Annotated in this window: 59 protein-coding genes, 2 tRNA genes and 2 pseudogenes (1 of these 63 running past the window's edge); 37 read left to right on the top strand and 26 right to left on the bottom strand. The window is 68.9% G+C overall.

What is annotated here, in order from left to right; genetic code table 11:
• Positions 1-1151 carry the 5' portion of a DNA helicase RecQ gene (gene recQ, locus AC1DCG_RS15135; RefSeq protein ID WP_165261926.1) on the bottom strand. 697 nt of this gene lie to the left of the window's left edge, so 1151 of the gene's 1848 nt are visible here — the first part of the coding sequence; the start codon lies at positions 1149-1151; the stop codon falls past the left edge of the window.
• 279 nt (positions 1152-1430) lie between these two features.
• On the opposite strand from recQ, the gene AC1DCG_RS15130 reads away from it, so the two are divergent.
• The 3 genes from AC1DCG_RS15130 to AC1DCG_RS15120 all read left to right on the top strand — a co-directional run bounded on the left by AC1DCG_RS15130 (position 1431) and on the right by AC1DCG_RS15120 (position 4536).
• Positions 1431-1745: a metalloregulator ArsR/SmtB family transcription factor gene (locus AC1DCG_RS15130; protein WP_477028435.1), complete on the top strand. Its 315-nt coding sequence runs from the start codon at positions 1431-1433 to the stop codon at positions 1743-1745.
• On the top strand, positions 1742-2434 hold the full coding sequence (locus AC1DCG_RS15125) for an SdpI family protein (protein WP_477028434.1): 693 nt from the start codon (positions 1742-1744) through the stop codon (positions 2432-2434). Before AC1DCG_RS15130 ends, AC1DCG_RS15125 begins: the two co-directional genes overlap by 4 nt.
• Positions 2435-2562: 128 nt before the next feature.
• The gene (locus tag AC1DCG_RS15120; RefSeq protein WP_477028433.1) at positions 2563-4536 is read left to right on the top strand and encodes a transglycosylase domain-containing protein; all 1974 of its coding nucleotides are present in this window, start codon (positions 2563-2565) and stop codon (positions 4534-4536) included.
• A gap of 47 nt (positions 4537-4583) precedes the next feature.
• Here AC1DCG_RS15120 and AC1DCG_RS15115 read toward each other — a convergent pair whose 3' ends face one another.
• Positions 4584-4949, bottom strand: a complete 366-nt coding sequence (locus AC1DCG_RS15115; protein ID WP_477028432.1) for an MmcQ/YjbR family DNA-binding protein — start codon at positions 4947-4949, stop codon at positions 4584-4586.
• Positions 4950-5176: 227 nt separating this feature from the next.
• Between AC1DCG_RS15115 and AC1DCG_RS15110 the strand changes: the two genes are divergently transcribed.
• A complete protein-coding gene (locus AC1DCG_RS15110) occupies positions 5177-6640 on the top strand; it encodes a sigma-54-dependent transcriptional regulator (RefSeq protein WP_165261936.1) in 1464 nt (487 codons plus the stop codon).
• A 72-nt stretch (positions 6641-6712) separates the two neighbouring features.
• Positions 6713-8152 carry a serine hydrolase domain-containing protein gene (locus tag AC1DCG_RS15105; RefSeq protein WP_477028431.1) on the top strand — a complete coding sequence of 480 codons (1440 nt, stop codon included), beginning with the start codon at positions 6713-6715 and terminating at the stop codon, positions 8150-8152.
• On the opposite strand, the gene AC1DCG_RS15100 is transcribed toward AC1DCG_RS15105, so the two are convergent.
• From AC1DCG_RS15100 to AC1DCG_RS15090, 3 genes are all read right to left on the bottom strand, one after another.
• Positions 8149-8562 carry a hypothetical protein gene (locus tag AC1DCG_RS15100; protein WP_477028430.1) on the bottom strand — a complete coding sequence of 138 codons (414 nt, stop codon included), beginning with the start codon at positions 8560-8562 and terminating at the stop codon, positions 8149-8151. The two genes, AC1DCG_RS15105 and AC1DCG_RS15100, sit on opposite strands and share 4 nt — an antisense overlap.
• Before the next feature lie 221 nt (positions 8563-8783).
• Positions 8784-9302 (bottom strand): hypothetical protein, encoded by a 519-nt coding sequence (locus AC1DCG_RS15095; protein ID WP_477028429.1) that lies wholly within the window; start codon positions 9300-9302, stop codon positions 8784-8786.
• Positions 9303-9368: 66 nt separating this feature from the next.
• The gene (locus tag AC1DCG_RS15090; protein ID WP_477028428.1) at positions 9369-9698 is read right to left on the bottom strand and encodes an ArsR/SmtB family transcription factor; all 330 of its coding nucleotides are present in this window, start codon (positions 9696-9698) and stop codon (positions 9369-9371) included.
• A 50-nt stretch (positions 9699-9748) separates the two neighbouring features.
• On the opposite strand from AC1DCG_RS15090, the gene AC1DCG_RS15085 reads away from it, so the two are divergent.
• Positions 9749-10219 carry an SRPBCC domain-containing protein gene (locus tag AC1DCG_RS15085; RefSeq protein ID WP_477028427.1) on the top strand — a complete coding sequence of 157 codons (471 nt, stop codon included), beginning with the start codon at positions 9749-9751 and terminating at the stop codon, positions 10217-10219.
• 187 nt (positions 10220-10406) lie between these two features.
• Here the strand turns inward: AC1DCG_RS15085 and AC1DCG_RS15080 are convergent, their stop codons facing one another.
• From AC1DCG_RS15080 to AC1DCG_RS15065, 4 genes are all read right to left on the bottom strand, one after another.
• On the bottom strand, positions 10407-10763 hold the full coding sequence (locus AC1DCG_RS15080; protein ID WP_477028426.1) for a hypothetical protein: 357 nt from the start codon (positions 10761-10763) through the stop codon (positions 10407-10409).
• A 50-nt stretch (positions 10764-10813) separates the two neighbouring features.
• Positions 10814-11083, bottom strand: coding sequence for a nucleoid-associated protein GapR (gapR, locus tag AC1DCG_RS15075; protein WP_058348015.1), 270 nt, complete (start codon positions 11081-11083; stop codon positions 10814-10816).
• Between the two features lie 244 nt (positions 11084-11327).
• Complete coding sequence (gene ykgO / locus AC1DCG_RS15070; protein ID WP_004616427.1) at positions 11328-11453, bottom strand: type B 50S ribosomal protein L36; 126 nt, start codon at positions 11451-11453, stop codon at positions 11328-11330.
• Positions 11454-11604: 151 nt separating this feature from the next.
• Positions 11605-12000, bottom strand: coding sequence for a DUF805 domain-containing protein (locus tag AC1DCG_RS15065; RefSeq protein ID WP_477028425.1), 396 nt, complete (start codon positions 11998-12000; stop codon positions 11605-11607).
• A gap of 140 nt (positions 12001-12140) precedes the next feature.
• On the opposite strand from AC1DCG_RS15065, the gene AC1DCG_RS15060 reads away from it, so the two are divergent.
• Positions 12141-13439, top strand: a complete 1299-nt coding sequence (locus AC1DCG_RS15060; RefSeq protein WP_477037036.1) for a lytic murein transglycosylase — start codon at positions 12141-12143, stop codon at positions 13437-13439.
• Between the two features lie 171 nt (positions 13440-13610).
• On the opposite strand, the gene AC1DCG_RS15055 is transcribed toward AC1DCG_RS15060, so the two are convergent.
• A complete protein-coding gene (locus AC1DCG_RS15055; RefSeq protein ID WP_164467484.1) occupies positions 13611-14066 on the bottom strand; it encodes a chemotaxis protein CheW in 456 nt (151 codons plus the stop codon).
• Between the two features lie 313 nt (positions 14067-14379).
• Complete coding sequence (locus AC1DCG_RS15050) at positions 14380-15102, bottom strand: GGDEF domain-containing protein (RefSeq protein ID WP_477028423.1); 723 nt, start codon at positions 15100-15102, stop codon at positions 14380-14382.
• Between the two features lie 276 nt (positions 15103-15378).
• Here AC1DCG_RS15050 and purE point away from each other — a divergent pair, with 276 nt between their 5' ends.
• The 4 genes and pseudogenes from purE to AC1DCG_RS15030 all read left to right on the top strand — a co-directional run bounded on the left by purE (position 15379) and on the right by AC1DCG_RS15030 (position 17888).
• Entirely contained in the window at positions 15379-15870 is a 492-nt protein-coding gene (gene purE / locus AC1DCG_RS15045) for a 5-(carboxyamino)imidazole ribonucleotide mutase (RefSeq protein WP_477037261.1), read from the top strand.
• Positions 15871-15874: 4 nt separating this feature from the next.
• Positions 15875-16969, top strand: coding sequence for a 5-(carboxyamino)imidazole ribonucleotide synthase (locus tag AC1DCG_RS15040; RefSeq protein ID WP_477028421.1), 1095 nt, complete (start codon positions 15875-15877; stop codon positions 16967-16969).
• A gap of 64 nt (positions 16970-17033) precedes the next feature.
• Positions 17034-17141 (top strand): annotated as a pseudogene (locus AC1DCG_RS15035) (hypothetical protein); the annotation flags it as partial.
• A gap of 48 nt (positions 17142-17189) precedes the next feature.
• Complete coding sequence (locus AC1DCG_RS15030) at positions 17190-17888, top strand: aspartate/glutamate racemase family protein (RefSeq protein WP_477028420.1); 699 nt, start codon at positions 17190-17192, stop codon at positions 17886-17888.
• Between the two features lie 166 nt (positions 17889-18054).
• Here AC1DCG_RS15030 and AC1DCG_RS15025 read toward each other — a convergent pair whose 3' ends face one another.
• A complete protein-coding gene (locus AC1DCG_RS15025; protein ID WP_477028419.1) occupies positions 18055-18714 on the bottom strand; it encodes a COQ9 family protein in 660 nt (219 codons plus the stop codon).
• Positions 18715-18896: 182 nt separating this feature from the next.
• On the opposite strand from AC1DCG_RS15025, the gene rpsU reads away from it, so the two are divergent.
• The 3 genes from rpsU to AC1DCG_RS15010 all read left to right on the top strand — a co-directional run bounded on the left by rpsU (position 18897) and on the right by AC1DCG_RS15010 (position 20297).
• The gene (rpsU, locus tag AC1DCG_RS15020; protein ID WP_081612876.1) at positions 18897-19130 is read left to right on the top strand and encodes a 30S ribosomal protein S21; all 234 of its coding nucleotides are present in this window, start codon (positions 18897-18899) and stop codon (positions 19128-19130) included.
• Positions 19131-19311: 181 nt separating this feature from the next.
• On the top strand, positions 19312-19503 hold the full coding sequence (locus tag AC1DCG_RS15015; protein ID WP_477028418.1) for a hypothetical protein: 192 nt from the start codon (positions 19312-19314) through the stop codon (positions 19501-19503).
• The gene (locus AC1DCG_RS15010) at positions 19500-20297 is read left to right on the top strand and encodes a DUF72 domain-containing protein (protein WP_477028417.1); all 798 of its coding nucleotides are present in this window, start codon (positions 19500-19502) and stop codon (positions 20295-20297) included. The genes AC1DCG_RS15015 and AC1DCG_RS15010 overlap by 4 nt, the downstream gene beginning before the upstream one ends.
• 224 nt (positions 20298-20521) lie before the next feature.
• Here AC1DCG_RS15010 and sppA read toward each other — a convergent pair whose 3' ends face one another.
• Both sppA and AC1DCG_RS15000 read right to left on the bottom strand, forming a co-directional pair.
• Positions 20522-22300 carry a signal peptide peptidase SppA gene (gene sppA, locus AC1DCG_RS15005; RefSeq protein WP_477037045.1) on the bottom strand — a complete coding sequence of 593 codons (1779 nt, stop codon included), beginning with the start codon at positions 22298-22300 and terminating at the stop codon, positions 20522-20524.
• A gap of 181 nt (positions 22301-22481) precedes the next feature.
• Positions 22482-22558: transfer RNA gene (locus AC1DCG_RS15000), tRNA-Pro, on the bottom strand.
• Between the two features lie 184 nt (positions 22559-22742).
• Between AC1DCG_RS15000 and AC1DCG_RS14995 the strand changes: the two genes are divergently transcribed.
• Positions 22743-22816: transfer RNA gene (locus AC1DCG_RS14995), tRNA-Gln, on the top strand.
• A 444-nt stretch (positions 22817-23260) separates the two neighbouring features.
• Positions 23261-23698 (top strand): Ros/MucR family transcriptional regulator, encoded by a 438-nt coding sequence (locus AC1DCG_RS14990; protein WP_116489006.1) that lies wholly within the window; start codon positions 23261-23263, stop codon positions 23696-23698.
• Positions 23699-23786: 88 nt separating this feature from the next.
• On the opposite strand, the gene AC1DCG_RS14985 is transcribed toward AC1DCG_RS14990, so the two are convergent.
• Both AC1DCG_RS14985 and AC1DCG_RS14980 read right to left on the bottom strand, forming a co-directional pair.
• Positions 23787-24341, bottom strand: a complete 555-nt coding sequence (locus AC1DCG_RS14985; RefSeq protein ID WP_477030970.1) for an N-acetyltransferase family protein — start codon at positions 24339-24341, stop codon at positions 23787-23789.
• A 107-nt stretch (positions 24342-24448) separates the two neighbouring features.
• The gene (locus AC1DCG_RS14980; RefSeq protein WP_477037046.1) at positions 24449-26629 is read right to left on the bottom strand and encodes a S9 family peptidase; all 2181 of its coding nucleotides are present in this window, start codon (positions 26627-26629) and stop codon (positions 24449-24451) included.
• A 104-nt stretch (positions 26630-26733) separates the two neighbouring features.
• On the opposite strand from AC1DCG_RS14980, the gene AC1DCG_RS14975 reads away from it, so the two are divergent.
• Complete coding sequence (locus AC1DCG_RS14975; protein WP_477030972.1) at positions 26734-27582, top strand: trypsin-like serine peptidase; 849 nt, start codon at positions 26734-26736, stop codon at positions 27580-27582.
• 92 nt (positions 27583-27674) lie between these two features.
• Positions 27675-27856, top strand: a pseudogene (locus AC1DCG_RS14970) (CsbD family protein); the annotation flags it as partial.
• Positions 27857-28038: 182 nt separating this feature from the next.
• Here AC1DCG_RS14970 and AC1DCG_RS14965 read toward each other — a convergent pair.
• From AC1DCG_RS14965 to AC1DCG_RS14950, 4 genes are all read right to left on the bottom strand, one after another.
• A complete protein-coding gene (locus AC1DCG_RS14965) occupies positions 28039-28488 on the bottom strand; it encodes a MaoC family dehydratase (protein WP_477030973.1) in 450 nt (149 codons plus the stop codon).
• A gap of 76 nt (positions 28489-28564) precedes the next feature.
• Positions 28565-29902 carry an Nramp family divalent metal transporter gene (locus tag AC1DCG_RS14960; protein ID WP_477030974.1) on the bottom strand — a complete coding sequence of 446 codons (1338 nt, stop codon included), beginning with the start codon at positions 29900-29902 and terminating at the stop codon, positions 28565-28567.
• A gap of 53 nt (positions 29903-29955) precedes the next feature.
• Positions 29956-30972, bottom strand: a complete 1017-nt coding sequence (locus AC1DCG_RS14955) for a nucleotidyltransferase family protein (RefSeq protein WP_477030975.1) — start codon at positions 30970-30972, stop codon at positions 29956-29958.
• Positions 30973-31022: 50 nt separating this feature from the next.
• Complete coding sequence (locus tag AC1DCG_RS14950; protein ID WP_477037047.1) at positions 31023-32561, bottom strand: acyl-CoA synthetase; 1539 nt, start codon at positions 32559-32561, stop codon at positions 31023-31025.
• Between the two features lie 204 nt (positions 32562-32765).
• Between AC1DCG_RS14950 and AC1DCG_RS14945 the strand changes: the two genes are divergently transcribed.
• The 5 genes from AC1DCG_RS14945 to mopJ all read left to right on the top strand — a co-directional run bounded on the left by AC1DCG_RS14945 (position 32766) and on the right by mopJ (position 37854).
• Positions 32766-34103, top strand: a complete 1338-nt coding sequence (locus tag AC1DCG_RS14945) for a cytochrome P450 (protein ID WP_477030977.1) — start codon at positions 32766-32768, stop codon at positions 34101-34103.
• Between the two features lie 140 nt (positions 34104-34243).
• The gene (locus AC1DCG_RS14940; RefSeq protein ID WP_477030978.1) at positions 34244-35128 is read left to right on the top strand and encodes a crotonase/enoyl-CoA hydratase family protein; all 885 of its coding nucleotides are present in this window, start codon (positions 34244-34246) and stop codon (positions 35126-35128) included.
• A gap of 130 nt (positions 35129-35258) precedes the next feature.
• Positions 35259-36470, top strand: coding sequence for a DUF2336 domain-containing protein (locus AC1DCG_RS14935; protein WP_477037048.1), 1212 nt, complete (start codon positions 35259-35261; stop codon positions 36468-36470).
• Positions 36471-36712: 242 nt separating this feature from the next.
• Positions 36713-37132 carry a Ros/MucR family transcriptional regulator gene (locus AC1DCG_RS14930; protein WP_477030980.1) on the top strand — a complete coding sequence of 140 codons (420 nt, stop codon included), beginning with the start codon at positions 36713-36715 and terminating at the stop codon, positions 37130-37132.
• A 224-nt stretch (positions 37133-37356) separates the two neighbouring features.
• Positions 37357-37854 (top strand): motility/cell cycle regulatory protein MopJ, encoded by a 498-nt coding sequence (gene mopJ, locus AC1DCG_RS14925; protein ID WP_165259394.1) that lies wholly within the window; start codon positions 37357-37359, stop codon positions 37852-37854.
• A 6-nt stretch (positions 37855-37860) separates the two neighbouring features.
• Here mopJ and AC1DCG_RS14920 read toward each other — a convergent pair whose 3' ends face one another.
• The 4 genes from AC1DCG_RS14920 to AC1DCG_RS14905 form a co-directional block, all read right to left on the bottom strand.
• Positions 37861-38049, bottom strand: a complete 189-nt coding sequence (locus AC1DCG_RS14920; RefSeq protein WP_477030981.1) for a hypothetical protein — start codon at positions 38047-38049, stop codon at positions 37861-37863.
• Positions 38050-38130: 81 nt separating this feature from the next.
• Complete coding sequence (locus AC1DCG_RS14915) at positions 38131-39042, bottom strand: ribokinase (RefSeq protein WP_477030982.1); 912 nt, start codon at positions 39040-39042, stop codon at positions 38131-38133.
• 47 nt (positions 39043-39089) lie between these two features.
• Positions 39090-39887 (bottom strand): flagellar type III secretion system pore protein FliP, encoded by a 798-nt coding sequence (gene fliP / locus AC1DCG_RS14910; protein WP_477030983.1) that lies wholly within the window; start codon positions 39885-39887, stop codon positions 39090-39092.
• Positions 39887-40213, bottom strand: coding sequence for a flagellar biosynthetic protein FliO (locus tag AC1DCG_RS14905; RefSeq protein WP_165259146.1), 327 nt, complete (start codon positions 40211-40213; stop codon positions 39887-39889). Before AC1DCG_RS14905 ends, fliP begins: the two co-directional genes overlap by 1 nt.
• 105 nt (positions 40214-40318) lie before the next feature.
• Between AC1DCG_RS14905 and flgB the strand changes: the two genes are divergently transcribed.
• The 4 genes from flgB (at position 40319) to AC1DCG_RS14885 (ending at position 41826) form a co-directional block, all read left to right on the top strand.
• Positions 40319-40765, top strand: coding sequence for a flagellar basal body rod protein FlgB (flgB, locus tag AC1DCG_RS14900; protein ID WP_477030984.1), 447 nt, complete (start codon positions 40319-40321; stop codon positions 40763-40765).
• An 11-nt stretch (positions 40766-40776) separates the two neighbouring features.
• Positions 40777-41196: a flagellar basal body rod protein FlgC gene (flgC, locus tag AC1DCG_RS14895; protein WP_165259144.1), complete on the top strand. Its 420-nt coding sequence runs from the start codon at positions 40777-40779 to the stop codon at positions 41194-41196.
• Between the two features lie 12 nt (positions 41197-41208).
• Positions 41209-41514, top strand: coding sequence for a flagellar hook-basal body complex protein FliE (fliE, locus tag AC1DCG_RS14890; protein WP_101718891.1), 306 nt, complete (start codon positions 41209-41211; stop codon positions 41512-41514).
• A 72-nt stretch (positions 41515-41586) separates the two neighbouring features.
• Complete coding sequence (locus AC1DCG_RS14885) at positions 41587-41826, top strand: CsbD family protein (protein WP_205691650.1); 240 nt, start codon at positions 41587-41589, stop codon at positions 41824-41826.
• A gap of 310 nt (positions 41827-42136) precedes the next feature.
• On the opposite strand, the gene AC1DCG_RS14880 is transcribed toward AC1DCG_RS14885, so the two are convergent.
• Positions 42137-42328: a hypothetical protein gene (locus AC1DCG_RS14880; protein WP_477030985.1), complete on the bottom strand. Its 192-nt coding sequence runs from the start codon at positions 42326-42328 to the stop codon at positions 42137-42139.
• Positions 42329-42447: 119 nt separating this feature from the next.
• Here AC1DCG_RS14880 and AC1DCG_RS14875 point away from each other — a divergent pair, with 119 nt between their 5' ends.
• From AC1DCG_RS14875 to AC1DCG_RS14835, 9 genes are all read left to right on the top strand, one after another.
• On the top strand, positions 42448-43212 hold the full coding sequence (locus AC1DCG_RS14875) for an ATP-binding cassette domain-containing protein (protein WP_477030986.1): 765 nt from the start codon (positions 42448-42450) through the stop codon (positions 43210-43212).
• Complete coding sequence (locus tag AC1DCG_RS14870) at positions 43205-44749, top strand: glycine betaine ABC transporter substrate-binding protein (RefSeq protein WP_477030987.1); 1545 nt, start codon at positions 43205-43207, stop codon at positions 44747-44749. Before AC1DCG_RS14875 ends, AC1DCG_RS14870 begins: the two co-directional genes overlap by 8 nt.
• A 58-nt stretch (positions 44750-44807) precedes the next feature.
• Positions 44808-46481, top strand: coding sequence for an alkaline phosphatase PhoY (phoY, locus tag AC1DCG_RS14865; protein ID WP_477030988.1), 1674 nt, complete (start codon positions 44808-44810; stop codon positions 46479-46481).
• 373 nt (positions 46482-46854) lie between these two features.
• Complete coding sequence (gene fliQ, locus AC1DCG_RS14860) at positions 46855-47118, top strand: flagellar biosynthesis protein FliQ (protein WP_058349392.1); 264 nt, start codon at positions 46855-46857, stop codon at positions 47116-47118.
• 13 nt (positions 47119-47131) lie between these two features.
• A complete protein-coding gene (fliR, locus tag AC1DCG_RS14855) occupies positions 47132-47887 on the top strand; it encodes a flagellar biosynthetic protein FliR (RefSeq protein ID WP_165259139.1) in 756 nt (251 codons plus the stop codon).
• 9 nt (positions 47888-47896) lie between these two features.
• Entirely contained in the window at positions 47897-48979 is a 1083-nt protein-coding gene (gene flhB / locus AC1DCG_RS14850) for a flagellar biosynthesis protein FlhB (RefSeq protein ID WP_165259137.1), read from the top strand.
• A gap of 162 nt (positions 48980-49141) precedes the next feature.
• Positions 49142-51205 carry a cell cycle histidine kinase CckA gene (cckA, locus tag AC1DCG_RS14845; protein WP_477041536.1) on the top strand — a complete coding sequence of 688 codons (2064 nt, stop codon included), beginning with the start codon at positions 49142-49144 and terminating at the stop codon, positions 51203-51205.
• A gap of 158 nt (positions 51206-51363) precedes the next feature.
• Positions 51364-51627, top strand: a complete 264-nt coding sequence (locus tag AC1DCG_RS14840) for a hypothetical protein (RefSeq protein ID WP_477037285.1) — start codon at positions 51364-51366, stop codon at positions 51625-51627.
• A gap of 8 nt (positions 51628-51635) precedes the next feature.
• Entirely contained in the window at positions 51636-51911 is a 276-nt protein-coding gene (locus tag AC1DCG_RS14835; RefSeq protein WP_477030992.1) for a type II toxin-antitoxin system RelE/ParE family toxin, read from the top strand.
• A gap of 3 nt (positions 51912-51914) precedes the next feature.
• On the opposite strand, the gene AC1DCG_RS14830 is transcribed toward AC1DCG_RS14835, so the two are convergent.
• Positions 51915-52466, bottom strand: coding sequence for a GNAT family N-acetyltransferase (locus tag AC1DCG_RS14830; RefSeq protein ID WP_477030993.1), 552 nt, complete (start codon positions 52464-52466; stop codon positions 51915-51917).
• A gap of 134 nt (positions 52467-52600) precedes the next feature.
• Here AC1DCG_RS14830 and AC1DCG_RS14825 point away from each other — a divergent pair, with 134 nt between their 5' ends.
• Positions 52601-52981, top strand: a complete 381-nt coding sequence (locus AC1DCG_RS14825) for a YybH family protein (RefSeq protein WP_165259130.1) — start codon at positions 52601-52603, stop codon at positions 52979-52981.
• Positions 52982-53243: the final 262 nt, after the last annotated feature.

Raw genomic sequence — 53243 nt, 5'->3', positions numbered from 1 at the left:
CGGCAGGTCATGCCCTCCAGCATGGCGTAGAACTGGCGCAGCTTGCGGGCCTGCACCTGCTTGACCTCGTCGGGCGCCTCGCGGGCGTCGATGCGACGGCCGGCCCAGGCGAGGTCCGCGCTGCTGTAGAGGGTGATGCCCTCGGCCGGCTGGCCGTCGCGGCCGGCGCGGCCGATCTCCTGCCAATAGGCCTCGATGGCGGCCGGCGGATCGGCGTGGATCACGAAGCGCACGTCGGGCTTGTCGACGCCCATGCCGAAGGCGATGGTCGCCACCATCACCGCCTCGTCGGCCTCGAGGAACTGTTCCAGCCGGCGGGCGCGAACGTTCTTGTCCAGGCCGGCGTGGTAGGCCAGGGCCGGCACGCCGTTGTCGATCAGCATCTGGGCCAGCTTCTCGGTGGAGTCGCGGCTGCCGGCATAGACGACGCCCGCGCGGCCCGGCCGCTCGGTGACCAGTTCGATGACCCGGTCATGGCCCTTGCCGCGCTTGCGCTCGGCGTTCAGCGCCAGTTCGGGCCGCGCGAAGCTGTCGACGAACTCGGCCGCGCCCTGCAGGCGCAGCTCGGTGCGGATGTCGTCGCGGGTGCGGGCGTCGGCGGTGGCGGTCACCGCCAGGCGCGGGGCGTTGGGGAAGACTTCCGCGATGCGGCCCAGCATCCGGTACTCGGGCCGGAAGTCGTGGCCCCACTGGCTGACGCAGTGGGCTTCGTCGACGGCCACCAGCGACAGCGGCAGGCGCGACAGCCGCTCCAGCATCCAGCCCTGCATCAGGCCTTCGGGCGACAGGTACAGCAGGTCCAGCTGCCCGGCCTCGATGCGCCGCCAGATCTCGGCGCGCTCCTCGGGCAGGGTGTTTGAGTCCAGGCGCTCGGCGGCGACGCCGGCCTGCTGCAGGCCGGCCACCTGGTCGGCCATCAGCGCGATCAGCGGCGAGACCACCAGGCCCAGGCCCGGCCGCACCAGGGCGGGGATCTGGTAGCACAGGCTCTTGCCGCCGCCGGTGGGCAGCACCGCCAGAGCGCTGCGCCCTTCCAGCAACTCGCCGACCACCTGGGCCTGCAGGCCGCGGAAATCCTGGTGGCCGAAGGTGCGGCGCAGGACATCGCGCGCGGCGTCGAGCGAGGGCGGGGAGGCGAGGGCGGTGGACACGGCGCTCTTTTGGCAGGGGCGCGAGTCCGCGCCAAGGCCGGAAACGGCGGATTTTTTAATCCCTCTCCCATTGGGGGAGAGGGTGGCCTCCGAAGGAGGTCGGGTGAGGGATCTCTCAGGACTCGAAACCGCGCGCGGCGGTCAGGCCGGGTGCGGCGTCTCAAGTTTGAGAGACCCCTCATCCGTCGACTTCGTCGACACCTTCTTCCGCAAGGGGAGAAGGGTCAGAGAAGCGGATCGCTTGACTATTAGTCAAAAGGCTAATTAGTCGTTTGACTCATGAATGAGGTGTTCAAGGCCCTGTCGCATCCCGCCCGCCGCCGCATGGTCGCCATGCTGCGCGACGGGCCGCTGGCCTCGGGGGATATCGCCTCGCGGTTCGATATGGCCTGGCCGACGGTCACCGCCCACCTGGCTGCGCTGAAGGCCGCGGGCCTGGTCGAGGCCGAGAAGGACGGGGCCTCGGTCCGCTACCGCCTGGTGATCTCGGCGGTCGAGGAAGCGGTGGCCTTCATGATGGAGCTGATGGGAACGGGCGAGGCCGTGGCGGCTGGACCGGCGCTTCCATCCACTGAAGAGGGGAAGAAGGCATGAACAGTGCGGACAAGCGCGGCCTGACGCCGCTGGACGGCGTCTCGATCCTGACCACGGCGGCCATCGCCGGCGCGGCCCTGGCGGTCTGGCGGCTGGGTCCGACGGGACCCATGCCGATGCATTTCAACTACGCCGGCCAGGTCGATCGCTGGGGCGACCGCGCCGAGATGGGTCTGGCCATCGGCGTCATCGCCATGGTCGCCGGCGCGGTGGCCGTGGTCTGCGCGGCGATGGAGCGCCAGGTCAGGGACCGGCGGGGCGACCGCTTCACCTATCGCCTGGGACGGATCGTCGGCCTGGCCGCGCCGGCCTTCGCGGCGGCGATGCTGACCTCGACGGCCTTCGACCTGCTGCCCCGGCAGGGCGGCCAGGCGATGTTCCTCAGCCTGATGATGGGCGGCATGGCCCTGCTGTTCCTGGGCATGGGGGCGTTCCTGGGACGGGTGAAGCCCAACCCCGTCATCGGCGTGCGCACCTACTGGGCGCTGCGCAGCCGGCTGGCCTGGGACAAGTCCAACCGCCTGGCCGGGCGGCTGATGACCCTGGTCGGCCTGCTTGGCCTGGTGGCCGCGCCGGTCGCGCCCCAGCCGATCGGTTTCCACGTGCTGATGGCCGGTGTGATCGCCTCGGGCCTGGCCGCCGGCTTCGAAAGCTGGCGGGTCTGGCGCACCGATCCGGATCGCACCTGAGGCGAGGGGCCAGGTTCTCCCCCGCTTGGTTAAACCGCGTTCACCTGTCGTCAATTCTATCGCGTGTTTGGTCGTCGTGAGCTATGACACCGCCACGCGGGCGGGGCTAACGAGACCTAGGGTTACAGATGGCTAACGGCGCCTTCGGCGGAAACAAGCCGGCGAAGACTCAACGCACGCCCCTCCAGGCGCTGCTGTACTGGACGACGGTTCTGGGCGTGTGGGGGCTGATCTTCGTGGTCACCTTCTTCGCGGTGTTCGCGCGCGACCTGCCCGACACCTCCAAGCTCTACGACGTCACCCGCCAGCCCTCGATCAACTACCTGGATCGCTCGGGCGCCCTCTTGGCCGTGCGCGGCAGCCAGTACGCGCCGCCGGTCGACATCGACGCTCTGCCCGAATACGTGCCGGCCGCCTTCGTCGCCATCGAGGACCGCCAGTTCTATCACCACTTCGGGTTCAACCCCTGGGGCATCGCCCGCTCGCTGATCTGGAACATCACCCATGACGGCGGCCCCCAGCGCGGCGGCTCGACCATCACCCAGCAACTGGCCCGCAACCTGTTCCTCAGCCCGGCCCAGAACTACAAGCGCAAGGCTCAGGAGCTGATCCTGGCCGTCTGGCTGGAGCTGAAGTTCAGCAAGAAGCAGATCTTGGCGCTCTACATGAACCGGGTCTATTTCGGCGCCGGCGCCTACGGCATCGAGGCCGCCTCGCAGCGCTACTTCAACAAGCCCGCCAAGGACCTGACCATCGGCGAGGCCGCCCTGCTGGCCGGCATGATGAAGGGCCCGGCCCGCTATTCGCCGGTCAGCGCCAGCGAGCGCGCCGCCCGCCGCGCCACCGTCGTGCTCGACGAGATGGTGCGCCTCAAGGCCATCACCCCCGAGCAGCGCGACGAGGCCTTCAAGACCCCGGTGCAGGTGTCGGCCACCCTGGCCAACCAGCGCGCCCAGTACTTCACCGACTATGTCGACGCCCAGGTGCGCTCGCTGGTCGGCGAACCGACCGAAGACCTGGTGGTCGAGACCACGCTCGATCTGCCGATCCAGGTGGCGGCCGAACGCGCCGTGCAGCTGGGCGTCGAGGGCCACCTGAAGCAGGGCGTCCAGCAGGCCGCCCTGGTGGCTATCGACGGCGAGGGCCGCATCCGCGCCTATGTCGGCGGCGAGGACTACGGCCAGAGCCAGTTCGACCGCGCCACCAGCGCCCGCCGCCAGGCCGGCTCGGCCTTCAAGCCGTTCGTCTATCTCACCGCCATGGACCAGGGGCGTAATCCCAGCGTCATGGTGGTCGACGAGCCGGTGAAGATCGGCAACTGGGAGCCCCGCAACTACACCAACACCTTCCTCGGCCCCATGACCCTGCAGACGGCCCTGGCCCAGTCGATCAACACGGTCGCCGCGCGCCTGGCCAACGAGGTGGGCACCAGCAACGTCGCGGCCACCGCCCGTCGCCTCGGCATCACCAGCAAGATCCAGCTGGATCCGTCGATGGCGCTGGGCGCCGTCGAGGTCAGCCCGCTGGAAATGGCCCAGGCCTACGCCCCGTTCGCCAACGGCGGCTTCCTGGCCAAGGGCTACGGCATCGAGCGCATCCGCACCGCCTCGGGCAAGGTTCTCTACGACCATAGCGTCGACAAGCAGCCGCGCCCGTCGGTGATCGGCTCGCCGTCGCTGCAGTACATGAACCAGATGATGCGCCAGGTGGTGAACGGCGGCACCGGCGGTCGCGCCAAGGTCGCCGGCTACGACATCGCCGGCAAGACCGGCACCACCAGCGACTACAAGGACGCCTGGTTCGTCGGCTACACGGGCGGCTTCGTCGCCGCGGTGTGGACCGGCAAGGACGACAACACCGCCATGAAGCGCGTCAGCGGCGGCGGCCCGCCGGCCGAGATCTGGAAGGTGTTCATGAGCTCGGCCCTGCCGCGCCTGAAGGCCACCCCGATCCCCGGCGGCATGGCCGAGCCCCCGCCGCCGACCGAGGATCCGATCGGCGACATCCTGGGCGGCGGCGAAACCCCGACGGCCGACCCGGGGGCGACCCCGCCGCCCGCCGGAACCCCGCCGGCCCAGACGGCGCCGGAACTGCCTTACTGACAAGACCCATCGCCCCGGGCGTCGCGAGACGCCCGGGGCGATCCGTTTCAGGGGTGAGCCTTCACCAGGCTTTTCGGCGCGACGATCGTCCAGGCGGTGCGCAGCAGGCCCGCCAGCTCGTCGACCTCGATGGCCTCCAGCCGCACCAGCACCGCCGGATAGCCGCGATAGTGGTCGTCGTCGAAGAAGCGCTCGGGCGCGGCCTCGATCAGCATCTGCTTGGTCTCGATCAGGCAGCGCACGGCGATGACGCCGGGCACGAGCACCCGCCTGGCCTTGGGCGCGGGCCGGGCCAGATAGCACCAGGCCAGTCCCTTGCCGGCCACCTCGTAGGTGACCTGCTGGCCGTTGGAGGCTTGGATCACCTCGGGCAAGGCCGTGGCCAGGGCGCGCAGGGTTTCATCGTCGACCATGGAAGGATGAAGCGCCCATCTCATCCCTCGTGCAACGGGGGGAGGAGAGGGTGTTCCAGGCCTTGCCCGGCCCAGATCCAGCCAACAGCGTAAACCGTTGTTAAGGCTCACTGTTAAGGTCTGCGACACCTCTCCGAAAGCCGGTGTTTACCCCCGCGCTGTATCACTCTGAACCAACAAGAGTCGCTCTCCACGTGGGCGCGGCCGGTTCTGGTGGATGGCCTTCAATGACCAAGACGGTGCTCGTCGTCGACGACGATCCGACCCAACGTCGACTGATCCAGGCGGTGCTGGAGCGCGAAGGTTTCGCGGTCTGCCACGCCGAGAGCGGCGACGCGGCCATGGCGCATCTGGCCGCCGGCGCGCCGGCCGACGTGATCCTGCTGGATCTCGTCATGCCGGGCCTGCCGGGCCAGGAGGCGCTGAAGGAGATGCGTGCGCGCGGCTACGCCCAGCCGGTGATCGTGCTGACCGCCAGCGGCGGCGTCGACACCGTGGTGAAGGCCATGCAGGCCGGCGCCACCGACTTCTTCATCAAGCCGGCTTCGCCTGAGCGGATCACCGTGTCGATCCGCAACGCCCTGTCGATGGGCGACCTCAAGGGCGAGGTCGACCGCCTCAACAAGCGCGTGGCGGGCCGCACCACCTTCTCCGACCTGATCGGAACCTCGCCGGCCATGACCATGGTCAAGCGCATCGGCGAGCGCGCGGCCAAGAGCGCGATTCCCGTGCTGATCACCGGCGAGAGCGGCGTCGGCAAGGAACTGATCGCCCGCGCCGTCCACGGCTCGTCCGATCGCGCCGGCAAGCCGTTCGTGGCCGTCAACTGCGGCGCCATCCCCGAGAACCTCGTGGAGTCGATCCTGTTCGGCCACGAGAAGGGCTCGTTCACCGGCGCCACCGACAAGCACGCGGGCAAGTTCAAGGAAGCCGACGGCGGCACTCTGTTCCTCGACGAGGTCGGCGAGTTGCCGCTCGACGTCCAGGTCAAGCTGCTGCGCGCCCTGCAGGAGGGCGAGATCGACCCGATCGGCTCCAAGCGCTCGGTCAAGATCGACGTCCGCATCGTTTCGGCCACCAATCGCGACCTGTCGGCCGCGGTCGCCCAGGGCCTGTTCCGCGAGGACCTCTATTATCGTCTGAACGTCTTCCCGGTGGAGGCGCCGTCCTTGCGCGAACGCCGCGAGGACATCCCGGCCCTGGTCGAGGCCTTCGTGCGCCGCTTCAACGTCGAGGAAGGCAAGCGCGTGGTCGGGGCCTCGCCCGAGACCCTGCAGATCCTCTGCGCCTTCGACTGGCCCGGCAACGTGCGCCAGCTGGAGAACGCGGTCTATCGCGCCATCGTGCTGGCCGATGCGCCCTACCTGCAGCCCTACGACTTCCCGGCCATCTCGGGGGTCGTGGCGCCGCCGCTGGAACCTTCGCCGATCGAGCCGCTGCCGGTGATGATCCAGGCCGCCGCCGCCCACGCCGAGACCGGCGTCGCCGGCGAGGCGCCCGTGCGCATCCTCGACGGCCATGGCCACCTGCGGACCCTGGAGGAGATCGAGCGCGACCTCATCCAGCACGCCATCGAGGTCTATGCCGGCCACATGAGCGAGGTCGCCCGGCGCCTGGGCATCGGCCGCTCGACCCTCTATCGCAAGGTTCGCGAGCAGGGCATCGACGTCGACGTCAAGGAAGCGTCCTGACATCGCCCTTCGGCGATTGAACTTACATCGGTAAACTGATCTCCTGCCCCTCCATCATCGCGTGGAGGGGGCATGATCAGGATCCTTGGGCCGATGGCGGCCGCGTTGACGGCCTTCCTGCCCATGGGCGTCTCGGCCCAGCCGCTGAGCCCGGCCGAGACCGCCCGGGTCGACGCCGCCGCGGCTAAGGCTCTGGCCGATAGCCCCACGCCCTCGCTGTCCGTCGCCGTGGTGCGCGGCGGCCGCCTAGCCTTTGCCAAGGCCTACGGCCTGAAGCGCCTGGATCCACCCGCGCCGGCCGACGTCGACGCGCGCTACAACATCGGCTCGGTGTCCAAGCAGTTCACGGCGGCGGTCCTGCTGCGGCTGGCCGACCAGGGCCGGCTGTCGCTCGACGACAAGGCGGCCGCCCACGTGGCCGGGCTGTCCGGGGGCGACCGCATCACCCTGCGCCAGGCGCTGAACCATACGGCCGGCTACAACAGCTACTTCATGCTCGACTTCATGCCGGCCGAGGGCGAGGGCCCGGTCGACCCGGCGCAGATCGCCCGGCGGTGGGGCGCCGCGCTGCTGGACTTCGCGCCCGGCGACCGGTGGGCCTACAGCAACACCGGCTATGTTGTGGCGGGGCTGGCGGCGCAGGGCGCTTCGGGGCGGTCGCTGCCGGCCCTGCTGCGAGACGAGATCTTCGCGCCCCTGGGCATGATCGGCGCCGGGGCGGCCTACGAGCGGCCGCTGGAGCCGGCCGATATCGTCGGCTACACCCGCATCGCCACCGCTTCCCCGCGCGCGGCGCCGACGGTCGGGCGGGGATGGGAGTTCGCGGCCGGGGGCCTGGCGGTGAGCGCCTCGGACCTGGCGCGCTGGGACATGGCCGTGCTGGAGGGACGCCTGCTGTCGCCGGCCGCCTGGACCGCGCTGGCCACGCCGGCGCGGCTGAACGACGGAACGCTCACCGATTACGGCCTGGGGGTCTATGTCGACACCGCGCGAGAGCGGCGGCGCATTCGCCATGACGGCCTGGCCTCCGGCTTCGCGGCCGAGAACCGGATCTATCCCGACGACGGTGCGGCGATCGTGGTGCTGGCCAACGCCGATTTCGGCGCCGCGCCCCGGCAGGTCGCGGACGTGATCGAGGCGATGCTGCTGCCTGCCGGCGCCGAAGTCTCCGCCGTCGCGCCGCTGACCGCTGCGCCCGCCGCTCCGGCGATCGACGAGACGGCCCTGGCGACGGCGAAGGTGCTGCGGAGGCAGCTGGCGGACGGGACGCTCGACCGGACCCGGCTGACGCCTGAGCTTTCGGCCCATCTCGACAGGGCGGTCCTGGCCGACTACCGCGCCAGCCTCCAGGCGCTCGGTGAGCCGACGAGGTTCGTCCAGCTGCGCCATGACCAGATCGGCGGGCTGCGGGCCAGCCTGTCCGAGGTCGCTTGGGAGAAGACGAAGCTGATCGGCGTGCTGCGCCTAGCGCCGGACGGGACGGTCGCCTCCTTCGCCCTGTTCGAACCCTAGGCCGCCTCTTCCGCGTCCAGGGCGATCCAGCCGGCGCCGTCGCGGCGGGCGCGATGGTCGGTTTCCAGGCCCTGCAGCTCCAGCAGCACGGCGGCCAGCGGCAGGGCGCGGTTCCAGCGTCGCTCCAGCTGGCGGACGATCTCGGGCACGGTCATGACCGCGCCCTCGCGGCCCAGCACCATCAGGATCATGTCGCGGGCGGCGCGCGGCTTGCGGCCGCGGCGGGCAGGAGCCGCGAAGGTCGCCGGTTCTCCGGGTGCGGCCAGGCCGGCGCGCTCCAGGGCGCCCAGGGCCACGCCGATCGCCTTCAGTTCGCCCTCGAAGGGCTCCTGCGCGCGGCGCTGGGCCTCGATCATGCGCACTTCCAGGTCGGCTTTCCTGCGCAGAAGGAATTCGTAGGTGTTGGCCATCGCCTCGTTCCCGTGAACGGGTCGCCAGGCCGGTCTCCACGCACCGACCCCTCCGACGCCGCCTTTCGGCCGCTCCGCTCACTTAGTTCAATGATTGTAATGATTTACGCTGGCGACAGTTTGTCGCATCAATCTTAACGCGAGCTTAATCGCAATCCGCGAACGACGGTATTTGGTAAGAAATAAAGACTGTTTTCGTGTCTTTCGGCACAGATACTCGGTCAGGTTGCATCAGCCCTAGGGGCGGGAGTTCCTTGTCCAGCTTGGCCTTGGCCCCAGCGGGCGACCAGGGCGATGGGCACGCCGACCAGCACCAGGTGGGCGCCCAGGTTGTTAATGAAGCGCGGCCAGGCAAAGGCGCTGGCCGGGCCCACTGCGCTGAGCGGCAGCACCACGTAGTTCATGACCACATAGGTCGCCGCGCCGTAGGCCAGGCCCATCAGCAGCGGGCGGCGGACCAGCACCGGCAGGCGCCGCGCCGCCAGCACGTAGAGCGCCGCCATCACCGACATGATGAAGTAGTGCAGCAAGAGGCCCAGGGCCGCTGCGCCGGTCCCGTCCTGGAAGGCCGCCTTGCCCAGGAGGCCGCTGGCGATCGACTGCAGGATCCGCTCTGGCGGCACGGCCTTGGTCACCCCCCAGAAGGTGAAGGCGTCGAGGATGTCGAGCGTGCCGGCCAGCAGGGTGGCGGCGGCGATGACCAGCAGCGCCGGGCGCGTCGCGCCGCGTTGGGTGACCATGGGACGGTTCCTCCCCCGTTTCGGGCCGGAGGCTAGTCCGGCGAACGGCGTTCGGCAATCTGGGCGTCAGGCGCCTTCCAGATGGTGCTTGAGCCGGTTCAGCAGATCGGCCGCGGCCAGGGCGTAGGGACCGATCCAGCGGTCGTGGATGTCCTGGAAGGGACCGGCGTCCAGGTGGTTCCAGCGTACGCGGCCCTCGCGCCGCACGACGATCAGCCCGGCCCGCTCCAGCACGCCCAGGTGCTGCATGACGGTGCAGCGGTCCAGGGTTCCGGCGAAGTGCTCGCACAGCTGCCCGGTCGTGCGCGGGGCGGCCTTCATCAGGTCCAGCATCTGCCGCCGGCGCGAGTCGGCCAGGGCCTTGAACAACAGGTCGTCTTGGGCGGCGCTTGACATGTTATAGAATTATAACCTTACATGCCGGCGTTCGCCAAGGGAGGACCGCCATGTCCAGCGACGCCGATCCCAGACAGACCCCGCTGGCCTTCGAGGTGCAGCTGAAGATCCGCAAACCCCCGGCCGAGGTGTTCGACGCCGTCGTCGATCCAACGAGGCTCAGCGGCTATTTCCTGCGCGAGGGCAGCGGCCCGCTGGTCGCCGGCGCCACCGTGCTCTGGCAGTTCCCCGAGTTCGAGGAGCGCTATCCGGTGGTGGTGCGCGAGGTCGTCGCCCCCGAGCGCATCGTGCTGGAATGGGGCTCGGCGATCGCCGGCGACCCCGACACCCGGGTGGTGATGACCTTCACGCCGCTCGACGGTGGAAACACCATGGTCAAGATCAGCGAGTCCGGCTGGCCCCACACGCCCGAGGGCCTGAAGGCCTCGCACGGCAACGCCGGCGGCTGGATGCACATGATGGCCGCGATGAAGGCCTATCTGGAGTACGGAATAAACCTACGCGAGGGCGGGGCGTTCTGAGGAGGACGATTGGCTCCGCCCTCTCCCCAGCCTCCCGTCATTCCCGCCCTTGTGGCGGGAATCGCTGGTTCCGTTCGCACGTGAAGCGCAAGCGGCGTGCTCGGCACGCCGCCCCATCTGCCCCTGCGGCTGACAGAGGGGTTCCCGCCACAAGGGCGGGAATGACGGGCGTGGAGGGGGCGATCCCCTACCCCTCGTCCTCGGCCTCTTCCGCCGCCGGCTCCGGCCGGCCCTTGCGGGTAAAGCCCTTGCCGCGCTTCATCGGCTTGCGCTCGCCCTTGGCCTTGGCGGTGATCTCTTTGAGCTTGATGGTCTGGTTGACCGACAGGGCCTGGCCGGCGCCGCCCTTTTCCGGGTCGCCGAAGGCCCGGCCATAGGTCTCGATGCGCTGGGCCACCGAGCCCAGGAATTCGCCCTCCCAGTCGGAGAGCTCGATCCCGCCCTTGTCGGCCATCCTCCTGGCCTTCTTGAGGGCGCTGAGGGCCGCTTTCCTGGCCTGGGCCCGCGGATCCTGGGCTTTGCGATCGGGCGGCTTGGCGCGCATGGCGTCAGCCTAGCAAAAAGGCCCTCTCCGGGGAGAGGGCCTTTTCAAAATCAGATCTCGCCGATGGCCGAGAGGTAGAGGTCGAGGATGGCGTCCTCTTCCTGGCGCTTGGCGCGGTCGGTCTTGCGCAGGCGGACCACCTTCTTGAGCACCTTGACGTCGAAGCCGTTGCCCTTGGCTTCGAGGTAGACTTCCTTGATCTGCTCCATGATCTCGGCCTTCTCGACCTCGAGGCGCTCGACGCGCTCGATGATCGACTTCAGCTGGCCCTGGGCGGTGGAGTTCAGAACGTCGGCGTGCGGGATGGCGTCGTCGGCCATGGAGATCTCTCGCGAAAAGGGGCTGAAAACCGGAGGCGCGGAAACTAGTTCGGACGCGCCCCGAGGGAAAGCCGATTCCGAGCGCCGGGCGCGCGGAGGCCTTCAAAACCGGTGGTCCAGACATGCGAAAAGAACCGGCCGAGATCGACCGGTTCTTTCGAAGAGCCTTCGCGTGGAGCGCGGCCGGCGGGGCCGCTGCTTCAACGTCGCGGACGTCCCGGAGCGAGGCTCCGGGCGCGCGTCATCAGCCTTGCTTGGCCTTGAAGCGCGGGTCGGTCTTGTTGATGATGTAGATGACGCCCTTGCGACGCACCATCTTGCAGTCGCGGTGGCGACCCTTCAGCGACTTCAGCGAGCTGCGAACCTTCATGACCGTCTCTGTTGTCAGCGGAGAGGTTCGGGCGCGCCATCAAGCTCGCCGGAACATCCGGATGTTTCGGAGGGCGTGCGTATAGGCAAGACGGGGCGATGAGTCAATCGGCCAAGGCCCCGCTGCGCGCAGCGGTCGCGACCTGTGGCGCTCAGGCCTCCGTCGGAAGGGCCGGCTTCAGCTTCACGCCGCGCGGCGGCGGCGGTCCGAAGCGGTTGTCGGCCGCCTGGCCAGGCAGGCCGCCTAGGGCCGACAGCAGCACCGGCAGCACCAGAACGGCCACGCCCAGGGTGTTCTGGTAGGCCTGGGGCGGAATGACGAAGCCGCCGCCGAAGAAGAGGGCCATCAGGGCGATGAACACCCCGCCGGCCCACCAGCCGGTGCGGCCAAGGTCGTGCAGGCGCGGGATCGCCGCGACCAGCATCACCACCAGGGCGGCCGGCAGCGGGCGGCGGAACACCAGGGCCGAGACCAGTATGGCGGCCAGGGCCGCCCCGACGATGGCCCAGTAGCTGGCGCGGTTGATCCGGCCTTTCAGCAGTTGCACGTCGAACCCCTCGCGCCGACTTCGGATGGCGAAAGCCTCTTAAAGCAAAGCCTTGGCGGTGGCGATGCGAACCGGGAACTCACTTTGTCCTGGCGTCCTTGTGATTGAAGCTTTCGCACGAACCCCGGTAGCCTGCCTCCATGGATAGACGCGTATTCCTCGTTCTGCTGCTGGCCGGTTGCGCCGACACGACCGTCAACGCCCCGCTGGCGCCGTCGACCCCGGTCGCGCCGCCCCCGGCCGTCTCGACGCCCGCCGCCCCGACCCCGCCGTCGGCGGTCACCGCGGCGGAGACCGGCGGCCAGGTCGCCGCCTTCAACGCCTGGCTGGAGCAGTTCAAGCCCAAGGCCGTGGCCGCCGGCGTGCCCCAGGCGGTGGTCGATCGCGAACTGAACGGCCTGACGCCCAACCCGCGCGTCATTTCGCTGGACGGCCGCCAGCCTGAGTTCTCCAAGCCGGTGGGCGACTACATCAAGGGCGTGATCAGCGACGACCGCGTGGCCGTGGGCCGCGGCAAGCGCGACCAGCTGGCCTTCCTGCCGGCGGTCGAGCAGCGCTACGGCGTGCCGCGCGACATCCTGCTGGCCGTCTGGGCGATGGAATCGGCCTTCGGCAAGATCCAGGGCGACTTCGACGTCGTGCGCTCGATGGCCAGCCTGGCCGCCGACGGCCGCCGCCGCGGCTGGGCCGAGGGCGAGCTGATCGCGGCCCTCAAGATCATCGCCTCGGGCGAGGACACCCGCGACCAGCTGAAGGGCTCGTGGGCCGGCGCCATGGGCCAGACCCAGTTCCTGCCGTCCAACTATCTGTCGACCGCCGTCGACTTCGACGGCGACGGCCGCCGCGACATCTGGCGCAGCGACGCCGACAGCCTGGCCTCGGCCGCCAACCTGCTGGCCAAGGGCGGCTGGAAGCCGGGCGTGGGCTGGGCCAAGGAAGTAATCCTGCCGGCCGGCTTCGACTACAGCTTGGCCGAGGGCCCGCGCGAGGTTCCCTCATGGTGGGAAGCCAAGGGCGTGAAGCGGGCCGACGGCCTGCCCTGGACGGCCGCTGACGCGGCGTCTCCGGCCGGCCTGATCCTGCCCGCCGGCGCGGCCGGCCCGGCCTTCCTGGCCCTGCCCAACCACTTCGCGATCAGGAAGTACAACAACTCCACCTCCTACGCCCTGGGCATCGGCCTGCTGGCCGACCGTTTCGGCGGCGGCGGGCCGCTGGTGGCGTCCTGGCCGGTGGAGCAGCCGCTGTCGCTGGCCGACCGCATGGCCGCCCAGATCGCCCTGGCCCGCCTGGGCTTCGACCCCGGCCCGGCCGACGGCGTCATCGGCGCGGGCACCCGCAAGGCCCTGCGCGCCTGGCAACAGAGCCGCCAGCTGCCGGCCGACGGCTATCTGTCGTCGGACATGGTGGGCAAGCTGAAGGCCCAGGCGGCGATCACCTGATCCCTCTCCCCTTGCGGGAGAGGGTGGCCTCCCGAAGGGAGGTCGGGTGAGGGGTTTCTCAAACGCAAAACGCCGCGACAGCCGATCGGCCGTCGCGGCGTTTTTGGTATCCGGGGAACCCCTCATCCGTCGGCTATCGCCGACACCTTCTCCCGCAAGGGGAGAAGGAGATCAGGCCGCCTGGCTGACCTGCGGCGGGAACACGTCGTCCATGCGCAGGTAGGTGATCAGGCGGGTGTCGACCGACAGGATGGCCTGCACGAAGCGCAGTTCGTCGGCGCCCATGTCCGGGGCCGGCTGCAGGTGGTCGCGGGTGATGGTGAAGGTCTCGGAGACGGCGTCGACCAGGATGCCGGCCAGGCGGTCGTGGCACTCGACGACGACGATGACGTGGCGGGTTTCCGGGATGGTGACGCCCAGGCCCAGGCGGTTGCGCAGGTCGATGACCGGCATGATCGCGCCGCGCAGGTTGATGACGCCCTTGAGGAAGCCCGGGGCATGCGGGATCGGCGTCGCCGGGGTCCAGCCGCGGATTTCGCGGACGGTCTTCACGTCGATGCAGAACTCCTGCTCGCCGATGCAGAACGAGATCAGCTCGAGGGCCGGTTCGGCTTGGTCGGTCATCAGGAAATCCCCGGGGTCTGGAAGGCTGGCGCGGACGTCTCCGCTCGCCTGCCACAAGAGCCCGGACGCCGTTTAACAACGGTTAATGCTGAAGTTTCTCGTGGCGCGCGAGGGCGAGACCGATTGTCGCGGGCTGCCGGCGCCTGTGGGGCGATCGATTTGCATGCGCCTGGTCGATCCTATGACCGAGCTTCCCCGCGAAGGCGGGGATCCAGGCCGAGGTCGGGGATGATCCAAGGCCGCGCCAGGCCATGAAAGTCAGCTTGGGTCCCCGCCTTCGCGGGGATTGGGCGGTAGGGGGCTGCAGCCTGAGCGTTCAGCCCGCGGCGCGCGCGCGCTTCTTGATGAGCATCGCCGCGCCGGCTTCGGCCAGCGAGGTCTCCGGCTCGGCGCCGGTTTCGATCTCGCGCACGCCGAACGAGACGTGCAGGGGCGCGCTCCATTCGCCGAACTGCACCGGAACGCCGCGGATGGCGCCGGCCAGGCTCTCGCCCTTCATCTCGGCGGTGGCCTTGTCGGCCTGGGCCAGCAGGACGGCGAACTCGTCGCCGCCCATGCGGCCGACGATGTCGCTTTCGCGCACATTGGCCAGCAGGCGTTCGGCCACGGCCTTCAGCGCGCTGTCGCCGGCGGCGTGGCCGAAGCGGTCGTTGACGGCCTTGAAGTTGTCGAGGTCGAAGAAGACGAGGCTGGCCGGCGAGCCGTAGCGCTGGGCGAAGGCCGACACGCGGCGAACCTCGCGCAGGAAGGCGCGGCGGTTCAGCACCGGGGCCAGCACGTCCATGTCGGCCAGGGTCTCGGCCTCGTTCAGGCGATACTTCAGGCGCGAGACCTCGGTGCGCAGGTCGTCGACCTCCGACATCAGAGTCTGCAGGGCGGCCTGCACCTTGGGCGTCAGGTCGGCGGGCTCCAGGCCCAGGAACCCGGCCTTGTCGACGGGCACGGTTCCACGCGGCGCGGCCGACACGCCGGCGGCGTCGGCGAGCGCCCGGCGGCGGATCGCGGAGAAGGTTTCGGTGCGGGCGCCTGAGATCTTCATCGGAGGGGCGGCGAATCACTTCTGGTCAAGCTGAAAAGGAAATCTGCGTTTTCTCATTAACCATGACAATGCCGGTGGTAGCCGGGCGCCAATAAGCCGCAGGTGGAGAAGTCGGGGCGCCGGGGCGGGGAGGGCGCGCGCAACCTGCGGAACAGCGGTCGAAAACGTCCGAGAACGGGCTTTGGTCTGGAAGGGCGACCCGCTATAAGGCGCGCGATTCAAAGGGGCCGCTGCGGCGCTTTTCGTCGCCCCCTTCGTTGTTCGAGGAAGACGCCGATGACCACGTCCGCGCCGCCTGTCGCCATCGTCATGGGCAGCCGCTCAGACTGGCCGACGATGAAGAAGGCGGCCGACGCCCTCGACGAACTGGGCGTCGCCTACGAGGCCAAGGTCGTCTCGGCCCACCGCACCCCCCAGCGCCTGGTCGAATTCGCCACCGGCGCCAAGGCGGCCGGCCACCAGGTGATCATCGCCGGGGCCGGCGGCGCGGCGCATTTGCCGGGCATGGTTGCAGCGATGACGCCGCTGCCGGTGCTGGGCGTGCCGGTGCAGTCCAAGGCCCTCAGCGGCCTCGATTCCCTGCTGTCGATCGTGCAGATGCCGGGCGGCATCCCGGTGGCCACCCTGGCCATCGGCGAGGCGGGCGCCAGGAACGCAGGCCTCCTGGCCGCCCAGATCCTGTCGCTGGCCGATCCCGCGCTCGCCGAGCGCCTGGACGCCCAGCGCGCGGCTCAGACCGACAGCGTCGCGCAAAGCGTCGAGGACTAAGACCATGACCGCCTCTCCGGCTCTTCCTCTGCCCCCCGGCTCCACTCTTGGGATCCTCGGCGGCGGGCAACTGGGCCGGATGCTGGCCCAGGCCGCCTCGCGCCTGGGCTTCGACGTGGTCATCCTCGATCCCGAGGAGAACAGCCCGGCCGGCCGCGTGGCCGCCCGCCAGATCGTCGGCGCCTATGACGACCGCTGGGCGCTCAAGCGCCTGGCCGAGGCCTGCCACGTCGTCACCTACGAGTTCGAGAACGTCCCGGCCGAGACCGTGGCCGAGCTGACCGCCCTGGGATGCGAAGTCGCCCCCGGCGCCCGCGCCCTGGCCGCCGCCCAGGACCGCGTGGCCGAAAAGACCTTCCTGGCCGAGATCGGCGTGCCCACCGTGGCCTTCGCCCCGGTCGACGACGAAGAGAGCCTGCTGGCCGCCGTGGCCAGGATCGGCGCCCCCAGCCTCCTGAAGACCCGCCGCGAAGGCTATGACGGCAAGGGCCAGGCCTGGATCCAGCGTCCGGGCGACGCCATCGCCGCCTTCGAGAAGATCGGCCGCCAGCCGGCCATCCTTGAGGCCCCGGCCGATTTCGGCCGCGAGCTGTCGGTGATCGCCGCCCGCGGCCGCAACGGCGAGATCGTCTGCTATCCGCTGTCGGACAACCACCACGAGGGCGGGGTCCTGCGCCGCACGATCGCGCCGGCCAAGGCCACGCCGTCCGAGCGCGACCAGGCYGAGGCCATCGCCGCCAAGATCCTCACCGCGCTGGACTATGTGGGCGTGATCGGGGTGGAGCTGTTCGAACTGGCCGGCGGCAAGCTGCTGGTCAACGAGTTCGCCCCCCGCGTCCACAACACCGGCCACTGGACCCAGGACGGCTGCGAGGTCGACCAGTTCGAGCAGCATATCCGCGCGGTCGCCGGCTGGCCGCTGGGGCCGACCGCGGCCCTGGCCCGCGTCGAGATGACCAACCTGCTCGGCCCCGAGGTCGACGCCTGGAAGAAGCTGGCCGCCGAGCCGGAGACCCGCATCCACCTCTACGGCAAGGGCGAGGCCCGCGCCGGACGCAAGATGGGCCACGTCAACCGCCTGCGGCCGCTGGAGGGCTGAGGGGGGCGGACTGGTGATTGCCCTGGGCCCGAAAGGCCCTAGTGTCGAAGTTTCCTACGTTCGTCATCCCGGCCGCAGCGAAGCGGAGAGCCGGGACCCAGGGGCCGGCGCATTGCGGCTCCCCCTGGGTCCCGGCTCTGCGGCCCGCGAGGCGGGCCTCCGGCCGGGATGACGATCGTTTGTGTGTGGCGCGCTGAGCGCCCAACCCCAGCGAGACCCCATGACCCTGACCATCGGCCTGATCGGCGGCATGAGCTGGGAAAGCTCGGCGCAGTACTATCGGCTGATCAACGAGGCGGTGCGCGCGCGGCGGGGGCCGACGGCCTCGGCCCAGTGCCTGATGTGGTCGTTCGATTTTTCGCAGATCGAGGCTTTGCAGCACGCGGGCCGCTGGGACGAACTGGCCGACCGCCTGGCCGACGCCGGCAAGGCGCTGGAGCGGGCCGGGGCCGACTTCGTCGTCCTGTGCACCAACACCATGCACCGCCTGGCCGGCGAGCTTCAGGCCGCCGTGGACCTGCCGCTGCTGCACATCGCCGATCCCACGGGCGAGGCGATCAGGGCGGCCGGCCTGCGCAAGGTCGGCTTGCTCGGCACGGCCTTCACCATGGAGCACGCCTTCTATCGCGGGCGGCTGGAGGAGCGGTTCGGGCTGGAGGTGGTCGTCCCCGGCGAGGCGGACCGCGCGCTGGTTCATCGCGTGATCTACGAGGAGCTGGTGGCGGGCGTCGTGCGCGAGCCCTCCCGCCAGGCCTACCGCGAGGTGATCGCCCGCCTGGTCGAGGCCGGCGCCGAGGGGGTCATCCTGGGTTGCACCGAGATCATGCTGCTGGTCGGGGAGGGCGACAGCCCGGTTCCCGTGTTCGACACCACGACCCTGCACGCCCTGGCCGCGGCCGAGCGGGCGCTGGGCTCCTAGGTCCTTCTCCCCTTGCGGGAGAAGGTGTCGGCGAAGCCGACGGATGAGGGGTCTCTCAAAAGCAAGACGCCGCACCCGGCCGGGCCGCTATCGAAGCGGGCAGGGCTATCGACCCCTCACCCGACCTCCCTTCGGGAGGCCACCCTCTCCCGCAAGGGGAGAGGGATCAGGATCTGGCGTACCGCATCTTCGCCAGCGCGGTCAGGAACTCGGCCGCCAGGTTCGGGGCCTTCACGCCGGCCTTCCACTTCTCGAAGGCCATCACGCCCTCGATGCGGGCGTCCAGGTGCTTGAGGGCGGACTCGCGGCCCGAGGCCAGGTCGACCGCCAGGGTCGAGACCAGGATCCCCGACAGGATCGCGCGCTTGGAATAGTGGTTCTCGTCGGTGGCCGTGTCGCCGGCCCAGCGCCACAGCTGGTCGGCGCTTTCCCACAGCAGCGACAGCGCCAGCGGCAGATTGGTCGGGAACGCCAGGAACGCGGCCCAGCGTCGCACGGCCTCGCTGTCGTGGGCGGCCGCGTCGATGCGGGCGACGACGCCCTCGCGGATCTTCTGGCGGATCTTCAGCGCGGCCGGATCGAGCCTGGAGAGGGTTTCCATGGCCTTGGCGTCGTGGCGACGGGCCAGGATGGCGGCCAGATCGCGCGGGCCTTGCGGCAGCAGAAGGTCGGTTTCCCCAGGCGACAGCTGGGCCGCGGCGGCGGCCGCGCGGACCAGGCCGGCGTTCCAGCCCAGGCGCGGCGACAGGCGCAGGGCCTCGTCCAAAACCCGTTGTTCGGCCTTGTCGGCCCAATCCTGCGTTGCTTCGGCGGCGGTCTGGCTCATGAATCCGAGTCTACACCGGTGTTTAGCGCTCGTCGCGCATGGACACGCGGCCTTCGCTCTGCTATCTGCCGCCCCTCGTCGCCCGGAAGCACCCCTTCCAGGGCGTAAGGTTTTTATTCGCCCGCCCGGCCCCTCAAGAGGGACTTGGGAAATTGGTCGGGCCGTCGAATGGAGAGTCACCCCTGGTCCAGATTTTCGTCCGCGACAACAACGTCGATCAAGCCCTGAAGGCCCTCAAGAAGAAGATGCAGCGCGAAGGCTCGTTCCGCGAGATGAAGCGCCACGTCCACTACGAAAAGCCCTCGGAAAAGCGCGCCCGTCAAAAGGCCGAAGCCGTCCGTCGCGCCCGCAAGCTGGCCCGCAAGCGCGCTCAGCGCGAAGGCCTGCTGCCGATGCCGAAGAAGGCTTCGCGTTAAGAGCGCCGTCGAGGCGCGGATCTTCGCGCCTCCGCGTTCCACGCACCCGAAAACAGACGAAACCCGCGCCGGGCGACCGGCGCGGGTTTTGTTTTGCGCCCTGCACCGAAAGTCCTCTCGACGGACGAGCGCGCCTCGCCTAGGTTTCGCATCTAGAACAAGAGGGGAACGGCGCGTGCGGTTGGCCTGGCTGCTGGGCGGGATTTGCGCGATCGGCGTGGCCGGCGCCTTGACGTGGCCCAAGGTCGATCGCGGGCTCGATGTAGACGCCTGCCTGGATGGCGGCGGGGTCTACATCCATGACCAGGGTCGCTGCTCGCACGACCAGGCCGAACTCGACGCCTACAACAAGCGAAGGGCCGTAAAGCCATGACTGGACAGATTCGCATCGGCATCGGCGGCTGGACCTTCGAGCCCTGGCGCGGCCACTTCTATCCGTCCGACCTCAAGCAGAAGGAAGAGCTGGCCTATGCCAGCCGCCAGCTGACGGCGATCGAGATCAACGGCACCTACTATTCCAGCTTCAAGCCCGACAGCTGGAAGAAGTGGCGCGACGAGACGCCGGACGACTTCGTGTTCGCGGTGAAGGCCTCGCGCTTCACCACCAACCGCAAGGTGCTGGCCGAAGGGGCTGAGTCGGTGGGCAAGTTCCTCGACCAGGGCCTGACCGAGCTGGGCGACAAGCTGGGCCCCATCCTCTGGCAGTTCATGCCGACCAAGAAGTTCGACGAGGCCGACTTCGGCGCCTTCTTAGGCTTGCTGCCCAAGGAGAAGGACGGCCTGCGCCTGCGCCACGCGGTCGAGGTGCGCAACGACACCTTCATGACCCCGGCCTTCCCGGCGCTGCTGCGGGAACACGGCGTGGCCGGCGTCTACGCCAAGCACTTCGACTATCCGGAGTTCGCCGACGAGGCGGCCGACTTCGTCTACGCCCGCCTGCAGACGGGCTCGGACGAGGTGGCTACCGCTTATCCCGAGCCCGAGCTCGACCAGTGGGCTGACCGGCTGAAGACCTGGGCGGCCGGCGGCGCTCCGGCCGACCTGCCGCGCATCGACAAGGCGGCCGTCCCGTCCGCCAAGCAGCGCGACGTCTTCGCCTTCATCATCCACGAGGGCAAGGTCAACGCGCCGCACGGGGCGATGGCGCTGATCCAGAAGGTGAAGTAGCCGCTACGCGGCCCCCCTCAGTCGCTCCGCGACAGCTCCCCCAAAGGGGGAGCATCTTGAAGAGCGCGGCGCCGATAGATCCTCCCCCTCTGGGGGAGGTGGCCCGGAGGGCCGGAGGGGGCCGTCGCCAGCGCCTGAAGCCACGCCCAACACCCCCACCGATCGCGGCCACAAAAAAGGCCGCCCCTTTCGGAGCGGCCTTTCTCGTGAACCTCGCGCAGACCTCAGTAGGACGGCGTGTCGGCCAGGACGCTGGCGCCCTGCGAGCGCAGGCGGGTCTTGGCCATCTCGTCCAGGATCGCCTCGGAGCGCGGGTCGCCCAGGATCCAGGCGGCGGCGGCGACGGTGCGCATCGAGGTCGAGCTGACGCCCAGGGCTTTCTCCAGGGCGTCGAACGGCGACTTGGGACCGCCGATCTTCTTCAGGCGCACGTCGCCGGTCAGCTTGGCCAGGGCCTTGGCCTTGTCGACGGCGTCATAGAAGCCGCCCAGCTGGTCCACCAGGCCCAGGTCCTTGGCCTGGGCGCCGGTCCAGACGCGGCCCTTGGCGATCTCGCGCACGCGCTCGACCGGCAGCTTGCGGCCCTCGGCCACGCGGGCCACGAACCCGGCGTAGATATTGTCCATCCAGGCCGAGAAGCGGGCGCGCTGGTCGGCGGTGAATTCCTGGCCGGTTCCGAAGGCGCCGGCATAGTCGCCGCCCACGGTCACCTGGCGGGTGTCGACGCCGAAGCGCGACAGCGCGTCGCCCAGGGCGAACTTGCCGCCGAACACGCCGATCGAGCCGGTCAGGGTCGAGGGCTGGGCCACGATCGCCGAGGCCTGGCTGCTGATCCAGTAGCCCCCGGAAGCCGCGTAGGTGCCCATGCTGACCACGACGGGCTTTCCGGCCGCCTTGGCGGCCCTGACGGCCGCCAGGATCTGTTCGGAGGCCGTGTCCGAGCCGCCGGGCGAGGAGACCCGCAGGACGATGGCCTTGACGTCCTTGTCCTCGATCGCGTCGTAGATCGCCTTGGCGGTCTCGTCGGAGTGGATGGTGCTGTCGCCCGAGAACGGCGAGGACTGCCCCGACGTGCCCGTGACGATCGGACCCTCGGCCCCGATCACCGCGATGGCCGCGCCGGTCTTGGGCAGGTCCTTCTTCGAGCGCGAGGCGTAGTCGGAGAAGTCGATCAGCTTGGCGCCCTTGCCGGCGCGCGCCAGCATGGCGTCCTGGGCTTCCTTCACCTGGCCGACCTTGTCGATCAGGCCCAGGCCTTGCGCCTGCTGGGCGCTGTAGGGGCCGGCCTCGATGGCCTTGATCAGGCGCGCCGGGTCCAGCTTGCGGTCCTGGGCGGCGGCGGTGAGGGCGCCGGTATAGACCGACGTCATCCACGACAGCGTCGCCTCGCGGTGGGCCGCGGTGAAGTCGCTGTTGAGGTAGGGATTGACCGCGTTCTTGTATTCGTAGCGCTGCTCGAAGTCGGCCTTGACGCCGTACTTGTCGAACAGGCGCTTGTAGAACATCGTCTCGCTGGCCACGCCCACGGCCTGCAGCGAGCTGTCCGGCTGCATCCAGAACTCGCTGGCGGCCGCGCCCAGGCGGTAAGTCGAAGTCGACATGCCCGAGGGATAGATGCCCTGGCTATGCGCGAAGATCGGCTTCTTGCCGACGCTGCGGAAGTGCTTGAAGGCCTGGGCGAGCTCGTCGGCCGAGGCGGGGGCGACGCCGCCTTCCGGCAGGCGCACGAACACCGCCTTGACCTTGTCGTCGGTCTCGGCGCGGCGCAGCACCTCGATGACGCCCATCACCGACTGGCCGCCGCCGCCGAACGCCGCGAAGGGGTTCTGCGAATCCTGGTCCGACAGGCCGCCGCGCAGGTCCAGCTGCACCACCGAATTGGCGGCGACGGGGGCGGGGCGGGCGGCGCCGGCCGCCAGCACGATCAATATGAAGGGCACCCCGACGAGAAAGAGCACGAGCCCGACGAACACGCCGGCCACGGTCATGAGAAACTGCTTCATCGGGATCCCGTTGCGATAGCCAAAGCGCGCCGGCGCGAAAGCACAGACGATCGTGCGTCCGACGCGCTTCAATGTCGCCGCAAGCTAGCGGCTGTCGCGTCGCGGTCAAATGAACTGCGCGCAACCTGCCGAACTTCGCGCTCGAGCGGTGCAAATGAGGGGATTTTCTCGGGAGAGAAGATGGTCGGAGTGGCAGGATTTGAACCTGCGACCCCTGCGTCCCGAACGCAGTGCTCTACCAGACTGAGCCACACTCCGACTTCCGAAGCCGCGCCGCCGGTTGGCTGTGCTCGACTTGGGAGGCGGCTTATAGGAGGCTGTTCGGAGAGTCGCAAGCGTGAAAATGGACCCAAAAAAAGAATTTGGAGGGCGTTGCCACCGTCCGAATCCTGGGCTATCTCCACCGCCTCGCCGCGGCCCACTGGGTCGCCGCTGTTCCTGCTGGGGAATGGTGTAATGGTAACACTGCGGTTTTTGGTACCGTCATTCTAGGTTCGAGTCCTAGTTCCCCAGCCACTCTCTCTTCTCTCGCTGATCAGCGCTTCGGACCGGAAGCAGCGTTTACATCGCGAGCATTTGCCTCCCTTCAAGCTCTGCTTTGCCCGCCGGCTCTTTCGCGCCTGCGAGCGTTTGCGGCGTTCCTGGCCGTATTCAGTTCAGCCTGCGCCAGCGCCTGAAAAGGCTGGGCGAATCTGAATCGCCGGCCCCGCGCCATGCACAGTGCAAATGCACGCGAACCTTGCCGGTCTTCGCGCATGCGAAAACGTTCGGCGCTGGAACTGAACTTGAAGGCGAGCGTCATCGGCTACGGCTAAGGCTTTGAAAATCCGCGATCGACATTGTTGCTGCGAAATAAAGCCTGTTTTCGCGGAGCGTTGCTCGATCGATTGCGTATTTGTGTACTTGTAATTCCACAGGGCGGGTGTATTTCCGAATTTAAAGTCATTGTGGAGTGACGCCGTGGAAGACAAATCGACCCTGATCGAGCTGACCGCCGAGATCGTGGCCAACTATGTGGCCAACAACACGACCTCGGTCTCTGACCTGCCGGCTCTGATTCGGGCCACGCACGACGCGCTTTCCGGTCTTGGTTCGCCGGAAGCGCCGGTTACCGAGACCGTTACCAAGGCTACTCCGGCCCAGATCCGCAAGAGCATCACGCCGGACGCCCTGATCAGCTTCGAGGACGGCAAGCCCTACAAGACGCTGAAGCGCCACCTGACCACCCACGGCATGACCGTCGCCGAGTACAAGTCGAAGTGGGGCCTGCCGGCCGACTATCCGACCACGGCGCCGTCGTACAGCGAAGCCCGTTCGGCCATGGCCAAGGCTCTGGGCCTGGGCCAAGGCGGCCGCAAGGCCAAGGCCCCGGGCAAGGCTCGCGCCCGCAAGGCCTGAAGCCTCGGTTCCAAGTGAACCTCCGAAAACACGAAAGCCCCGCCGGCGACGGCGGGGCTTTTGCTTTGAGCGTTGCCCTGCGGGCGATCTACACGCCGCTCAGCGACATGCCGGGCGCGTCGGGCGGGGTGTCGCCGCCGCCGTTCAGCGACCGCTGCATCCAAACGAGGTCGACCCAGCGGCCGAACTTGTAACCCATGGCCGGGAAGACGCCCTTGTGCTCGAAACCGAGCGCGGCGTGCACGCCGATCGAGGCGGCGTTGCCGCTGTCGCCGATCACCGCGCAGATCTGGCGCAGGCCCAGGCCCTCGCAGGCCTCGATCAGCGCCTGCAGCAGGGCCTTGCCGACGCCTTTTCCGGCCGCGTCGGGCGCGACGTAGATGCTGTCCTCGACGGTGTAGCGATAGGCCGCCCGCAGCCGGAACGGGCCGGCATAGGCATAGCCCAGCACCTTTCCGTCCTGCTCGGCGACCAGGTAGGGCAGGCCGCGATCGAGGAAGGCCGCGCGCCGCCGGGTCATCTCGGCCTCGTCGGGCGGAACCTCCTCGAAGGTGCCCAGGCCGTTGAGCACGTTCCAGCCGTAGATGGCCGTGATCGCCGGCACGTCGGCGTCCGTGGAGGGGCGGATGGTTACTTCAGACATGGGAACACCCCCTCARTCGGCTTTGCCGACAGCTCCCCCAGAGGGGGAGCATCCACGCAATCAGATCCTCCCCCTCTGGGGGAGGCAGCCCGTAGGGCCGGAAGGGGCTAGGCCTTCGTCCAGCCCTTGTCGACCGCCCACACGGCGAACGCGTAGTCGAGCGCGATCTCCTTGAGGAAGTCGAAGCGGCCCGAGGCGCCGCCGTGACCGGCCTCCATGTTGATCTTCAGGAGGATCGGGTTGCCGCTGGTGGTGTTGGCCCGCAGCTTGGCGGCCCACTTCTCGGGCTCCCAGTAGGTGACGCGCGGATCCGACAGGCCGCCGGTGGCCAGCACGGCCGGATAGGGCTTGGCGGTGACGTTGTCGTACGGCGAGTAGCTGGCGATGTAGTCGTAGGCCTCCTTGTCCTCCAGCGGATTGCCCCATTCAGGCCATTCCGGCGGGGTCAGGGGCAGGGAGGTGTCGCTCATGGTGTTGAGCACGTCGACGAACGGCACCGCCCCGATGATCCCGGCCCACAGGTCCGGCCGCAGGTTGGTGATCGCGCCCATCAGCATGCCGCCGGCCGAACCCCCGTAGGCCACCGTGGCGCCCTTGGCGCCGTAGCCGTTGGCGTGCAGGTGCTCGGCGCAGGCGATGAAGTCGGTGAAGGTGTTCTTCTTCTTGAACTTCTTGCCGTCCAGGAACCAGCCGTAGCCCTTTTCCGAACCGCCGCGGATGTGGGCCGTGGCCCAGATCCAGCCGCGGTCGACCAGGCTGAAGTTGCGGATCGAGAACGACGGATCCATCGACATGCCGTAGCTGCCGTAGCCGTACAGCAGCAGCGGCGCCTTGCCGTCCAGCTTGACGTCCTTCTTCATCAGCACGGTCACCGGCACCTCGGCGCCGTCGGGCGCCTTGGCATAGAGGCGCTTGGTCACGTACTTGCTCGGATCGTGGCCCGAGGGGATTTCCTGGGTCTTGCGCAGCACCTTGTCGCCGCTGCGCATGTCGTAGTCGAACCACTGACGCGGCGTGGTCGGCGACTGGTAGACGTAGCGCAGGGTGGGGGTGTCGAACTCGTAGCCGCCCTCGACGCTCAGCACATAGGCCTGCTCGTCGACGACGATCGGCTTTTCGGCCTTGGTGGCGCGGTCGGTGATGACGATGCGGGTGTTGGCGTTGACGCGCTCGACGCGGACCAGGTGGTCCTTGTAGGCGGCGTGGCCGGTGATGAAGGTCCCCGGCTTGTGGGCCACGAAGTCCTTCCAGTGGGCGCGGCCCGGATTGTCGACCGGGGCCTCGACCAGCTTGAAGTCGATGGCGTCGTCGGCGTTGGTCAGGATGACGAACTTGCCGTCCCAGTGCTCGACCGAATAGCGCAGGCCCGGCGTGCGGGGCTCCACGACCTTGGGCTTGGCGGCGACGTCGCTGGCCGGGATCAGCAGGGTTTCCGACGTCTCGTGGTCGCCGGCGCTGATGACGATGAAGGCTTCCGAACCGGTGACGCTGACGCTGACGAAGAAGCCGTCGTCGGGCTCTTCATAGACCAGCACGTCGTCCTTCAGGCCGCCGCGCGCGGGGCGGCGATAGATCTTGTCGGAACGGCCGTTGTCGTCGCGGTGGGTCCAGAACAGCCACTTGGAGTCGGGCGACCAGGTGAAGTCGCCGGTGCTGCTGTCGACCGGCTCGGCCAGGATCTCGCCGGTGGCCAGGTCCTTGACGTAGATCTTGTGGACTTCCGAGCCCTGCGCGTCCTCGGCATAGGCGAACAGCTTGTGGTCGGGGCTGTGGTCGGCGGCGCTGACCTGGCTGTAGGCCTTGCCCTTGGCCAGGGCGTCGCTGTCGAGCAGCACTTCCTCGCCATCCGTCTTTCCGCGGGGGCGGCGGGCGTAGATCGGGTGCTGGCCGCCCAGGGCGAAGCGCGAATAATAGTCGTACGGGCCGTCGGGCGAAGGCACCGAGGAGTCGTCTTCCTTGATGCGGCCCTTCATCTCCTCGAACATCGCCTTCTGCAGGTCCTGGGTCGGGGCCAGCATCGCCTTCACATAGGCGTTCTCGGCGGTCAGGTGCTCCTTGACCTCGGCCTTGATCAGGCTGGGGTCGCGCAGGACCTTCTGCCAGTTGTCGTCCTTCATCCAGGCGTAGTCGTCGACGCGCACCCGGCCCAGCTGCTCGATGCGCTTGGGAACCTTCTTGGCGACCGGAGGAACGGGCTTGGCGGTGGCGGACATGGAACTCCCGGGGATGAGGACGGAGGACGTGGCGGCGACGGCGGCGACGCTCGTCATCATTTCGCGCCGGTTCATGGACAGATTCCCCCTCGGATGCGTCAGAACGCCAACTTGTTGCGGCTGGGGCGTCTGGTCAAACTCATACGACGTCTAAGGTTGAATCGGAGACGAGGGCGTTCATGGCTTGGGACCTGTCGGTCGATCTGATCCAGGCGACGGTGCAGCTGGAGCAGCCGCTCGCCGACGGCTCGCGCACGGTGGGCACCGGTTTCCTCATCGAGGACCCCACGCCCGATGGTCGTCCGCGCACCATCCTGGTCACCGCCGCCCACGTCTTCGACCGCATGCCCTCGGTCTCTGCCAAGATCGGCTATCGGGTGCAGAGCAAGGAGGGGGTCTGGCGCTACGATCCCCGCACCCTGAAGATCCGCGACGGCGACCATCCCCTGTGGATCAAGCATCCCAGCCGCGACGTCGCCGCCATCGTCGTCGAGGCGCCGCCAGAATTCGCCAAGGCCGCCATTCCGCTGGCCTGGCTGGCCCAGGACGACACCTTCAACAAGTACAGCCTTGGTCCCGGCGACGAGATGATGGCCCTGGGCTTCCCGCGCGGCCTGTCGGCCAACACCGCGGGCTTCCCGATCCTGCGCTCGGGGCGGGTGGCCTCCTATCCGCTGGCGCCGGCCAGCGTGTTCCCGACCTTCCTGATGGATTTCTCGGTGTTCCCCGGCAACTCGGGCGGGCCGGTGTTCATGGCCGAGGGCGCGCGTCGCCGACCGGGCTCGACCGAAAGTCAGGAGGTGCAGTTCGTGGCCGGCATGCTGACCCAGCAGGTCGAGCTGTCGGGCGAGCGTCTCGAGATCGGCATCGTCACCCACGCCAAATACATCCGCGAAACCGTCGCCCTGCTCGACAAGCCGACCGGCCCGCCGCTGATCCAGGCCGCGCCGGCCAAGCCGCCCAGCGTCGCCGCCGCGCAGGACGTGGTCGCCGTCCAGGCCGTCGCCGCGCCCGGCTTCAATCGCTGAACGGCGGCGAAATAGCCTTCGGTCAAGCTAGGAACCATTGCTCACGGGGCCCCGTTCGAAAGGGGAGTTCAAACTCGAACAGGAGCAAGCCAATGAGCACCAATCGTGTGGAAGGCGCCATCGACAAGGGCGTGGGCGCCGTGAAGGAAGCCGTCGGCAAGGCCACGGACAACGAACGCCTGGAAGCCGAGGGCAAGGCCCAGAAGATCAAGGGCGACGTCCAGAACAAGGTCGGCCAAGCCCAGGACAAGATCGGCGACGCGATCAAGCACTAAGGCTTGGTCCGATCCCAAAAACGAAGGCCCCGGAGCGATCCGGGGCCTTTGTCTTTCCAAGATCCTCCCCCTTTGGGGGAGGTGGCCCGAAGGGCCGGAGGGGGTACGTTTTCAGCCGACTATGAGCCCGCCGACTTCCCCCTCAGGCGCTCCGCGACAGCTCCCCCTTCAGGGGGAGCATCTACGCCCCGTAGATGATCGAGATGGTCTCGGCCACGCAGGCCGGGCGCTCCTCGCCCTCGATCTCGATGGTGCACTCGTTCTTCATCTGCAGGCCGCCGGCCTTGGGCTCGACGCTGACCAGCTTCTGGCGCATGCGCACCCGCTTGCCCACGCGCACCATGCTGGTGAACCGCACCTTGTCGCAGCCGTAGTTGATGCCGCGGGTCACGCCGGTGACGTGCAGGATGCCCGCGCCCAGCATCGGGATCAGCGACAGGGTCAGGTAGCCATGGGCGATCGGGCCGCCGATCTCGCGCGTGGCCCGCTCGACGTCGATATGGATCCACTGGTGGTCGCCGGTCGCTTCGGCGAACTGGTTGACCCGTTCCTGGCTGATCTCCACCCAGTCGGACACCCCGACCTCCTGCCCGACCAGGCTGGCGATGTCGGCGAAGGCGATCTCTTTCATGCGGCGCTCTCCCAAACGTTTGTTTGGAAGAGATCACGGGCGCTCGTCCGGGGCAACACCCGGCGGCGCGCGGCACCTACGGTTGTCGGAACGTCGAGACCACCAGCCAGACGTTGGCGGCCGAGATCACGAGGAACAGCCCCCAGGCGACGATCCGCACGAGCCGGCCGTTGGCGAACGGCCCCATCAACGCCTTGTCGTCGGTGAAGCGCAGCAGCGGCCAGATGGCGAAGGGCAACTGGGCGCTCAGCACCACCTGGGTCAGCACCAGCAGGCGCCCCACCGCGTGGTCGCCCAGCGTCAGCACGCCGGCCATCGCCGGAATGATGGCCAGGCCCCGGGTGATCAGCCGCCGCTGCCAGCAGGGGATTTTCAGGTTCAGGAAGCCCTCGAGGATCACCTGGCCGGCGATGGTGCCGGTGAAGGTCGCGCTCTGGCCCGAGGCGAAGAGGGCGATCCCGAACAGGATCCCCGCCACGGCCGCGCCGGTGACCGGCGCAAGCAGCTCGTGCGCCTCCTCGATGCCGGCCACCTCGCGCAGGCCGTTGCCGTGGAAGGCCGAGGCCGCCAGCACCAGGATCGCGGCGTTGACGAACAGCGCCAGCCCCAGGGCGACCACGGTGTCGATGCTCGCCAGCCGGATCGCCGCCCGCTTGCCGGGCTCGTCTTCGGGGGCCTGCCGCGTCTGCACGATCGACGAGTGCAGGTAGAGGTTATGCGGCATGATCGTCGCGCCCAGTATGCCGATGGCCAGATAGAGCGCGTCGCCCTGCTGCAGCGCCGCCAGCGATGGGACCAGCCCTCGCGCCACCGCGCCTGCGTCGGGCGGCACGATGATCAGCTGCACGAGAAAGCAGATCCCGATCGTCGAGATCAGGCCCAGGATGATCGCCTCCAGCTGGCGGAAGCCGTTGCCCTTCAGGCTCAGCACGATGATCGTGTCGAGCCCCGTCAGCAGCACGCCCGCCCACAGCGGCACGCCCAGCAGAAGCTTGAAGGCCAGGGCCCCGCCCAGCACTTCGGCGATGTCGCAGGCGATGATGGCCAGTTCGGCCAGCACCCACTGGACCTTGACCGTCCACGGCCCGAACCGCTCGCGCGACATCCGGGCCAGGTCCTTGCCGGTCACCAGGCCCAGCCGCATCGACAGGATCTGCAGCAGGATCGCCGCCAGGCTGGACAGCACCACCACGAACAGCAGGCTGGTTCCGTAGCGCGAGCCCGCCTCGATGTCGGTGGCCCAGTTGCCGGGGTCCATGTAGCCGACGCTGACCAGCAGGCCCGGCCCCGCGGTGCGCAGCATCCGTTTCCAGACCGGCAGCCCGCTTGGCACGGGCACCGAGCCCCGCACCTCCGCCGGGCAGAACGGAGCGGTCGCGGTCTTGGGCAGGCGGTCGAGCAGGGCGGAGAACATGTCCCGACCGTGTGGCGGGAATCCCGCCCCGTATAGAAGCAACGTGCGCTGCTTCAGCTTTCCAGCGCGGTCCTTGCGTCTTCGGGCAGCAGGCTGACCGCTTCATCCAGCAGCTTGCGCCAGGCCTCGCCCCGCCCGCGCGCTTCTGCGTAGGCGTCGCGCAGGGCGAAGGGGTCGTCCTCGGCGAGGGCGCGGATCAGCTGCGTGGCTTGCTGGCGGTCCTTGAGGCCCTTCTCGGGGTTGACCTTGCGGTCGCGGCTCACGATCAGCTTGTGAACCGCGTAGCGCGGCGGCGAAGGCGCATTGACCAGCACGCCGCCGCCATGGAGCACCGCGGTCTCGACCGGATCGCGCAGCAGGAAGTCCATGAACGGCAGGGGCACGGCGTCGCTGCCCAGTGTCGGCAGGTAGGACGGCTCGTCCCTGGGCGCGCCCCGGTTGGTCGTCAGGACGTCCAGTCGATAGCGCTCGCCAAGAGCATAGCTCGTCGTGCGGCTGGCGTTGAAGGCGTAGCTTACAGGCGCGAAGCGGGGATCGAGTTCTCGCAGAACCTCCAGCAGCGGGCGATCGAGCGTATCGTCCAGGTTCGACGCGATGCCGAAGTCCTGGGCGATGTCGAGATCCATGGTCGCAAGGCTGGTGACGGGCAGTCGGACTCCCAGGTGCGCGGCGTAGGTCTGAAACGCGACCGTGCCGACCAGCAACGCCCGGAGGCGGAAGGCGCCAGCGGCCGCCAGCGCCTGGATGATCTCGGCGCTGGTCCGATCTGGACGGGGAGCGCCTGAAGCGATGATCGCGGCGACGAGGCGTCGGCGATCGTCGTGGTCGGCGCGATGGTCTCCGTGCCGCGCGATACGCTCGCGCAGGTCATCGCTGTCAGGGCCCACATAGACTTGCCGCCGGCTCTGCGCGCCGCCCGTCGGCATCTGGACGTACCAGTAGACCCGGCCCTTGACGGTCTTGGACACGAAGGACGAGCCGGGAGGATACTCGCTCACGCGGCCCAGGCGCAGGCGCTCCATCAGCTCCGCATAGCTGGTGTGGGCGGAAAGGGGCAGGCGCTCGACCATGGGGAGAGGTTATACGCAATTTGAAAATCTGCGTATAACTTTCCACCCGATCAAACGATCCGCCCCTCGCCCTTGCCCCAGTACGCGTCGCGCACCAGCCGCTTGTAGAGCTTGCCGGTCGGGTGCCGGGGCAGTTCCCTCACGAAGTCGACCTGCCGCGGGGCCTTCACGTGGCTGAGGTTGTCGCGGGCGAAGGCCAGCAGTTCGGCGGCGAGGGCCTCGCCGGCGTCGGACCAGTCCAGCGGCTGGATCACCGCCACCACCTTTTCGCCCATCTCCTCGTCTGGCGCGCCGACCACGGCGGCGTCGGCCACCCTGGGATGGGTGATCAGCAGGTTCTCGATCTCCTGCGGATAGATGTTCACCCCGCCGGAGATGATCATGAAGCTCTTGCGGTCGGTCAGGTAGAGATAGCCGTCCTCGTCGGCCCAGCCCACGTCGCCCAGCGTCGTCCAGCCGTGCTTGTTGTAGCTTTCGGCCGTCTTCTCCGGGGCGTTGTGATAGGTCACCGCCGGGCCGTTGGCGAAATAGACCACGCCCTCGGTGCGGGCGGGCAGGGGATCGCCGGCCTCGTCGCAGATGCGCAGCTCGCCCAGCGCCGCCTGGCCCACCGAGCCGCGCCGCTCCAGCCAGCTCCTGCTGTCGATCCAGCAGAAGCCGTTGCCTTCGGTGCCGGCGTAGTACTCGTAGATCACCGGCCCCCACCAGGCGATCATCTGCTCCTTCACCGGCACCGGGCAGGGGGCGGCCGCGTGGATCGCCGAGCGCATGGTCGAGACGTCGTACCGGGCCCGCGTCGCCTCCGGCAGTTTCAGCATCCGCACGAAGTGGGTCGGCACGAACTGGCCGCAGGTGGCCTTGTGCTCTTCGATCAGGGCCAGCGCGGTCTCGGGATCGAACTTCTCCATCACCACGACCGTGCCGCCCAGCTTGTGGACGCTCATGCACCAGCGCAGCGGGGCGGCGTGATAGAGCGGCGCGGGCGAGAGATAGACGCTGTCGCCGTCCAGCTTGAACAGGTGCTGGGCCATCATCTGCAGCGCGTGCGGGGCGTCGATCGGGGCGCCGTTCAGCGCCGGCTTGACGCCCTTGGGCCTGCCGGTTGTGCCCGAGGAATACAGCATGTCCGAGCCCGAGGTCTCGTCGGTGATCGGGCTCGCGGGCATGGCCGCTCGGGCGGCGTCGAAATCGGCGTAGGGGCCGGCCGCCCCGTCCACCCGCAAAAGCGCCACGCCCGGGATCAGCGGCGCCAACGCCTGTGCGACGCCGTCCAGCGCCGGCCCGGCGATCAGCGCCTTGGCCCCGCAGTCCTTCACGATGTACTCGACCTCCGGCGCGGTCAGCTTGGTCGAGATGCAGGTGTAGTAGAGCCCCGCCCGCTGCGCCGCCCAGGCGATCTCCAGATAGCGCGGATGGTTGTCGAGCAGGATGGCCACGACGTCGCCGACCTGCAGGCCCATCGACCGGAACAGTTGCGCCCCCTGGTTCGAGCGGTCGTCGAGTTCCCTGTAGGTGACGGTCTCGCCCGAGCCGGCCATCACGAAGGCGGGCTTGTCGGGCTGGGTGCGGGCGTGGACGCTCGGATGCATGCGACCTCCTGGGCCGCCCGCCTGGGCGGGGCCGGCCGTTTCTCTCCCAGGCGCCGTCCGCGTGTGACCCGCGTGATCGGCGTTCAGTCAGGAGCATGACCCAAGGCCCGACGCGCGCGCAAGTTGCCGTAGGGGCGCCGTTGGCGGCCGCGCAATCCTGGGTGATCGTGTCCGCCACAACGACGTTCGACGGGAGGCGAGCGCATGGAGCTGATCAGCAAGACGGTGGTCGACGGTCGGCCGGGGCCCGGTGCGCCCAAGGCCTATCCCACCCTCGACGGGGTCGACCTGGCCGACATCTTCCGCTTCACCAGGGGCCAGCCCTTCGCCGACTTCGCGCGCATGCGCGATCAGGCGCCGGTGATGTGGCATGGCGAGCCGTTCGGCGGCCCCGGCTTCTGGGCCGTCACACGCTATGAAGACGTCATGCGCGTCAACGGCGATCCGGAGACCTTCTCCTCGCAGAAGGGCGGGATCCTGATGTCGATGGGGCCGCCCGACAAGCGCCACGCCCTGCTGTTCCGGGCGACCATGGACACCATGATCAATCTCGACGCGCCGCATCACCTGCAGCTGCGCCGCGAGCACATGCCCTATTTCACCGCCGCCTATCTGCGCGGCCTGACCGACAAGGTGAAGGGAGAGGTCACCCGCCTGCTCGACGAGATGGAGCCGCTGCTGGCCGGCGGCGCCGAGATCGACATGGTCGAGCATTTCTCGTCGATCCTGCCGCTGTTCACCCTGTGCGAGATCCTGGGCGTGCCGCCGGAGGACAGGGGCAAGTTCCTGCGCTGGATGCACTATCTGGAGCGCGCCCAGGATCTGGCCGTGCAGCAGGCCATGGCGCCGATCACGCCGACGCTCGAGCTCATGCAGTTCGTCGCCGACTTCAACGAGAACGTCGAGGAGATGTTCGACTACGGCCGCACCATGCTGCTCAAGCGGCGCGAGGATCCCAGGCAGGACCTGATGACCGCCATCGCGCGGGCCCAGGTCGACGGCGATCTGCTGGCCGACGAGTATCTCGACGGCTCGTGGCTGCTGATCGTCTTCGCCGGCAACGACACGACGCGAAACACGCTGTCGGGGGCCATGCGGCTGCTGACCGAGTTTCCCGAGCAGAAGCAGCGGCTGATCGATGATCCGTCCCTGCTGCCGGGCGCGGTGGACGAGTTCATCCGCATGGTCAGTCCGGTGATCTACATGCGCCGCACCGCCACGCGCGACGTCGAGGTGGCGGGGCAGCAGATCGCCGAAGGCGAGAAGGTGGTCATGTACTACGGGGCGGCCAACCGCGACCCGGCGATGTTCGAAAACCCCGATCGCCTGGACGTCTCCCGCCCCAACGCCGGAAAGCACGTGGCCTTCGGCTATGGCCCGCACACCTGCCTTGGCAAGCGCGTCGCCCAGATCCAGCTGGAGGAGGCCTATCGCCAGATCCTGGCCCGCTTCCCCGACCTGGAATGGACCGGGAGCACCGAGATCGCGGCCAACAACTTCGTCCACGCCATCAGCAAGCTGGGGGTGAGGCGGGCGCTGTGAGGGCTCGCCACCATCCACCGTCATCCCGGAAAGCGCGCAGCGCCTATCCGGGATGACGAGCGAGGGGCGGCGAGGAGGGGTTGTGTCCAGGCGCTCCTCAATCATACGATCGTTTGAAAGATCGCCAGGGAACCCAGCACATGTCGCAGCCGACCTTCGAAACCCTGCTCTACGCCGTCGAGGACGGGATCGCGACGATCACCCTGAACCGGCCCGACAAGCTCAACGCCTTCACCGCCCGGATGATGAAGGAACTGATCGAGGTCTTCGACATCACCGACGCCGACGACGCGGTGAAGGTGGTGATCGTCACCGGCGCGGGACGGGCGTTCTGCGCCGGGGCCGACCTTTCGAGCGGCGGAGCCACCTTCGATCGCACCTCGCCCCAGGCGCTGGAGCGTGAGGAGGGCAAGGTCGGCGACGTCTATCGCGACGGCGGCGGCCGGGTGACCCTGCGCATCTATGACAGCCTCAAGCCCGTGATCGCCGCGGTGAACGGCCCGGCGGTCGGCGTCGGCGCGACCATGCAACTGGCCATGGACATCCGCCTGGCCAGCGAAGACGCCAAGTTCGGCTTCGTCTTCGCCCGCCGCGGCATCACGCCCGAGGCCTGCTCCTCCTGGTTCCTGCCGCGTCTCGTCGGCATGCAGACGGCGCTGGAGTGGTGCTACACTGGCCGGGTGTTCCCGGCGACCGAGGCCAAGGAGCGCGGCTTCGTCCGCTCGTTGCACGCGCCCGAAGACCTGCTGCCCGCCGCCCGCGCCCTGGCGCGCGAGATCGCCGACAACACCGCCCCCGTCTCGGTCGCCCTGACCCGCCAGCTGCTCTGGCGCATGGCCGGCGCCGACCATCCGATGGAGGCCCACAAGGCCGACAGCCGCGCCATCCAGTCGCGCGGCGCCTCCGGCGACGCCAAGGAGGGCGTGACCTCGTTCCTGGAGAAGCGCGCGCCGGCCTATCCCAACCGGGTCTCGACCGACCTGCCCGACATCTGGCCGGAGTGGGAACCGCGACAATTTCGCTGACCCCCTGGCGAAGCCAGGCTTTGGGCCGCAAATTCCCCTGGCGGGAGAATCCCTGGCGCTAATTCGAACTTAAGGGCGTTACCGTCTAGGTTCGAAACTCGGCGACCGGGGCTTCGCCGCCAGGAAAATCATGACCGACCCGATTTCGCCCTTCGCCAAGCCGATCGCCGTTCCGCCCAAGTCGCGCGCCGCGCTTCTCAAGCGCCTCGCCGACGTGGTCTGCCTGCCGGCCAGCCGCATCAACGCCTTCGAGCGGGCGATGTGCGCCGACCTGCTGGTCGAGATGCTGCGCGAGGCGGTGGTCGAGGAACGCGAGAAGGTCTCCCGTCGCCTGGCCAACCTGTCCGATATGCCCGGCTCGCTGGTGCGCCTGCTGCTGCGCGACGAGGTCGCGGTGGCGCGGGCCCTGCTGGAGAACTCGCCCAACCTGTCGGACGCCGACCTGATCGACTGCCTCTACCACGCCAGCCAGGAGCACCGCCGGCTGATCGCCATCCGTCGCGGCGTCGGCGAGGTGGTGGCCGACGCGCTGGTCGACATGGGCGAGACGCCGGTCGTCGAGGCGCTGCTGCGCAACGAGCTGGCCCGTTTCAGCCACCAGGGCGTCGAGAACGTCGTGGCGATGACGCGTGACAACCCCGGCCTGATCCCGCTGCTGCTCAAGCGGGCCGAACTGCGTCCCAGCCACGCCTACGTGATGTTCTGGTGGGCCGACGCCGAGGCCCGCCGCACGATCCTCCAGCGCTTCGCCGTCTCGCGCGAGATCCTGCAGGAGGCCGTCGGCGACGTCTTCGCCGTGGCTTCGGGCGAGGGCTGGCAGGATCCGCTGTCGCGCAAGGCGCTGCAGTTCATCGAGCGCCGCCAGCGTAACCGCGCCGCCATCGCCAAGAGCCCCTTCGACAGCCTCGAGGACGCCGTCGCCGCCGCCCAGACCGGCCTGACCCGCGAGACCGCCGAGGAGATCTCCTATCTCGCCGGCCTCAAGCCGATGACCGGGGCCAAGATCTTCACCGACCAGGGCGGCGAGCCGATCGCCATCCTGTGCAAGGCCACCGGCCTGCCCCGCGCGGCCGTGCGGGCGCTGTGGCGCGGCCTGCGTCGTCCCGAGACCGACGCCGAGGGCGTTCCGGCGCCGGGGCTGGAGCGGGTCCTGGCGGTGTTCGACGCCATCGCCGTGGATCGCGCCCAGACCGTGCTGCGCTACTGGAACTGGTCGCTGTCCTCGGCCCTGACGCCGGCCCTGCTGAAGGCCATCCGGGACGGCGACACCGACGCCATCGACGAATACTCGGTGCCCCAGCGCGCGGCGATGCTGGCGCTGTCGCGGGATTTCGGCCGCTAGCGCCGCTCGCGACAGGAGCCCGTGCGGTCAAGTTCGCCGAACGCGTTCAATCAAAATCCAGAAAATCTGAATTTTTACCTCGCGACCTTAAGTTGACATTGCGAGTGACTGCGTCGTTCGACAGTCAATATTCCGCAGCGGCATCTATTGCCCGGTTTTACTGACGCGTTTATCCATGATGCAACTTCGCGCGCCGAGACCGGATGCGCGTGAAGAAATATAAAGGGAACGGGAGAGGCGTCATGGAAGAAGAGATCCCACTCGTCGAACTTACCGCTGGCATCGTCGCGGCCTTCGTGGGCGGCAACGCCGTGCCGGCCTCCGAGATGCCGACGCTGATCCGCAGCGTGCACGACGCCCTCAAGGCCATCGGCTCGCCCGAGGCCGCCGCGCCCGAGCCCAAGGAGCCGGCCGTGCCGGTCCGCCGCTCGGTGACGCCCGACTACATCATCTGCCTGGAGGATGGCCGGCGCTTCAAATCGCTGAAGCGTCACCTGCGCACCCAGTACGACATGAGCCCCGAAGACTACCGTGAGAAGTGGGGTCTGCCTTCGGACTATCCCATGGTTGCGCCGAACTACGCCAAGGCGCGCTCGGATCTTGCCCGCCAGATGGGCCTTGGCCAGACCGGCCGGGGCGCGGGGAAGGGGCGCAAGGGTTGAGTCTGAGCGTTCATTTACCTTAATTCAATCAATCGCTTGTGGTTAAGCTAAGCGAGAAAAACGACGCCCGGGCGCTCTTCCAGCGCCCGGGTGTTGTGCTTCCAGATTGACTCTCAAGCGGAATCTTTGTTGGCGGCGGCCATTTTTCGCTTCCGCCGATTCGGTGCTTAAGACATAGTGAATGAGCGGTGAATCACCGTGATTCCAAAGGCTTGTTAAGGACTCTGAAGATGTCCGCGCAACTGAGCGCATCCGCGACCGCGGCCCGCGCTCATCAGGAAATGTTCGCATACTGGGCGTCCCTGCGCCGCGGGGCGAACCTGCCTGCGCGTGGTGACCTTCACCCTTCGGGCATCAAGCGCCTGCTGCCGACGGTCAGCCTGATCGACGTCGTGCGCGAGCCGCGCGACTACCGCCTGCGCCTGGCCGGCACTGGCCTCTATGGCGTCTATGGCCGCGAGATCACCGGCAAGGCCCTGGGCGAGGTCTACAACACCGCCGCCGCCGACTACTGGCGCAAGGAGCTGGACAAGGTCGTCGACGAGCGCCGTCCGGGCGTGGGCGTGCACAGCCTGGCCTGGCGCGGCGCGCCGCACGTCTCGATCCTGTGGCTGCGCCTGCCGTTGGCGACCAACGGCAAGGATGTCGACATGATCCTGGGCTACGACGCCGTCGTCGGCGCCCAGGCCGAAGGCGGCTTCAGCGGCATCCGCGCCGCCTGACGCGTTTCAGCGCTGCTTGAGGCGGCGTTTGCGGCGTTCGTTGAACACGACCCAGATCATGGCCAGCATCAGGCCGGCCAGAACCGCCAGCGGGATGACCGCCGGCGGCGTCCATGCGCTGAAGCCCGGGCCGATAGGCGTCAGCGACTGGGCTTCCACCTTCTCGGTCGCGACTGGACTGGCGCTGTCCTGCATAGGTCGTTCTCCGCCTCAGGCGTAACAGGCTGCACGCACGGAAACMATCCGCAAGGCGCTGGCGCCGATGGCCGGGCGGTTTCACCCCTCCAGGAAGACCTCGACCTCGCGCTTGCTGGGCATGGACGGCGCCGCGCCCGGCTTCTGCACCGACAGGGCGGCGGCGGCGTTGGCCTGCTCGACGGCCTCGCGCAGGTCGAGATTGGCGGCCAGGCCGGCGGCCAGGGCGCCGCAGAAGCAGTCGCCGGCGCCGACGGTGTCGATCGCCTTGACCTTGCGGCCTTCGACCAGGAAGGCCTCGTCGCGGCGCACGGCGGCCACGCCGGTGGAGCCCAGGGTGACGATGATCGTCTGGTCGGGGCGGCTCATCAGCTTGCGGGCGGCCTTGGAGACCTCTTCCAGCTTGGCTGGCTCGTGGTCGAGGCGGGCGTAGGTCGCCAGCTCGGTCTGGTTCAGGATGAGAATGTCGGTCAGCGGGAACAGCGCCGCGCCCTGCGGCAGGGCGGGAGCGGCGTTCAGCACCCGCAGGCCGCCCTTGGCCGCGCCGGCTTTGAACAGCGCCTCGATGGCGTTGGCCGGGGTCTCCAGCTGGGCCAGCAGCACGCGCTGGCCTTCCAGCGCCGTGGCCGCCACCTGCTGGGGCGTGATCATCATGTTGGCGCCGCCGGTGACGACGATCATGTTCTCGCCGCCGTTCGACACCCAGACGTGGGCCTGGCCGGTGGGGGCGCCCGACAGTTCGGCCACGTCGGCCACCTGCACGCCGTAGCCGGCCAGCTTGCCCTTCAGGCTGAGGCCGCTGTCGTCCTTGCCGACCGCGCCCATCAGGCGGGTGGGCGCGCCCATGCGGGCGGCGGCGACGGCCTGGTTGGCGCCCTTGCCGCCGAGGAACAGCTCCAGCGACAGGCCGGCCACCGTCTCGCCCGGCCGCGGCAGGTCGTCGACCCGCGCCACGGCGTCCAGATTGATCGAGCCCAGTACGAAAACGCCCATCGGTCTTGGTCTTCTGTTCTAGTTATTCTGTTCGGTGTCGTCGCAGCTTACCCGCCGCCGGCCCCGCGCTGGAAGCTTTCCACCAGGCTGCCGCAGACGAGTCGCCATCCATCCACTAGCACGAAGAAGATCAGCTTGAACGGCAGGCTCACCGTCGCCGGCGGCAGCATCATCATGCCCATGCTCATCAGGACGCTGGCGACGACCAGGTCGATGACCAGGAACGGGATGAACAGCAGGAAGCCGATCTCGAAGGCGCGCTTCAGTTCCGAGATCATGAAGGCCGGCGTCACCACCTTCAGCGGCGTCTCCTGGGCGGTCTTGGGCTTCTCGATCTTCGAGAGGCGGATGAACAGGGCCAGGTCGTCTTCGTCCACCTGGCGCAGCATGAAGGTCTTCACCGGCTGGCCGGCGGCCTCGAAGGCCTGCGGCAGCTCCATCTGCTTGTCGAGCAGGGGTTTGACGCCGGCGTCGTAGGACTGCTCGAAGGTCGGGCCCATGACGATGGCGGTGAGGAACAGCGCCAGGCTGATGATCACCGGGTTGGGCGGGCTCTGTTGCACGCCGATCGCCGTGCGCAGGAGGCCCAGCACCACGACGATGCGCACGAACGAGGTCGTCATGATCACGATCGACGGCGCCAGCGACAGCACCGTCAGCAGGCCGACCAGCTGGACGACCCGTTCGGTCAGGCCCGCGCCCGTGCCCAGGTCGACGTTGATCGCCGACTGGGCCATGGCCAGCGATGGCCCCAGCGTGGTCGCCAGGCCCGCCAGCACGGCGATGAGGGCGGCGCGGCGCAGTTCCTGCGGCGTGGCGCCGGTGAGGCTCTTGAGCAGGCGCATCAGACCACGGGCTCCGGCTGGGTCGCGACGGGGGCGGGAGAAGGGGCGGGGGAAGGCGAGGGCGGGCCGGCGGGAACCCAGTCCAGCAGGCGGCCTTCGCCCAGCAGCACCAGGCGCTCCTCGCCGTCCAGGCGGCACAGCACCAGGCGGCGGGCGGGATCCAGCACCAGCGTCTCGACCACCTGCAGCCGCCGCTCGCGGCGCTGGGAGACGATGCGGTTGAGGGCCTCGGGGCCGAACTTGCGCAGCACGACGGCGGCCAGGCCGATCAGGCCCAGGGTGACGGCCAGCGCCGCCACGGCGCGGATCAGGAGAAAGACGTCCATGCGCGGACAGGATTCCACAGGAAAGAGGCGCGGCGAGGCGCCGCATCCCTGGTGTGCCTGACTGTCCTTAATGCGTGATTAACCCTGTTTCTTCACCATGCTCGCATGGGTCCGGACGACATCCCTCTTTTCTCGATGCTCAAGAACCGGCTCGGTTATCTGACCGAGCGGCAGAAGGTCGTCGCCCAGAACGTCGCCAATGGCGACACCCCCGGCTACCAGCCGCGGGACCTGAAGCCCTTCACTTTCCAGGCCTCGCTCGACGCCCAGACCACCGGTGCGCCCTATCGCGGCAATGGCGCGGCTCCGGCGGGCCGCCCGGTCCAGATGCTGGCCACCAGCGCCGGCCACCTGGCGCCCTCCAAGCCGGTGAGCCAGTTCCGCTCGCCCCAGGGCCCCGACAGCGAGACCACCCTCGACGGCAACTCCGTGACGCTCGAGGACCAGATGCTCAAGATGACCGATGCGCGCATGAACTACGACGCGGCGGTCTCCTTCTACCAACGCTCCATGTCGATGCTGCGCACCGCCGCGCGTCGCCCGAACGGCTAGAGGACGTCTAGATGGCTGAGATCCGATCCCAGTCGGCGGCGGCGATGGCCGTGGCGGCCAGCGCGCTCAAGGCCCAGCAGGGCCGCATGCGCATCATCGCCGAGAACATCGCCAACGCCAATTCGACGGCCCGCACGGCCGGCGGCGACCCCTACCGCCGCCAGGTGCCGGTGTTCCGTCCCGCCAGGGTCGAGGGCGCCGAAGGCGTCGCCATGGCCCGCGTCGAAGGCGACCAGAAGGACTTCAAGACCGAGTACGACCCCGGCAATCCGGCGGCCGACGCCAAGGGCTACGTCAAGCTGCCCAACGTCGACACGCTGGTCGAGGCGCTCGACATGAAGGAGGCGCAGCGCGCCTACGAGGCCAACCTCAACGTGATCGAGACCGCGCGCAGCATGCAGTCGCGCACGCTCGACATCCTGAAGAAGTAGGGGCCTTAGGCGATGATCACCGCTCTGGCCGCCTCGAAAGCCTACGCCGCCACCGGCGCGACCCCGCTGTCGCTCGGCAAGAGCGTCGGCGAGCCCAAGAAGATGGACTTCGGCGACATGCTGAAGTCGGCGATGACCGACACGGTCCAGGCCTCGCGCCAGGCCGAGCACAAGATCGCCCAGCAGGCGGCCGGCAAGGCCGAACTGATCGACGTCGTCACCGCCATCTCGTCGGCCGAAGCCAGCCTCGAGACCGTGATCTCGATCCGCGACCAGGTGATCTCGGCCTATCAAGAGATCATGCGGATGTCGATCTGACGGCTCGGCCGTCGACGGTCGAACCTAAACCGCAGGCGAGGCGTTGAGAGCTCGAACAAGGAGCTCCACCGCATGAACCTCATCCGTCCTCTTTCCCTCGCCGCCGTCGCCGCCGCCGCGCTGGCCCTGACCGCCTGCGGCGACAAGGATTCCGGCCACGCCCAGAAGACCGAAGGCGAGATCAAGTCCGCCGTCGGCTCGGCCATCGGCGACAAGGAGCTGAAGAAGGAAGGTCAGAAGGACGAGGTGGTCGGCGGCGTGAAGTCGGCCGGCGAAGACATCAAGGAAGCCGCCAAGGACGCCAAGGACTGAACCCAAATCCCTCTCTCTCTGAGAGAGAGGGAGGGGCCCGCGCCGAAGGCGTGGGAGGGTGAGAGGTTACAAGCTCTCCGAATGAAGCTCGGCCGAAAGCGCTCAGAACGCATCGTCATCCCGGAAAACGCGCAGCGTTTATCCGGGACCCAGGGGACTGGGCGCTGTGGCTAGGCTCGCTGTTGTGAAGGTCTCGTCGGCGGCCCCTGGGTCCCGGCTCTTCGCGCTACGCGCTGCGGCCGGGATGACGACTTAGAGGGCGGGTGAAACCTCTCACTCTCCCACCGCTTCGCGGCAGGCCCTCCCTCTCTCAAAGAGAGAGGGGCGGCAGCAATCCCGCCACGTCCACGCCCCGCAGGGCGGCGACAACCCCGGCCCAGACGGCCAGGTTCAGCAGCAGCATCACGGCCACCGCCCAGCGCAGGCGGCGTTGCACGGCCTTGCGGTGCTTGCGGGCCTTGAAGCTCCCTGTCGAGGAGGGGGCGGTCAGGGTTGCGGCCATCGTCATGCTCCACGCCAGCCTAGAACTACCCCCGTTAATCACCATTAACGCGTCTGATTTGGCCTGGTGCAAGCGGGACGGCTTGTCGCAGCGGCGGCTTCCGGGAAAGGTGAGGCGGCATGAACCCAGCGATAGCCCTCGAACAGGTCGGCAAGACGCATGACGGCGCCGTCGCGCTGCAAGGCGTCGACCTGTCCATTCCGGCGGGCCAGTTCGTGGCCCTGGTCGGCGGTTCGGGCGCGGGCAAGACCACGCTGCTCAAGACCATCAACGCCCTGTCGCCGCCGACCGCGGGCGTCGTCAGGATCGACGGAACGGCGGTCAACGCCCTGGACGGTCCGGCCCTGCGCCGCCGCATCGGCTATGTCTTCCAGGAGATCGGTCTCTTTCCCCACATGACCGTGGCCGAGAACATCGGCGTCGTGCCGGCCCTGCTGGGCTGGGCCAGGGACGAGATCGCCGCCCGGGTGGACGAACTGCTCGACCTCGTCGACCTGCCGCGCGCGGTGGCCCAGCGCCGTCCCGCCGCGCTGTCGGGCGGTCAGCGCCAGCGGGTGGGCGTGGCCCGGGCCCTGGCTGGCCGGCCCTCGATCCTGCTGATGGACGAGCCGTTCGGCGCGCTGGACCCAATCACCCGCCAGGCGCTGGGCGACGACGTGCGCCGCCTGCACCAGGCGCTGTCGCTGACCACGGTGATGGTCACCCACGACGTGGCCGAGGCGCTGCTGCTGGCCGACCGGATCGTCGTGCTCGACCAGGGCCGGATCATCGCCGACGCCGCGCCGCGCGACCTGATGGCGGGCGGCGACGACCCGCGCGTCGAGGCCCTGATGGCCGCGCCGCGCCGCCAGGCCGAGCGGGTGAGGGCGCTGCTGGATGGCTGAACTGCTGGCCCTGCTGCCGCAACGCCTGGCCTGGCACGCGGCCCTGTCGGCCGCCGCCCTGGCGCTGGGCCTGGCCGTCGCCCTGCCGCTGGGCTTCGCCGCCGCGCGCCGGCCGGGGCTGCGCTGGATCGCCCTTGCGATCACGGGCCTCGTCCAGACCATCCCGAGCCTGGCCCTGCTGGCGCTGTTCTATCCGCTGCTGCTGCTGCTCTCGAGCCTGGCCAAGGCCACGCTGGGCTTCGGCTTTCCGGCGCTGGGCTTCCTGCCGGCGCTGCTGGCCCTGTCGCTCTACGCCATGCTGCCGATCCTGCGGAACACCGCCGCGGGCCTGGCCGGCGTCGACCCGGCCGTGACCGAGGCGGCCCGGGGCGTGGGCATGACCCCGCGCCAGAGCCTTACGAAGGTCGAACTGCCCCTGGCCGCGCCGGTGATCCTGGCGGGCGTGCGCACCGCCGCCGTCTGGACCATCGGCGGCGCGACCCTGGCCACGCCCGTCGGCCAGACCTCGCTGGGCGACTACATCTTTTCGGGCCTGCAGACCGAGGCCTGGGACATGGTGCTGGTCGGCTGCGCGGCCTCGGCCGCCCTGGCCCTGGTCGTCGACCAGTTGCTGGGCCTGGTCGGACGCGGACTGGAGCGGCGCAAGCCCGTCCTCTGGGGCGGCGCGCTGGCGGCGCTGGGCCTTGGCCTGGTCGCGGCCCTGGCCCCTCTGGCGGCGCCGGCCCTGAGCCCGCGTCCAAAGGCCTATGTGATCGGGGCCAAGAACTTCTCCGAGCAGTACGTGCTGGCCGAACTGATGGCCCAGCGGCTGGAAGGGCGGGGCGCCCGCGTCGAGCGGCGGATCAACCTCGGCTCGGCCGTGGCCTACCGCGCCCTCGCGGCCGGAGAGATCGACGCCTATGTCGACTATACCGGCACCCTGTGGGCCAACGTCCTGCACCGCACCGACAATCCCGGCCGCCAGGCGGTGCTGGGCGCATTGAAGACCGAGCTTTCCCGCCGCGACGGCGTCGTCCTGGCCGCGCCCCTGGGCTTCGAGAACGCCTACGCCTTCGCCATGAAGCGCGAGCGGGCCCAGGCCCTGGGCGTGAAAAGCCTGGCCGATCTTTCCGCCAAGGCGCCGAGCCTGGTCATGGGCGGCGACCTGGAGTTCTTCTCGCGGCCCGAATGGGCGGCGGTCGACAAGGCCTATGGCCTGAAGTTCAAGGCCCGCCGCCAGTTCCAGCCCACCTTCATGTACCGCGCCCTGGCCTCAGGCGAGGCCGACGTCATCTCGGCCTTCTCCAGCGACGGGCGCATCGCCGCCAACGACCTGGTGGTGCTGGCCGACCCGAAGGGCGCGCTGCCGCCCTACGATGCGGTGCTGCTGGTCTCGCCGGGGCGGGCCGATGATCCGCAGCTGAAGACGCTGGCGGCGTCGCTGTCGGGCAAGCTGACGGTCGAGGCCATGCGCCGGGCCAACTACGCCGTCGATCGCGACGCGGGCAAGCAGTCGCCCGCGGCGGCCGCGCGCGAACTGGGCTCTGGGGCTCGATGAACTTCGTCCGCTGAAGCTTTGTTTGCGGCCGCTTCGCCGTTGGGGCAGGTTGCGCGCCATGAGCAAGCTTACCTACACGGCGGCGCTGTCGGCGCTGGCCGGCGTCGCCCTTTTCGCCTCCGCGCCGGCCCAGGCCGCCGACCAGGTGAAGCCCGATCCCAAGCTGGTCGTGGTGATCTCCATCGACCAGTTCAGCGCCAACCTGTTCGAGCAGTGGCGCGGCCAGTGGAAGGGCGGCCTCGGCAAGCTCGGCCGCGAGGGGGTGACCTATCCCAACGGCTATCAGTCGCACGGCATGACCGAGACCTGCCCGGGCCACTCCAGCCTGCTCACGGGCGCCTACCCCAACCGCACCGGCATCGTCGGCAACAACTGGTACGACGCCACGACCGGCAAGAAGTCGTACTGCCTGCTCGACGAAACCGTGACCCTGGCCGCGCCGTCCGAACAGGACCCGGTCAGCCCCAGGAACCTGATGGTCCCCACCTACGGCGAATGGCTCAAGGCCGTCTCGCCCAAGAGCCGCGTCTACGGCGTCTCGGGCAAGGACCGCGGCGCCATCACCATGGCCGGCCACGATCCGGACGGCGCTTTCTGGTACCAGGCGGGCTTCGGCTTCACGACCTACGTCAAGCCGGGCGAGGACGCCGCGACCAAGCTCAAGCCCGTCGCCGCCCTGAACGCGCGCCTGGCCGCCGAGCAGAAGAAGAAACCCTTCGTCTGGACCTACGAGAACAAGGCCTGCGCCGCTCTCGAAAAGACCTGGACCACGGGCGAGCGCACCTGGGACGCCAAGCTGCCGCGTCCGCTGCCGACCAATGACGCCGAGACCCTGCGCGACCTGTCGGCCAGCCCCTACACCGACGCGGTGACCCTGGAGGCCGCCGCCGCCCTGCGCGACGAGTTCGGCCTGGGCGACGGCCCGCAGGTCGACGTGCTGACCGTCAGCCTGTCGGCCACCGACTTCATCGGTCACCGCTACGGCACGCGCGGTCCGGAGATGTGCGACCACCTCAGCCGCCTGGACGCGCGCCTCGACACCTTCCTGTCGCGCATCGGCAAGGCCAAGGGCGAGGTGCTGGTGGTGCTGAGCGCCGACCACGGCGGTTCGGACTTCCCCGAGCGCCTGCACGACGAGGGCTACGACGTCTCGCGCATCGCCACCTCGGCCTGGCTGAAGGGCCTGAACCAGCAGCTGCGCATGGATCTTTCGCTCGACTACGACCCGCTGGTCGCGCCGGGCGGCATCGACACCCTGGTGATCGTCGGCGCCGACAAGAAGACCCCGCCGGCCGTCGAGCGCGCCCGCATCGCCTCGGCCGCCCTGGCGCTGGTCCGCTCGCGTGGCGAGGTCGCCGAGGCCTATGAGATCAACGACCTGCTCACCACCCCGCCGGTCGCCAAGGGAACCTCGCCCGACACCATCAGCGTCAAGGAACGCCTGCGCCGCAGCGCCTATCCGGGCCGGTCGGGCGACATCCTGGTGGCCTTCAAGCCGAACCTGGTGCCGGCGACCGCCAGCACGACCTATGTCGCCACCCACGGCACGCCCTGGGACTACGACCGCCGCGTGCCGATCCTGTTCTGGTGGAAGAACGCGCAACCGCGCGAGCGCATCCTGCCGATCGAGACCGTCGACATCGCCCCGACCATCGCCGCCGTCACCGGCGTGCCGATCCCCAAGGCGATCGACGGCCGCTGCCGCCCGCTGGGCGCGGGCCACGACTGCTGATCCTGGCTGGAAGCATCGCTTGAGAGAGGGGGCGCGGATCCTGGTCCGCGCCCTTTTTCAATGCCGGAGCATCAGGGCGACCAGGTCGGCCGCAAACGCGATCGCCACCCAGCCCACGGCCAGTCCGACGAAGGGGTGGCGCTGCCACCAATGCAATTTCAATTCCGTACGCATGACAGTTTCCCGACTGATCGGTGAAGCTTGCATGTCATTGGATAGTTTCGCCAGCAACTAATGCGGGGCGCCGCTGCGTCACCTCTGCGGCGCGGTGACGCAGGCGCGGTGTTAACAGTCCCTAACTCCCTGTTAACCATGTCGGGGGCAGTGTGCGCGTCACACCAAACCGACCAGAGCGTACGCAGAAAGCCCGTTCATGACCGGAGCCGAAGTCCTCGACGTGGGTCGCGACGCGATCTGGCTGACCCTGCAGCTGTGCGCGCCCGTGCTGATCGTCGGCCTGGTGGTCGGCGTCGCCATCGGCCTGTTCCAGGCCCTGACCCAGATCCAGGAAGCCACCCTGGTCTATGCGCCCAAGATCGTGGCCATCTTCATCTCGCTGCTGCTGTTCCTGCCGCTGATGGGCGCGCTGATGTCTGGCTTCATGCGCCAGATCGCCGCCCGCATCGCGGCGATGTAGGGAAGGGCGGGGCGTGGACAGCTTCGCGACGACCGCCCAGGTCTATGTCGCCGGTCTGGTCTTCGCCCGGATCGGGGCCATGGTCATGCTCATGCCGGGCATCGGCGAGCAGGCCGTACCGCCGCGCATCCGCCTGGCCTTCGCCCTGCTGATCGCCGTCGTCCTGACCCCGGTGGTGGCCAAGACCGTCGGCCCGCTGCCCACCACGCTGGGCGGCCTTGCCGGCCAGGTGATCCACGAGATCCTCATCGGCCTGATGATCGGCGCGGTGCTGAAGCTGTTCATGAGCGCCCTGACCACGGCCGGCGAGATCATCTCGCTGCAGACCACCCTGTCGTTCGCCCAGACCACCAACCCGTCCGGCGCGCCGTCCAGCACGGCTATCGCCACCTTCCTGTCGATGCTGGGCCTGACCCTGGTGATGGCCACCGACCTGCATCACCTGTTCATTGGCGCGATGGCGCGCTCGTACGAGCTGTTTCCGTTCACCAAGACCGTGCCGGTCAACGACGCCGCGGCCCTGGCCGTGCGCACGGTGGCCCAGAGCTTCATGCTCGGGGTCCAGCTGGCCGCGCCGGTGATCGTGTTCTCGATCGTCTTCAACCTGGCGACCGGCCTCGTGGGCCGGGTCATGCCCTCGTTCCAGATCTTCTTCGTCACCTCGCCGCTCAGCGTGATCCTGGGCCTTTCGTTGCTGGCCCTGTCCCTGGGCGGCATCGCCATGGTGTGGAGCGATCGCTATCGCGATCTGCTCGGCGTCTTCAACTAGGGGCGCGCCGTGGCTGACGATACGGACCAGGAATCGAAGACAGAAGATCCGTCAGCCAAGAAACTGGCGGACGCCCGCAAGAAAGGCGACGTCCCCAAGAGCGCCGACATCGCCCAGCTGGCCTCGCTGGCCGGAGCCTTCGGGGCCGTGGTCATCGCCGGCGGCTGGCTGACGCGCGACCTCGTCCAGTCCCTGATGCCGTTCATCGCCCAGGCCGGCCAGATGGACGTCGAGGGCGGCGCCCAGATCATCGCCCGCAAGGCGGTGCTGGCTGCGCTGCCGCCGCTGATCCTGGTCATGCTGTGCTCGGGCGTTCTGGGCGCGGCCGCCAACATCGCCCAGTCCGGGTTCATGTTCACGGGCGAGAAGATGAAGCCCGACCTCAACAAGCTGGATCCGCTGAAGGGCCTGGGCCGCATCTTCGGGCCCGACGGCATGATGCAGTTCGCCAAGTCGGCCCTGAAGTTCCTGGTCACCGGCGTCATCGCCTGGTTCGTGCTCAAGCCCGACGCCGACATGGTGACGGGCCTTGTCGGCATGGACCCGGCCGCCATGCTTCCGCTGGCCGTCGACCTCTGCAAGAAGCTGTTCTGGGCGGTGCTGATCTTCCTGGTGGTCACCGCCGGCTTCGACTGGTTCTGGCAGCGCCTGCGCTTCAACAAGCGCATGCGGATGACCCTGAAAGAGGTCAAGGACGAGCACAAGGACAGCGACGGCGACCCGCACATCAAGGCCAAGCGCCGCCAGATCCAGATGCAGCGCTCGCGCCAGCGGATGATGCAGGCCGTGCCCCAGGCCACCGTCGTCGTCATGAACCCGACCCACTACGCCGTGGCGCTGAAGTACGAGCAGGGCGAGACCCCCGCGCCGATCTGCGTGGCCAAGGGTCTGGACGAACTGGCCCTGAAGATCCGCGCCGTGGCCGAGGAGGCCGGCGTCCACGTGCTGGAGGATCCGCCCCTGGCGCGCGCCCTCTACGCCGCCGTCGAGGTCGACCAGCAGATCCCCGCCGAGCACTTCGAGGCCGTGGCCAAGGTCATCGGCTTCGTGCTCAGCAACAAGCAGTCCAAGCGCCGCGCCTGGGCCGACTGATCGGCCGTTGATCCTTGTAGGGATCAGCCGGGAAATCATATTTCCGCCGTAGAATCAGCAGCCTGCTTGATAAACGCGCTCTAGCGCCGCGTAAGGAGTATCCTTACCGGACGAATCGTCGGGGCCTCTTCCCCGCAAAGTTGCAGAAGGATTTCGGTCGGCATGGCCGAGACGCCCGCGAAAGACATGACGGCGACCCGCCGCCGCGCCGACCCCCTGATCTGGGGCGCGGCCGTTTTCTTCGTTCTCGCCGCCGGCTTCGCCACGGCCCCGGCCCTGCGCGCCGGCCCGGCCACCCTGGCGGGCCTGCTGCTGCTGGCGGGCGTCGCGGGCGTCGCGATCCTGGGCCTGGTGGCCATCCGCGCCTCGGCCGCCCACGACAACGGCGTCGACGTGGTCGACAGCTTCATCGACGCCCTGGGCGAGCCTGCGGCCCTGACCGCCGCCGACGGCCGCATCCTGTCGGCCAACCAGGCCTGGCGCGACACCCTGGGCGAGGCCCGCCGCCTGCMCAAGGACGCTGCGCTGTTCTCGGCCCTGGTCCGCGCCCGCAAGGGCGAGGCGGCCGAGGGCGTGATCGTGGTCGCCGGCCACGACCGTCCCGCCCTGGCCGCCCGCGTCGCCGGCGGCCGCCTGCTGGTCCGCCTGCCGGCCGTGGTCGAGCCGATCGCCGCGCCGCTGCCGCCCACCGCGCCGGTCGTCGCCCAGGCGGCCCCGCCGCCGCGTGCGCTCGACGCCTTCTCCGGCGCCTCGCCGTTCGGCGCGGCCCTGCTGGAGGGTCTCGACCCGTTCAACTCGCCGATCCTGGAGGCCAACCCGGCCCTGTCGGCGATGACCGGCGCTGTGCGCGCCGGCATGACCCTGGGCGAGCTGATCGATCCGCCTTCGCGCGCCGAGGCCGAGACCCGCCTGGCCGAGGGCAAGGCCGGCCCCTTCGAGGTGCGCCTGGCCCGCGATCCCTCGCGCATCGCCCATCTCTATCTCTACCGCGCCGACGGCCGCCTCGTGGCCTATCTGATCGACGTCTCCGAGCAGAAGCAGATCGAGCTGCAGCTGGCCCAGGCCCAGAAGATGCAGGCCATCGGCCAGCTGGCCGGCGGCGTGGCCCACGACTTTAACAACCTGCTCACCGCCATCCAGCTGCGCCTGGACGAGCTGCTGCATCGCCACCCGGTCGGCGATCCCTCCTACGAGGGTCTCAACGAGATCCGCCAGACCGGCGTGCGCGCCGCCGACCTGGTGCGCAAGCTGCTGGCCTTCAGCCGCAAGCAGACCGTCCAGCGCGAGGTGCTGGAGCTGGGCGAGCTGATCTCCGAGTTCGAGGTCCTGCTGCGCCGCCTGCTGCGCGAAGACGTCAAGCTGATCACCGACTACGGCCGCGACCTGCCGCAGGTGCGGGCCGACAAGAGCCAGCTGGAGACGGCGGTCATGAACCTGGCCGTCAACGCCCGCGACGCGGTGCGCGCGGCCAAGGGCGGCGGCGTGGTGCGCATCCGCACCGCTCGCCTCAACGAGGACGAGGCGCGCAGCCTGGGCTTCCCCGGCGCCGAGGGCGACCAGGCCTTCATCGAGGTCAGCGACGACGGCCCCGGCATCCCGCCCGAGGTGATGGGCAAGATCTTCGACCCGTTCTTCACCACCAAGCCGGTGGGCGAGGGCACGGGCCTGGGCCTGGCCACCGTCTACGGCATCGTCAAACAGAGCGACGGCTGGATCCACGTCCACAGCCGTCCGGGCGAGGGCGCGGCCTTCCGCATCTTCCTGCCCGTGCACGAGCCGACCCCGGCCCAGGCCGCCGCCGCGGCCGTCGCGGTCGCCGAGCCGCCCAAGCCCCGCGCCGCCCGCGACCTGTCGGGCGCCGGCCGCATCCTGTTCGTCGAGGACGAGGACGCCGTGCGCGGCGTCGCCGCCCGCCTGCTGCGCGCCCGCGGCTACGAGGTGCTGGAGGCCAGCGACGGCGAGGAGGCCCTGGTCATCGCCGAGGAGAACGCCGGCCAGATCGACCTCCTGATCAGCGACGTGATCATGCCCGGCATCGACGGCCCGACCCTGCTCAAGAAGGCTCGCGGCTATCTGGGCAACGCGCCGGTGATGTTCATCTCCGGCTATGCCGAGGCCGAGTTCAGCGACCTGCTGGAAGGCGAGACGGGCGTGACCTTCCTGCCCAAGCCGATCGACATCAAGACCCTGGCCGAACGGGTGAAGCAGCAGCTGCAGGCGGCGTAGAGGCTATTCTCTTCCGTAGAACCCCTGCGAAAGCGGAGGGGCAGGTTTTTCCTGCAACCCGCGGCGCTTGGCGCCAGAACACCTGGGGCGCCGCCTTGGCGGAGGGCTTTAGGCGTGATCCGGGGGGACAGGGCCTGCTCGCTGAGTTATCGTCAGCCATGGCCGATGGTTTCACCTTCGATATCGACGCCGAACTCGCCGAACAGCTTACGGCCGCAGCGGCCGCAGCGGCCGAGGCGGGCGTGTCGCGTGAGGCCTATGTGCGGGCGCTCCTGGAGCAGGAGACCCATGGTGGCCCCAACTGGGTGATCGCACGGGCGAGGGCCTACGATTTCGATCGGACCGGCGAGGCGATGACGATCGACGAGGCGTTCGCGGAACTCGACGCCATGATGCTCGAACGGCGGGCCCGCAACGCTTGAGCCACCGCGTGATCCTGGCGCTCGCCGTCCGGCGCGACCTGGAACGATTAGCCGACTTTCTGGTGGCCAAAAGCCCGCGCGCCGCCGAGCGAGCGCTGATTACGATCAGAGCTGGTATTGATTCCTTCGGGACCTTCGCCCTACGCGGGCGCGTCGTCCAAAACGGCTTGCGCGAGCTTACGATCGCGTTCGGACGCGACGGTTATGTCGTCCAGTATCACGTAGAAAACGATCGTGTTCTCGTGCTGCGGCTTTTTCACGCCCTGGAAGACCGGGGCGCCTGATCGTCACCCCCGCCGCAGCAGCACCGTCGGACTGTCCTTGTAGGTCGTGCGGGTCTGCTCGACGAAGCCGGTCTTGGCCGCCAGCGCCAGGGAGGCGGCGTTGTCGGGGTGGATGATGCAGACCACCGGATCCTGGCCCCATCGGCGCTGCCCCCAGGCCAGGCCCGCGTTCACCGCCTCGGTGCCGAAGCCCTGGCCGTGCGACCAGCTGGCCAGCACCCAGCCCATTTCCGGCACGCCCTCGAACGAGGGCTCGATGTCGCGATGGAAGTCGGCGAAGCCCACTTCGCCGACATATCGTCCCGTGGCCGTCTCGCGCACGGCCCAGTAGCCGTAGCCCAGCAGCGCCCACAGGCCCCGGGCGCGCAGCAGCCGCGCCCAGCTCTCCTCGCGGGTCGAGGCGCGCCCGCCGACATAGCGATAGACCTCCGGCTCGCACCACATGGCCACGCTGTCGTCGAAGTCCGAGATCTCCGGCGGGCTCAGGGTCAGGCGCGGCGTCGTCAGGACGGGCAGGGAAGGGGCGCGGGCGGCGAGGTCGTCGAGGGGCGGCATCGGAGTCCGGGTTTGCTGAGGAGCGACGGCGCAGCCTATACCGCGCGAAGCATTTTCGAGCGAAGCGGACGCCGGTTCGCGTGAAGAAAATGCGCGAAGACTGGAGTCTTCGCCAGGAAGGGACTCGTCAGTTCATGATCGCGCCGCAGGACGCCGTCGCCGCCCGTCGAAAGCTCACCAACCGGCTGATCGCCGGCAAGGACGCCGGGCGCCTGGTTCCCTTCTTCACGACCGACGCCAAGGTCATCGCAGGCGACGGCTCGCTGCTGCTGGGCCGCGACCAGATCATCGAGGCCTTCGCCGGCCAGTTCGCCGATCGCGACTTCGTCTCCTACGTCCGCACCAGCGACCTGATCGAGATCGACGCCGACGGCGTCCGCGCGGCCGAGCGCGGCCGCTGGGTGGGAACCTGGAAAGGCGAGGGCGCGACCCAGAGCGGAACCTACCTGGCCACCTGGCGCAAGGTCGCCGGCCAGTGGGTGATCGAGAACGAACTGTTCGTGACCCTGGGCTAGGAAGCGCCTCCACGGTACGTTCCTGACGGACGCCCCGCGCCCTCTCCATAACCATCACAGTAAAAGCGCGTGACTGCGAAGCCGTGCGTCCTTCGAGGCTCTCCTTCGGCTCGCACCTCAGGATGAGGAAGTGGGTTGCACTGAATTCCTCATCCTGAGGCGCCCGCGCAGCGGGCCTCGAAGGACGCAAGCCGCAAGCCAAGACCCTCCCCCTCTGGGGGAGGTGGCCCGAAGGGCCGGAGGGGCCCGAAGGGCCGGAGGG

The sequence above is a fragment of the Caulobacter sp. 10L414 genome (assembly GCF_056395525.1).
Note: the sequence above shows the minus strand (reverse complement) of the source record. Positions and strands in the feature narration are given on the sequence as shown.

What these genes read in the sequence shown, in the direction of transcription:
- AC1DCG_RS15030 (WP_477028420.1), top strand. Translation starts at nt 17,190, where the DNA reads ATGACCCTGACCATCGGCCTGATCGGCGGCATGAGCTGGGAAAGCTCG.
- flgB (WP_477030984.1), top strand. Translation starts at nt 40,319, where the DNA reads ATGGGTCCGGACGACATCCCTCTTTTCTCGATGCTCAAGAACCGGCTC.
- AC1DCG_RS14880 (WP_477030985.1), bottom strand. Translation starts at nt 42,328, where the DNA reads ATGGCCGCAACCCTGACCGCCCCCTCCTCGACAGGGAGCTTCAAGGCC.
- AC1DCG_RS14930 (WP_477030980.1), top strand. Translation starts at nt 36,713, where the DNA reads ATGGAAGAAGAGATCCCACTCGTCGAACTTACCGCTGGCATCGTCGCG.
- AC1DCG_RS14935 (WP_477037048.1), top strand. Translation starts at nt 35,259, where the DNA reads ATGACCGACCCGATTTCGCCCTTCGCCAAGCCGATCGCCGTTCCGCCC.
- AC1DCG_RS14950 (WP_477037047.1), bottom strand. Translation starts at nt 32,561, where the DNA reads ATGCATCCGAGCGTCCACGCCCGCACCCAGCCCGACAAGCCCGCCTTC.
- AC1DCG_RS15100 (WP_477028430.1), bottom strand. Translation starts at nt 8,562, where the DNA reads ATGGCCAACACCTACGAATTCCTTCTGCGCAGGAAAGCCGACCTGGAA.
- AC1DCG_RS15050 (WP_477028423.1), bottom strand. Translation starts at nt 15,102, where the DNA reads ATGAAGATCTCAGGCGCCCGCACCGAAACCTTCTCCGCGATCCGCCGC.
- AC1DCG_RS14825 (WP_165259130.1), top strand. Translation starts at nt 52,601, where the DNA reads ATGATCGCGCCGCAGGACGCCGTCGCCGCCCGTCGAAAGCTCACCAAC.
- fliE (WP_101718891.1), top strand. Translation starts at nt 41,209, where the DNA reads ATGATCACCGCTCTGGCCGCCTCGAAAGCCTACGCCGCCACCGGCGCG.
- AC1DCG_RS15115 (WP_477028432.1), bottom strand. Translation starts at nt 4,949, where the DNA reads ATGGTCGACGATGAAACCCTGCGCGCCCTGGCCACGGCCTTGCCCGAG.
- AC1DCG_RS15105 (WP_477028431.1), top strand. Translation starts at nt 6,713, where the DNA reads ATGATCAGGATCCTTGGGCCGATGGCGGCCGCGTTGACGGCCTTCCTG.
- AC1DCG_RS15125 (WP_477028434.1), top strand. Translation starts at nt 1,742, where the DNA reads ATGAACAGTGCGGACAAGCGCGGCCTGACGCCGCTGGACGGCGTCTCG.
- fliQ (WP_058349392.1), top strand. Translation starts at nt 46,855, where the DNA reads ATGACCGGAGCCGAAGTCCTCGACGTGGGTCGCGACGCGATCTGGCTG.
- gapR (WP_058348015.1), bottom strand. Translation starts at nt 11,083, where the DNA reads ATGGCCGACGACGCCATCCCGCACGCCGACGTTCTGAACTCCACCGCC.
- AC1DCG_RS14965 (WP_477030973.1), bottom strand. Translation starts at nt 28,488, where the DNA reads ATGAAAGAGATCGCCTTCGCCGACATCGCCAGCCTGGTCGGGCAGGAG.
- AC1DCG_RS14840 (WP_477037285.1), top strand. Translation starts at nt 51,364, where the DNA reads ATGGCCGATGGTTTCACCTTCGATATCGACGCCGAACTCGCCGAACAG.
- phoY (WP_477030988.1), top strand. Translation starts at nt 44,808, where the DNA reads ATGAGCAAGCTTACCTACACGGCGGCGCTGTCGGCGCTGGCCGGCGTC.
- AC1DCG_RS14885 (WP_205691650.1), top strand. Translation starts at nt 41,587, where the DNA reads ATGAACCTCATCCGTCCTCTTTCCCTCGCCGCCGTCGCCGCCGCCGCG.
- AC1DCG_RS14975 (WP_477030972.1), top strand. Translation starts at nt 26,734, where the DNA reads ATGGCTTGGGACCTGTCGGTCGATCTGATCCAGGCGACGGTGCAGCTG.
- AC1DCG_RS15130 (WP_477028435.1), top strand. Translation starts at nt 1,431, where the DNA reads ATGAATGAGGTGTTCAAGGCCCTGTCGCATCCCGCCCGCCGCCGCATG.
- AC1DCG_RS14980 (WP_477037046.1), bottom strand. Translation starts at nt 26,629, where the DNA reads ATGAACCGGCGCGAAATGATGACGAGCGTCGCCGCCGTCGCCGCCACG.
- AC1DCG_RS15110 (WP_165261936.1), top strand. Translation starts at nt 5,177, where the DNA reads ATGACCAAGACGGTGCTCGTCGTCGACGACGATCCGACCCAACGTCGA.
- AC1DCG_RS15090 (WP_477028428.1), bottom strand. Translation starts at nt 9,698, where the DNA reads ATGTCAAGCGCCGCCCAAGACGACCTGTTGTTCAAGGCCCTGGCCGAC.
- AC1DCG_RS14870 (WP_477030987.1), top strand. Translation starts at nt 43,205, where the DNA reads ATGGCTGAACTGCTGGCCCTGCTGCCGCAACGCCTGGCCTGGCACGCG.
- AC1DCG_RS14875 (WP_477030986.1), top strand. Translation starts at nt 42,448, where the DNA reads ATGAACCCAGCGATAGCCCTCGAACAGGTCGGCAAGACGCATGACGGC.
- AC1DCG_RS14985 (WP_477030970.1), bottom strand. Translation starts at nt 24,341, where the DNA reads ATGTCTGAAGTAACCATCCGCCCCTCCACGGACGCCGACGTGCCGGCG.
- AC1DCG_RS14905 (WP_165259146.1), bottom strand. Translation starts at nt 40,213, where the DNA reads ATGGACGTCTTTCTCCTGATCCGCGCCGTGGCGGCGCTGGCCGTCACC.
- sppA (WP_477037045.1), bottom strand. Translation starts at nt 22,300, where the DNA reads ATGAAGCAGTTTCTCATGACCGTGGCCGGCGTGTTCGTCGGGCTCGTG.
- fliP (WP_477030983.1), bottom strand. Translation starts at nt 39,887, where the DNA reads ATGCGCCTGCTCAAGAGCCTCACCGGCGCCACGCCGCAGGAACTGCGC.
- AC1DCG_RS15085 (WP_477028427.1), top strand. Translation starts at nt 9,749, where the DNA reads ATGTCCAGCGACGCCGATCCCAGACAGACCCCGCTGGCCTTCGAGGTG.
- ykgO (WP_004616427.1), bottom strand. Translation starts at nt 11,453, where the DNA reads ATGAAGGTTCGCAGCTCGCTGAAGTCGCTGAAGGGTCGCCACCGCGAC.
- AC1DCG_RS15080 (WP_477028426.1), bottom strand. Translation starts at nt 10,763, where the DNA reads ATGCGCGCCAAGCCGCCCGATCGCAAAGCCCAGGATCCGCGGGCCCAG.
- AC1DCG_RS15120 (WP_477028433.1), top strand. Translation starts at nt 2,563, where the DNA reads ATGGCTAACGGCGCCTTCGGCGGAAACAAGCCGGCGAAGACTCAACGC.
- AC1DCG_RS15060 (WP_477037036.1), top strand. Translation starts at nt 12,141, where the DNA reads ATGGATAGACGCGTATTCCTCGTTCTGCTGCTGGCCGGTTGCGCCGAC.
- AC1DCG_RS14915 (WP_477030982.1), bottom strand. Translation starts at nt 39,042, where the DNA reads ATGGGCGTTTTCGTACTGGGCTCGATCAATCTGGACGCCGTGGCGCGG.
- AC1DCG_RS14955 (WP_477030975.1), bottom strand. Translation starts at nt 30,972, where the DNA reads ATGGTCGAGCGCCTGCCCCTTTCCGCCCACACCAGCTATGCGGAGCTG.
- purE (WP_477037261.1), top strand. Translation starts at nt 15,379, where the DNA reads ATGACCACGTCCGCGCCGCCTGTCGCCATCGTCATGGGCAGCCGCTCA.
- AC1DCG_RS14920 (WP_477030981.1), bottom strand. Translation starts at nt 38,049, where the DNA reads ATGCAGGACAGCGCCAGTCCAGTCGCGACCGAGAAGGTGGAAGCCCAG.
- AC1DCG_RS15025 (WP_477028419.1), bottom strand. Translation starts at nt 18,714, where the DNA reads ATGAGCCAGACCGCCGCCGAAGCAACGCAGGATTGGGCCGACAAGGCC.
- AC1DCG_RS15095 (WP_477028429.1), bottom strand. Translation starts at nt 9,302, where the DNA reads ATGGTCACCCAACGCGGCGCGACGCGCCCGGCGCTGCTGGTCATCGCC.
- AC1DCG_RS14830 (WP_477030993.1), bottom strand. Translation starts at nt 52,466, where the DNA reads ATGCCGCCCCTCGACGACCTCGCCGCCCGCGCCCCTTCCCTGCCCGTC.
- flgC (WP_165259144.1), top strand. Translation starts at nt 40,777, where the DNA reads ATGGCTGAGATCCGATCCCAGTCGGCGGCGGCGATGGCCGTGGCGGCC.
- AC1DCG_RS14960 (WP_477030974.1), bottom strand. Translation starts at nt 29,902, where the DNA reads ATGTTCTCCGCCCTGCTCGACCGCCTGCCCAAGACCGCGACCGCTCCG.
- AC1DCG_RS15010 (WP_477028417.1), top strand. Translation starts at nt 19,500, where the DNA reads ATGACTGGACAGATTCGCATCGGCATCGGCGGCTGGACCTTCGAGCCC.
- AC1DCG_RS14940 (WP_477030978.1), top strand. Translation starts at nt 34,244, where the DNA reads ATGTCGCAGCCGACCTTCGAAACCCTGCTCTACGCCGTCGAGGACGGG.
- AC1DCG_RS14945 (WP_477030977.1), top strand. Translation starts at nt 32,766, where the DNA reads ATGGAGCTGATCAGCAAGACGGTGGTCGACGGTCGGCCGGGGCCCGGT.